Here is a 46,156-nt window from a genome sequence, read left to right on the forward strand (position 1 = left end):
TATTTGACTCCACCCGCACAGCGGGTGGTTTTGAGGCACGCGCGTTTTCCGCGCGTACCAGGCTAAAGCCTGCACAATTAAAAAATCGACGCTCAACTGAGCGCCGATTTTTTTGATTAGCCATTACGAGCTTTCAAAGCATATAAAATGGTGACTGTATCGACCACTTCTTGAAACATTGCGCCGATAATGGTTGGGATCACCCCAGTGGCGGCGATCAACATCAACCCGGTACAAATCGCAATGCCGATCCACACTGCTTCTTTGGCCACTTTCAACGTTTGGGTCCCGATCACCCGTGCTTGGGCGACTTTACTTAAATCATCGCGCAACACGACGGCATCGGCGGATTCACTTGCAGCCGTTGCGCCATGGGCCCCCATCGCGATGCCTACGTCTGCAGCAGCAAGCGATGGCGCATCATTGACGCCGTCGCCGACCATGACGACTGGCCGTTGCTGCAAGGTTTCGAGGACCTCAATTTTTTCAGCAGGTAACTTGTGGGCATACACGTGATCGATACCGACCGACTTCGCGACGGCATCAGCGGTGGCTTGTTGATCGCCTGAGATCATCACAGTGTCGATAACCCCTTGTTGATGCAAGTCGCTGATGGTTTCATGTGCTTCCGGTCGCAATTCATCTGAAAAAGTGATCGCCCCAGCATATTGACCGTCAACTTCCACGTAAACCGCGGTTTGACTCAAGCTTTCAGCACCGGGAATAAACTTCGCTTGCCCGACTTTGACGGCGTGGCCATCGACTTGAGCGGCGACCCCTAAGCCAGTGGTTTCATTCACTTCAGTGGCTTGCGGTAAATCACTGCCGGCATGTGCCACCAACGACCGCGCTAAAATATGCCCACTTTGTTGTTCACACCCGGCAGCCAACCGTAATAATGACGTTTCATCAAAGTCGGCTTGTGGCAACACCTGATCAACTGTCAACACCCCACGGGTCAAGGTCCCAGTTTTATCAAAAGCAAAGGTTTTAGCAGCGGCGAGTTTTTCAAGCGTGGTCCCAGATTTCACAATGATCCCTTCGCGTGATGCGCGACTCATCCCTGATACCATTGCCACAGGTGCCGCTAAGATCAACGGACAAGGCGAGGCAACCACTAACACTTGCGCAGCCCGCACTGGGTCTTTGGCAACGAACCAGGCGATCCCAGCGATCAAATAGGCCACCAAAGTAAATGGCACGGCATAACGATCCGCCATCCGCACGAAATGTGCTGGTTTACTTTCAGCTTCAGCGACTAAGGCGACAATGCTTTGGTATTGTGAATCTTTGGCGCGTTTATCAACCGTCAGCGTCAAGGCCGCTTCCCCGTTGATACTCCCAGACATCACCGCATCGCCGACACTTTTGGCAATGGGACGCGCTTCACCAGTTAAACTAGCTTCGTCAACTTCACTAGCGCCAGAAACGACGGTAGCGTCAGCAGGCACCACTTCCCCAGGCCGCACTAAAATCGCATCCCCGACTTGCAAGTCGTCAGCGGCAACTTCTTGATATTGCCCATCATCAGCGACTTTGTGAGCAGACGTTGGGTTGTTGGCCAGTAAGCTTTGCAGATCACTATTGGCTTTGTTGGCAGCGAAGTCTTCTAAGGCGTCCCCACCAGTTAACATCAATAACACGATCATTGACGCCCAATACTCACCCACTGCTAACGTCGCGATAATGGCAGTGATTGCCAGCAGATCCACCCCGAAGTTGCCGGCACGCAAAGTTTTGACCATATCGACAAACATTAAGATGGCCAAGGCGCCACCTAAAATGGTGATCACCATTTGCGCCCAAAAGGCATGTCCCAAGATAAATTCCAAGATCAAGGCCACTGCACCAACTGCAAGCACTGCCCATAAGCGTTTATATTCTTTCACCAACGCCACCTCCTCATTCATCTTAATTATACTCGTTCTAATCTAGAACCACAACTTTACGCTTTAGACAATCAAAAAGCGCCCCGCCAAAAAGGGAGCGCACTTCATTTGGTTGATTGACAAATTTGAATCGTCTGCCATTTAGAAGTTAGTCCCCTAAATGGATGACCGAGTACCACCGGTGAGTATAAGGCTCGTAAGCATGAGGGTTCGCCCCAGAAAACAAGAACCCGACCATGGCGATCGCGATGCCAGCCACCAACAAAATCGCACCAGCTCGTAACACTTTTAAATGTTTCATGCGAACACCTCTTTGGTTTTGTTAAATTGTGACGCTAAGCTGCGAAACGCCCAACCATGCGCTAACGCACAATATTTAATCACTGCAAAAGTCAACCAACCGGCAATGATGCCACCGCCAACGCAGGCTAACCCAACGCCAAGTTCGGTGATCCCGTAAAACGGTACCGCAACAAACGCCGGCACACTCATCAACACTGACATCCCGCCACCGATCAAAAAGCCTGCCGCAGTGCACCCACCAACTAGCGGCACACACCACAACATGATCTCAAAACAAACCCCCATAGCACCTGCGGCTATTGCCAAACTTCCCCACAGCGGTGACCCTAAGATCACTAAAGTCCACAACAACCAATGGTGCTGACGCTGTGGGGCAGTTGGTGTACTTTGCGTTGCAGCATACACCAATTCATTTGGCGAGCCCATTGCTTCAACGGCTTCTGCTTCAGATTTTCCTGATTCCATTAAATCTAAGATCATTTCATCATAATACGCACACAAGCGATTGACTTCACTTGGTGCCACATGCCCTTTTAACCCAGTGCGTAAATGCGCTAAAAAATCATTGCGTGTCATTTTCCAAACTCCTTTTGATAAAGCCAGCGACTGTTTGCACCTGATCCCATTGCTCGACAAAATCACGAATACTTTGCCGACCTAACGCTGTCAAATGATAGTAATTGCGCGTTCGCCCATGATGTAACTGCGCATAAGTGGCCACGCGACCATCAAGTTCCAACCGTTTGAGCAGTGGATACAACGTTGATTGCGTCAACCCCAGATCTGGTGGACAATTTTTTAGTAGCTGGTAGCCATAAGAATCACCAGCGGCCAAGCTGGCTAGCACCCCATATTCGATCAGGCCTTTTTTCAATTGACTGTCCATGAATATACTATACATTGCAGAGTATATGACGACCTCAGTCTTCAGTCGCATCTTTTTCATGTGTGCAAGCGTTATATGTTAGAATAAAGCATATCGAATTCGGAGGCCCTTTCATGAAACGGAAATTATTCGCCGCACTGACTGGCTTCTTGGTGCTGTTTGCCTTAGCCGGATGCGGCAAGCGCCAAGATTCTAGCGCGATCGGCAGCATTTATAAAGCCCAATCCTACACCGCTGATGGCAAAACCCATCGCACCACAAAAGCGGTGGAAATGACCCTTTATCTCACCAACGACGACAAAACTGGCGTCTTATCCACGGCGACGCTGAGCCAAGCGCCTTATTATCGTCGCTACGAATCCATCACCCGCAAAACCTCAGGAAGCAAAACCAAGTTGACCACAACTGGTGAAATGCTTGCTGAAACTTTTGCCAACGCGTCGGATGCAGAAGCAGGCATCAACATGACGAAATATTCCTACAATAAAACTGGCGATAGCCAAGCTTCAGGCAGTTATACCACTGCCGGCAAAACCTTGGACTTAAAGCTAGGCAAAACCACTTGGCATTTTAAACGCACCGAAAAAAAGACGCGTTTCTTATTACCTTACGGCTTAGTCGACCAAGCCAAACAAGCCAAAATCGATCAAAAGAATTAAAATAACGCCTCAAGCTGACAAAAACAGTTTGAGGCGTTATTTAAATCGATGATCGCTTATAGAATCGACACATTGCCTTCATTTAAATCGACTTGTGTGAGATAAGCGGTTTGGTTGTAAGCATCGACAGCTAAACCATCTGCTGTCACTGCTAAAATCGACGTCGACAAGTTCTTTAATCCTAACAGTTTGGGATTGCCAGTGGCTGCTTGGATCCCGATTTGGCTGATGCCACCATGGGCAAAAATCAACGCATTGTCATCATCCCCAAGACTTGCCGCGATCCCTGCTAACGCACCAGCAAAACGCCGCCGCGCATCATGGAAGTTCTCCATCCCTAAGTTGAGCAACCGCGGATCATCTTGACGTTTGGACATCAACGCAAATAACTCAGGCGCAACTTTAATGAGCTCTGCGCGACTACGCCCTTCCCATTGACCAAAAGATAATTCCCGCAGATCATCGACGACTTCTAACTTAGGGGCTTGATGATGGGAGAAATTCTTCAAGGTCAATTCAGCAGTATCATATGCGCGCGCCAAAGGACTGGTAAAAGCTTGGGCAAATTCATATTGATCAAGATATGCGGCGAGTTGGTGATAAGGCGTTAGATCATCAGTCAATAACGGACTGTCAGCGCCGGCACCTTGAAGTCTTTTTTCTAGATTCCATGCCGTTTTACCATGGCGAACAATAAATAATCTCCGCATTAGACTTTCCCCACAGTGTCACCACGCAAGCCGCGGCGCAAGGTTTCAAGGGCTGTGACTTCATCATGGGCAATGTTGCCGAGATTGACATGGCTGCCGAATTGTAAAATCAAGGCCACTTGTTGCGGCTTCAATGGCGCTTCAAAAATCACTTGCGTAATGCCATTAGCCGCCAGTGCATCAAGTTCAGATTGGACGATATTGCCATCTTTGTCGTAAATACCAATATTTTTGCCGGCTTCGCGGGCTTCTATGATCACATAATCGGCGCCGTTGCGCAGATCAGCGTTGATCGAAGCAATGCGTTGGGCAACTGTTAATTCGTGATCTAGGGTGGGATCTTTCTTCCCGACTTCAGATAATACTTTAAATCCGGTATTACGCGCTGCTTTAATGGTTTCAGCGCGAGTATGTGCATCAACGGTTGTACTCCCATCAGATACTTCGATGCCTGTGAAACCTAGCGCTTTGGCCTCAGTTAAAAATTCAGTGAGTTTGCCTTGTTGCAGTGCCACTTCTAATAACGTGCCACCAGGATAAGGTGTGATGCCAGCATTGCGATACTTTGCGGTTTTGGCTTGGATCAACTCGCGGCTCATCGTCGCAGCAGTCCCCCAGCCGAATTTGGCAAAATTCATATAATCGCCGGCAGTCGCGATCAAGTCGTCAACGGCATTCAATCCTAAGCCTTTATCGAGCATCATGGTTTTACCCATATTCGCAATTTTGATTTGGGCCGGGTCGCGTAATTGGTCAAAAGCTAACATATGTAAGTCCCCCCGTTGTGTTTAAGCAAAGCTTACGCGCCAATCGTGAATTTTCTGAGAAGAACGACTAACTTTATCACGCATTTGTCACCTTAATTTCACCATATTTTTGCCAATGTTCTCCGCTATCCTTGATGAATCAGGAAAAAGGAGGCCGCGACCTTGGCCAAAAAATATCTTCATGAAGTGGACATGATGCGCGTCTTCTTCATTTTCGGGGTACTACTCAATCACACCACGACAGCTTTTATTCAACAAATGAGCACTGGTGGCACCACGAAAACCGCGTTACTTGGGACCCACTTGTTGATCCACTTCACGCGGATGGGCTTTATGTTTATGACCGGTTTGGTATTGACCTTAAATTACTATCACCGTCATCAATGGGGCCGCTTCTTTCAAAAACGCTTCGCCGGTTCTGGCTGGCCATACTTATTATGGAATGGTTTGTACTTAGGCCTGGCAGTGTTGATCGGCGCGCCGAGTTATCACTGGGCGACGTTTTGGTCAGATTATGCAGATATGATCTTACATGGCAACGCTTGGTACATGTATTATATTTTGATCACCTTGCAGCTGTACTTGGCCTTTCCATTGATCGTGTGGTTGTTTAAACACGTCAAACATCACGAGTTGATGGTTGGGATCAGCTTCTTATTGCAGTTAAGCATCGTCACTTGGATCAAATACCTCATGCCAGGGGTCGATCGCAGTCAATGGCTATGGTGGTTCCGGGCTTATGGGGTGAATATTTTCACCTATCAGTTTTATTTCATGCTTGGTGCCTACACCAGCATTCACTATCAACAAGCGACACACTTTGTCACGGCGCATTTACGCAGCTTAACGATTGCTTCTGTGACGCTAGGGATCGGCACCATCCCTTATTATTTCTGGAATCGCGCGGTGTTGGGCTTAGATCACACGCATGCAGTATCACCGCATCAACCGTACATGCTGGTGTACGATACCATCGTGATTTTAGCGGTTTTTGGTCTCGGTCAAAAATTTGCCGCTTGGCGTGAACACGGCATGCCGACTTGGTTTGCAACCGCGATTCATAACGCGGCGATCGTTTCGTTTGGCGTGTATCTCGACCAAACCTTAGCATTAAGCGTCTTGCGCGGCGCACTAGGACTACTCAGCTTACCCGATTGGACTTGGGTGGTATTGATCCCATTCGGTTATGTCGCGGTCATCGCTATAGCAGTCGGCATTGCTTGGTTCTGCTACAAAGTCCCACCGTTTGGCCTATTGATAGGCCGACCGCAGTGGCATGTGCTCGCACGCAATCGCCGCAAACGCACACCAGCTGCCGTTCCTACTGCAACGCCAACAGCAGCAAAAAACGCGACCGAGTGATCGATCGCGTTTTTGTATTGTTATTCTGCTTTAACCGCTTTGATTGCTTGTTGGATTGCCGCTTGTTGCAATTTTGCTTTTGCTTGGGCGATCACTTGTTTTTGTTGTGCCGCCGTCATGCTTGGATTTTTCATTTTAGCTTGGACGACTGCTTGTTGAATCGCGGCAGTCATTTGGGCTTTTTGTGTAGCAGTGGGATTTTGCGCCGCTTTCAAACGTTTGGCTAAGGCTTTCGCTTGTTTGGTCGACAAGCTGGTCCAAGTCTTGGGAATGGTGATGGTGTTGACTTGTTTGATCAGCTTGTGGTTGTTTTGGTTGGCAAAAAATGATTTGTAGAAATCGTTTTTGTACACCCAAGCGGTTTTCACCGATTTCACGGTTGCTTTATCGCCAGTCACCACGTGATTTGACACTAAGTAATCAGCTTTGGTATGCGTGGTTTTCCCGGCGACTTTGTAAATGTAGACTTGACGTTTGCCGCTAGTTCCGACGTCTTGATGTAACAACATCGGCAATGCTTTTGAAGGACTCGCAGAGGTGATAGTGACAGTTTTGGTCGTGGTGACTTTTTCCATTCCGAAATGGGAACGGTCATTGGCATTGACCAAATACAGCGAACCGATCATGATCACCCCAAAAATTGCACTGAGCACCACGCGCCAAGTTCCGTTTTTCATCATGATGAAGCTTAAATATAAGCCGATCACGCCGATAATTAATGTGGCAATAATCATGCGCGCACCTCCTTGGCAGTGACATCGCGGCTAGCAACAGCCTTTTTATTCAAGAAGAACGTCAACGCCCAACCGAGAATTGAAAAGCCGATGGCAAACCAAAAGGCTGCGTGATAACCACTTAAGGTCGCATTGAAATACAAATGCTTGTATTTCAATGGGTCAGTGGTCAACATCTGCTTAACTGGAGAAGCATTGTCAGTGACGTTAGACAATACCGACACCAAAATCGCAGTGGTCATGGAGCTGGCAATTTGGCGAACAGTGTTGTTCACCGCAGTGCCGTGGCGGATCAAGTCCATTGGCAAAGCGTTCATCCCGTTAGTGGTCAATGGCATCATCACCATGGCGACCCCAAACATCCGGACCGCATAGATCAACGTGATAAACAAACTTGGGGTGTCTGCCGTGATAAAGGCAAATGGCAACGTCGCCGCTGCTAACAAGAAGAACCCGAGTTGTGCTAAACGTTTCGCGCCGATGCGGTCAAACACGATCCCAGTGATCGGACTCATGACCCCCATCATTAGCGCCCCAGGCAACAACGTTAAGCCTGATTCAAGCGCTGATTTACCATGTAAGATCTGTAAGTATAACGGCAAGATCATTTCCACCCCGACCATCGCCATGTTGGCAATGGAACTTAAAATCGTGGAAATGGTAAAGATTTTGCTGGAGAAAACTTTGACTTGAATAAAAGGATCGTCGAGTTTGAGTTGTCGCAGCACAAACAACACAATGACCACTAACCCAAAGGCAATGCTACCAAGGACGATCGCATCACCCCAGCCGCGACTGGAAACTTCAGAAAAGCCGTACAACAAGGATCCAAACCCAAAACTAGATTCGATCAACGATAAAATATCGAGTTTTGGATCAGACGTTGGCAACACGTCTTTGACGAAGAACAGTGACAAGATCAATACAATGACCACCACTGGCAACAACATGCCAAACAACGTCCGCCAACCAGAGTTATCGATCACCCAACCAGATAATGTGGGACCGATGGCAGGCGCCACCCCAACAGCAAGACCGGTCAACCCCATGGCAGTGCCGCGTTTTTCCGGTGGAAATAAGTTAAGCATGATGTTTTGGAGCAATGGCATTGTGATCCCGACGCCTAACGCTTGGATCAAACGCCCTGCCAACAACATTGGGAAGCTATTGGCGATGAAGGCCACTAATGTCCCAATACCGAAAATACTCATCGCGCCGATGTATAACCATTTCGTGGATACCTTTGCTGATAGGTAGGCAGACACCGGGATCATGATCCCGTTGACCATCATAAAACCGGTGGTCAGCCACTGCACCGTCCCAGTGGAAATATCAAAAGCCTTCATTAACGTTGGAAAGGCTGTGGTGAGGATCGTTTGGTTCAATACGGTAATAAACACGCCGACGATCAGCGTTACCACCATCAAAGGCACATTGATGGCTTTACCATGTCGATCTTGTACTGGCATTATACCGCCCCTTTTTAATAGATTTCGTAATTTCTTTATCACATAATATGATATTGACAAAACGTTATGTTACACTTACATTATTAGTTAGTCAATATGTTTTCAGAAAATACGTCATAAAAATGACAAAGCGTCATATGGAGGTAAGTATGGGACCAGATTTTACCAAACGTTTGAAAGACTTGGATCTGTCGGTGGGGATCGGCGAAGCTAGTCGCATCACTGGCGCCACGTCGACACAGATCCGCTACTGGGAGAAAAAAGACTTGGTGCACTCGTTCCGACGAGAAGAAGGTGGCAACAAGCGGTTCAACTTCCCTAACCTTGCAAAATTAGTGTTGGTGAAGTCGATGATCGATGAAGGCTACACCTTGACCAAAGCCGCTGAAACGCTGGCCCATCACCGCCATGAAGCTGATCACTTAAAGATGATCGCGAATTCATTAGTCAGCGTCGATGACACGCCAGAAGGTTCAGTTTTCAACTTTGGTCAACTTGAAAATGATCCTGATTTTGATGTGATTGCAAAAGTAACTGATACTGGCGCCACGTTTTGTAAAGTTACCCACAAATAATTCACGACACAAAAAAACCGCCAAAACTGGCGGTTTTTGATCCCAAGCTACCTTTTTACACAAACTTAATTGTGCCCCAAGCAGTAGAGTGTTACAATAATCCAAGTAAATGTCTCCCAAGCCATTTACACCCATCGACGCAGCATAACTCCCAAGGTGCTGCGTTTTTTTGTGCCGTCAATTTGCTCCCAAGCATTGACGGCACTTTTTTGATTTCCCGACGGCCTGCATGTTCCCAAGAATAAAAAAATCCCGCACGACAGCAGGTTTTCACCTCTGTGTACGGGTCGTCTCGAACTACGCCTAAGCGCCTGGTCGAGTGAGCAGGTCTATTCAGTTCCTCATGATGAAATAAGTATAGGCCAATTTTGTCATTAATTCAAGCTTATTCTAGAATAATTTTTGACTAGAATGACACGACGAGGAAGGCGACTTGAAATCCGCTTTTTCATGCTCAAGTCAGCAAAAACTTCATCGGAAAAATTCGCATTGACGGCGCAGCTGCATGGCAACGACGAACATGGGGCAGCGTCGCGCTTGTTTAAGTAACACACCTGCGGATAGCTTACTTAAGACGCCGGACAGCGTCGAGTGCTTCAAAGCAACACCGACACATATAGCTACGCTCAAACGACCGGGCCAAAGCCCAGCCCAATCGTTTGAGCTAGGCTATATGGTCGGTTAAGACCGCTTTGAAGCACTCTGGGTACAAAAAAATAGACCAGGATCACTCCTAGTCCATTCCATGGTCAAATGGGACGCGCCCAGCAACCGGCAGCGCTGGGCGCTTGTTTTACAATGACCGTGTCACTGCCGGATAAATCGATTTTGACCTTAGTCGTTCGCGTGGGCTTTCGCCGCAGCATCTTTGTAACCTTGAATTTCATCTTCTGCAGCGAAGACAAAGTGTCCAGGGTACACTTCAACCATTTTCCGTGGGCGATCATCTTCGACTTTAGCCGCGTCATATGGGATCGGCACACGTAAACGTTCAGTATCCGGATCAGGTTCTGGGATCGCAGATAACAAACTTTCGGTGTATGGGTGCAACGGGTGGTTGTAAACTTCGTCGGAACTAGCCAATTCCACGATCTTGCCGTAATGCATGACGGCGATACGATCGGAAATGTATTTAACCATCGACAGATCATGGGCGATAAACAAATAAGTCAGGCCTTGTTTGTCTTGAATATCTTTCATCAAGTTGACCACTTGCGCTTGAATGGACACATCAAGCGCTGAAATCGGTTCATCAGCGATGATGAATTTAGGTTCAACAGCAAGGGCGCGGGCGATCCCGATCCGCTGACGTTGCCCACCAGAGAATTCATGGGGATAACGAGTGGAGTGATCGGCGTTTAAACCGACTTCTTCCAACAATTCAGCGACCCGATCATCACGTTCTTTTTCGGAATTGACCAAATGGTGAATATCCAAACCTTCAGCGATGATATCTTTAACTTTCATCCGGGGATTCAAACTGGCATAAGGATCTTGGAAGATCATTTGCGTTTGACGGCGGAAGTCGAGCATTTCTTTAGAGCCGTTTTTCAACTTGGCAATATCTTTGCCTTCAAACAGCACTTCCCCACTAGTTGGGTCATACAAGCGAATGATCGCCCGCCCAGTCGTCGTTTTACCAGAACCAGATTCACCAACCAAGCCTAAAGTTTCGCCTTCATAAATATCAAAAGTGACATCTTGAATGGCTTTAACTTCATTTTTCTTGCCGGCGTTAAAGGTTTGAACCAAGTCTTTGACTTGAACCAGAACTTTTTTCTTGTCAGTCATTAGTCCGCCTCCTTAGCTGGGTGTTTTGCTGCCCAAATGCCCCAACGACGCTTGATTTCTTCAGGCACTTCGACTTTTGGTGCATCTGGATGCAACAACCAAGTGGCCGCGTAATGCGTTGGTGACACTGGGAAGAATGGTGGTTCTTGTTCAGTATCGATTTGCATTGCAAAAGGATTCCGTGGGGCAAAGGCATCGCCCTTCGGTGGATCCAACAAATCTGGTGGGGTCCCAGGAATGGCGAACAAACGATCACGCTTGGTTTCAAGCGTTGGCATCGCTTCAAGCAAGCCCCAAGTGTATGGATGTTGTGGGTTGTAGAAAACTTCATCCACATCGCCATATTCAATGATCTTGCCGGCATACATGACTTCAACGCGATCAGCGATCCCAGCCACAACCCCAAGGTCATGAGTGATGAAAATGATCGCCGTATCGATTTTCGTTTGTAAGTCTTTCAACAAGTGAATGATCTGCGCTTGAATGGTCACGTCAAGCGCCGTAGTCGGTTCATCAGCGATCAAGATCTTCGGATGGTTGATGATGGCAATGGCGATGACGATCCGCTGGCGTTGACCACCAGAGAATTGATGCGGATAATCGTTCAAGCGGCTTTCTGCATCGTTGATCCCAACGAGTTCCAAAGTCCGAACCGCTTCTTTTAAAGCGGCTTTTTTGGAAATGTCGTTGTGAAGCAACAATGGTTCAGCAACTTGTTTACCGATCGTCATGGTCGGATCCAGTGACGTCATGGGATCTTGGAAGATCATGGCGACATCGTTACCACGCATGGCGTTCATTTCTTTTTCAGACTTCTTGAGAATGTCGTCGCCTTCAAGCAACACTTCACCAGAGGTGATGCTGGCGTTGTTGGCCAACAAGCCCATGACCGTGCGCATGGTAACAGACTTCCCAGAACCAGATTCCCCAACGATCGCCAAAGTTTCCCCTTTATCCAAGTGGAAGCTGACATGGCGGATCGCATGCACTGGGCCGGCAAAAGTGGCGAAGTCGATGGCTAAATCTTTAACATCTAAAATTCTATCCATTTTCGACCCCTCCTTAATGCGAGCTCTTCGGATCGAAGGCATCACGTAAGCCATCAGCTAATAAGTTGAAGGCTAACATTAACACAACGATAACGATGGCAGGATAAACCAGCAAGTAAGGCTGAGTTTGTAAGGCTTTTTGCCCATCATTCAACAACGTCCCAAGACTGGCCGTTGGTGCTGGCAACCCGATCCCGATGTATGACAGGAAGGCTTCAAAGAAAATCGCCGTTGGAATGGTAAACATGGTTTGAATGATGATGGTGGAACTCAAGTTTGGTACCAAGTGCTTGATGGCGATCTTCCAACTGGATTCACCAAGCGTTCTTGCCGCGAGGATGAATTCTTGATCCTTCAGCTGCAAGGTTTGCGCGCGGATCAAGCGGGCCATCGTGATCCAAGAAGTGATCGCAATGGCGACGATGATACTGGTCATCCCAGGTCTGAAGACTAACAGCATTAAGATCACGACAACTAAGTTAGGCACAGAAGAAATGATTTCGATCACACGTTGCATGATCGTATCAGTGGTGCCGCCTTTCCAACCAGAGATGATGCCGTAGCCGACACCAATGACCAGGTCAAAGAACGTGGCGATCACAGCGATTTCCAAGGAGATCCGCGTGCCGACAAAGATCCGGCTCAACAAATCACGACCAAGGTAATCAGTCCCTAATAAGAAATAGGTGCCATTTGGAACATTGTTTTGGGCGTACATGTCGACGCCGCCTTGTTTCCCATTAAAGAATGGAATGTTCAAGTTACCCCATTTTGGTGGCAGGTAAGTATAGTTCAAGTTCTGAGTGTTTGGATTGTGTGGTGACACAAACAAGGTGATGATCGACACGGCAAAAATGAAAACTAAGATCCAGAAACTAATGATCGCAGCTTTGTTTTGCTTTAACCGCCGAATCGCATCTTGCGTAAAGGTCAACGCCGGAGTGGCGATTTTTTCTTTTTCGTCAGCGCTGACGTGGGCTGGCTTGAACGCGTCAGGTGACAGTTTGATTTTAGAATCTGCCATTAGTTAGCCTCCCCACTGAGTCGGATTCGAGGATCGATGAATCCGTACAAAATATCAACGATCAAAATGACCACCGTCAACATGAAGCAATACATGACGGTCAGGCCCATGATCACCGGATAGTCGTTAGTCGTGATGGACTTAACGAACTGTTCGCCGATACCAGGGATCGCAAAAATGTTTTCCACAACCATGGAACCAACCATTAAGTCGACCGCCATTGGGCCGATGATGGTGACAATCGGGATCATCGAGTTACGCAGCGCATGGCGCGCAACGACTTGCCACTTGGAATCGCCTTTAGAACGCGCGAGTTCGATGTAATCAGAACTGAGGACATCGACCATTTCTGTCCGCATGAACCGCGCAGTGTTGGCAAGAGGTGCCATCGCTAAAGCTAACGTTGGTAAAACGGAACTGGAGAAGCCGTCTTCCCACAAAGCCACTGGTGCTAAGCCCCACTTGTAAGCAACGAAGTATTGCAGCAAAGCGGCAAACACGAAGTTTGGAATGGAACGACCGATAATGGCAAAAATCGTGGCCACAGAATCGACCCAGGTGTTTTTGCGGATCGCCGCAACGGCACCAAGTAAGATCCCAAGCAAAGTCCCAACGACCATCGCTTGTGCGCCAAGTTGTAAGGATGGGCCGACCCGAGAAGAAATCAAGTAAGACACCGTTTGGCCGGTGAACTGATAACTGGTCCCGAAGTCGCCGTGGGCCACCCCTAAAATATAAACTAAGTATTGTTGCCAAACCGGCTTATCCAACCCATATTGGGCTTTCAATTGCGCGATTTGGTCTGCTGGGATCTTAGGGTTATTGAACGGCGTCCCTGGCAGCAGCTTCATCAAGAAGAAGGTGATGGAAGCAACCAAGAACAGCGTGAGAATCAAAAACCCGATCCGCTTCAAGACATATTTGACCATGGATATGACTCCTATCTGTCATAGAATAAACAGTGACGCCAATGATGACGGGCTGTTTTTGTGGATCAACAACATGAAACGATAATGCGCCGGTAGCCGTGCGACCCAACAATGGTCGTATTAGCTTAATGGTCATACTTTACATTAAAAACGCATTAAAGTAAATAGGACTCTCCCCATTTAAAGGTAAAAAATTGCTTGTGTCATATTGGCAAACCGTCATTTTAGGCTGTGCCTAATATTAGCCAATCGTTGTTGTACAAAGGATTTAACGGCTATTCAATTTCAAATTTTCAGCTCATATTCGTTATTTAGAAGACGATTTCACGACGCTGTCTCGGAAAAAATTTCTTTGTTCGAAATACAAGTGTCCACCACTGATGACCAATGTCGTCGATAATTTCCCATATGGCGATCCTCCTGCTCATCATATCCACAGAGTTATAACACCGATCGCATTCAAAAAGCCTCGCGACAAATTGTCGCGAGGCTTTGATGAGCATGACTGTTTGGTGTTTTAGTCGATATCGATTTGGTGATTTGCTGCTGCAGTTTCAGTGAGCTTTGGCAAGTTGATCGTCAACACGCCGTCAGTATATTGCGCCTTGATGTTTGCTTCATCAACATTTGGTAAGCGGAAGCTGCGGCTCATGGACCCGTAACTGCGTTCACTCATCAAGGTATTGCCATCTTTGTCTTGATGATCATTGAAATCAGCCTTAGAAACGGAAATGCTCAACACATTATCTTGATAATTCAACTTGATATCGTCTTTGTTGATACCAGGCATATCGATCTTTGCCACATACGCATCATCAGTTTCATTGATATCGGTCTTTAAATTCTGTTCCGTCGTGTTTGCTGGGAAGAAGCCGTCGAAGAACCGCCGTCCCAAGTTATCGAAAAACGGATCCTCTAACCAGTCATTACGACGCATCATTTCATTAGCCATACAACAGACTTCCTTTCATTCATTGGTGGTGTTTTGCACCGCCTCTTGTTTACATAATATACTATAGTCTGTTTTAGCACTCTCGTCAATAGAGTGCTAAAACTTTTTTGAAAAAAATTTGTGCGCCTCGCGTTGAGACCCACAAATCCTTTGTCACTTAGTTTGCTAGCAGATCTTGTCGCCCATTGCTGCTTGCATGTCGGCAGTCAGCACGACGGGTTGGCTGACGTTCACAGCGCCATCTAAGATCCCGGAATCGTCGCGCAATACCAATGAGGCTTGTTGGAAGTCCAAGACCAAGCCATGGCCGAGGTACATTTCTTCTTCTTCACCGGTGGTCAAATTCAAGTCGCTATCGGTATCAAGGGTGATCGCATAATCCGCATCAGCCACTGGACTTTCAACGATTTGGAATTTATTCCCGATCGCACAAGTCCCACCGAGTTGAGAATACTTGCTGGAGCCGTCATCTAATGCCAAAAACAAGTGATCTTGATTCGTCGTATGATTCTTCAAATATTCAATTGCTGCTGGTTTGATTGAAATGTTCATAAGAGGCCTCCTATTAATTGTGCGCAACTCATTTACTAACATTAGTATAGCAAATCACCCACAATTTGTCAATCATGCACATCATGCACCAGTCATCCCCACCTTTTATCCACACGAGTGTATGTTCGCCCCCAAAATATTGTGTCGAGCTTTTTTCATGACACCAGATAATTGGGACGAAAAAATCAAGGGAATTATTTTATAAGCAGTATTATCCACAAGCTTCGTTTTCGCAATGATGACATTTTCAGACGCTGAATCCCGCGCCCCGCCTGGACGTACAGACGTTCGTTCGTTGTTAAATTTTCTTTATCCACAGGTTGTTCACATCTTGGGGAAAAACTCACCCACACCCTTTCAGCCTAGTTATGAACAGTATCCACAGACTTATCCACAGGCTACGGTTGTGGTTATGCCCAATCACTATCCACACTTGACAAAATTTCGGTGGATAACTGTAAAAAAATACCCTCAACGGTTAAACGTTGAGGGTCTCTCACTAATTGGAGCTAGACGTACTTGAATCAGAGCTCGACAAGTTGTCGGTAGTTTCGGTCAGCTTCACATTAGCAGTTTTCTTAGTGCCTTGGTGGTAATACGTGATCTTCACAGTGTCGTTGACGCTGTGTTTGTAAAGCGCTGTGCGTAAGTCTGCCACACCTGTGACTTTATCTGAATCGATGCCGACGATCACATCATATTTAGATAAACCTGCAGACTTGGCAATGCTACCGCTAGTGAAGCCAGCGATCACGGCGCCACCGGTAACACTAGTTGGCAACTTCAAAACAGAGCTTTGTTGACTGGCGGTGACACTGGATAAGTCGCGGATCTCAACCCCTAACGCTGGGCGCACGACTTTCCCATTTTCAACCAGTTGATTGATGATGGAAACCACTTCGTTACTTGGAATGGCAAAGCCCATCCCTTCGATCGTCGCTGTTGAAGAATCAGAGCTCGAGCTTGACAGCTTCATGGAGTTGATCCCGATCACTTGACCAGACAAGTTGATCAAAGGCCCACCAGAGTTCCCAGAGTTGATCGCAGCATCAGTTTGAATAACTGTTTCTTGACCGACAGTTTGGTTGGTATCTTCATCAGTCACATCAACCGTTCGGCTAGTGGCACTGACGATCCCTTGAGTAACCGAAGAAGCATATTGAGATCCTAGCGGTGACCCGATCGCCAGTACCGTTTGGCCTGCTTGTAAGGCGCTAGAATCCCCGAAGCTGGCTACTGTGGTGACTTTATCAGCAGAAATAGACAATACTGCTAAATCAGTGGTGGCATCGGTGCCGACTTTCTTCGCTGTTAACTTCGTGCCATCAGATAAAATGACTTCCAAGGCATCAGAGTCTTCAACCACGTGGTTATTGGTGACGATATAGGCTTTGCCGTCTTTCTTTTGGTAAATGACCCCTGAACCTTCAGAATATTCTTCAAGATCTGATGAATCAGAGGAACTTGAGGAATTCGAAGAACTGGAATTGCCGCTCGTTGTCGCGCCACTGGTAGTGTCAGCGCCTGACGAATCAGAGCCGTAACTGGATGAACCACTAGAATTGCTAGAACCGAAATAATCGCTCCAGTCATCCAAACCACTAGAAGTGCTTTGGGCTTTTTGCAAGTTGACCACAGAAACCACCGCATTTTTGACTTTGGCTGCGGCAGTGGTACTTGAATTCGATTCTTTAACGGAAACGTTGGACACTTTGGTCGTGCCGGCTTTTTGCGACGTAGAGGTGACACCTAATGAAGATTCGGCTGCGTTTTTCAAGCCGTAATACGCCGCCCCGCCTCCGACACCACCCCCAATCACCGCAGCAACAACGGCGACAATGGCAGTTTGCTTCAAGCCGTGATTCGGCTTTTGTGGTTTTTGGTCAGGTTGTTGTTCCTGAAAGTTGTGTGATTGATTATCCATAACCTAATCCTCCAATCGAATCGTTCTTGTTTACACTATCAATATTACAAAGTGGATTTGATGAAATTATGACCTTTTTGCGGAAAAGTCCTGAAACCGTGATCCGACGTTCTCATTTAGCGCCTTAGAAGCAACAAAGCGGCTTGACCGACTGGCCAAACCGCTCCTGTGGCTACTTTAATTATGCAAGCTTAGGGTCACTGGGGTCAAATTCTACACCGTAAACATCGCATCAGCGACCGCCGGGTCAGTATCATAAATATCAAAATCACGCCCGACTGGTAACCCTTGTTCCTTCAACATATTGGCGACAGTGATGTGGGCCAAGGCTTTGATGTTGTTATGTGGGGATAAATGTCCTAAGTATACCCGCTTGGTGCGCGTGCCGATCACATCCATGATCGCATTAGCGCCATCTTCATTTGATAAATGCCCAGTATCGCTTAAAATGCGCTGCTTCAACGGCCAAGGATAAGGGCCCATCCGCAACATTTCCACATCATGATTACATTCCATCACATAAGCATCAGCATCTCGGATGGTCCCGGCGACGCGATCAGACACATAACCCGTATCGGTGACAATGGCAAAGGCTTTGTCATCGTGATGGACTTGGTAAAACTGTGCTTGCGCCGCATCATGAGACACGCCGAAAGCTTCGATGTCCATATCCCCTAAACTCAAGGTTTGACCAGGCTCGATCAATTGCACTTGATCAGCAGGCAACTTCCCGATCGTTTGCGGCAACGCTTCTAAGGTCAACTGGTTGGCGTATAACGTGATATTTGGATAACGCCGAGTCAACACCCCGACACCTTTAGAATGATCGCTATGTTCATGGGTCAAAAACAAACTGTCGACATCTTTTAAATCGCGGCCGACACTTTGCATCAGCGCTTGAAGTTTTTTCCCGGAAAAGCCGGCATCGATCAAAATATGATGTTGCGGGGTTTCAATATAAGTTGCATTCCCTGAACTAGAGCTCGCCAACACACTGACGCGCATCCCAAAATCTTCTGTCACTAAATTAGTCCTCTATTCCTCATTGGTACGATCTTTCATGACCGTTTTGGTGATCGCGTTTAACTTCTTAATGGTAACACTTTTGGCGCCTTGATTTTGAACGCCGACAAACCAGGTTGGCACATAAACCGTACTACCTTTGGTGTCGAGCAAGTAATTATAAGCCAGCTCGACCCAATCGACTTTCGCCCCATTGGCAATTTCATTATCTTTGTACAAGGTGACCACGGCATCGCGAGCAGAAGTCAACTCGACATTACTTTTCAAAACTGACATTTTAGCAATGTACGTCTGCTTGTAAGATACTAATTTGTTGTTGTTGACGGTCATGGTGATTTGCGCGCGTTTGTCATAGATCTTGTGGCCTTGGATCTGTTGGCAAAAAACATACGTATTGCTGGAAGACAAACTTTCAGCATATTGATATTGATTGCCAAACATCACATTAGACGAGCTTTGCAGCCACTTTTTCAAGGTGGCGACAGCATGGGCTTTTTTCACCACGATCGGTGAATTCAAATTACTGGTCAAAGTCCCATTGGCAAAGCTCAAGGTTTGCCCTAGCAACTGCTCACGATTGTTATAAAGGGCCGTGTTTGCTTGAGAGGCCAAATACCCGCCAGTTGGGGTTTTTGTCGACAAACTCGGCAATTTGATCTGGTCGCGTTGAATATCAGCGACAATTTCACCTGTGGTTGATTCACTAACTGCTTGATCGACGGCTTGGCTTTGATAGAAGCTGATCCCTAAGAAAATATTCACTGCGGCAAATACGATCAAAAAGATCCATTCGATGCGTCTAAAATCCATGGGTTCACCTCCTATTGTTGTTCATGCGCGACAGCCGACGTCGCGGCACTGGCTTGCTTATCTGCGTCAGGGCCTAACCACTTGGTGTATCGGCGATAACGCCCACCGATCTCCACATAATAAGTCGGCTTCAAATTGACGACTTGTGAGTTCTCATCTTGTTTGACCCAATGATAGCCTAGTGCAATATCTTCGATCGCCGATTCGTTGTACCCGACATTAGTGATGTGATCGATCACCGTTTGCGTCGTTGGCAACGTGGTTTTAGCTTGTGACGTTGGGATCGGTACGGTTAGGTTATTGGTGGAAAAATACATTTGCCGACCAGAATCAGTGTCCGCAACCGTCACGCGACCATAGTAATCGGCATTAAAAATCGGGATCCCTTGGGCCACTGAGCGAAAAGTCACCATCGACGTGGCTTTGGTGTAGCGATAATACCGCATACTATTCATCCCTAACAGGTCTAAATTGCTTAAAGCGGTGTAGGATTTTTGTAAATTGGTTTTTAAACTAGCGGTATTGGTCGTTGCCGACGCATCATCAAATTGCATGACTTGTGTATCTTGATTCAAAGTCAAGCGATAATCAGTGCCTGCTGTGTATACCGTGTCAGAACCTAATTCGCGCGCATCAACAGTACTGGTTTGCGTCGCTGGCATCAATAACGACACATAGTGGTTAGCAGATTGTTGATCAAGCAAGTACACATAAGGTTGCACTTGGATCTCACTGGTGAAATCGGCGACTTGGCGACCATTGCTTAACCGCAACTCTTGGACATTGAAGCTGGTGGTTGTCGCCGCATCTACTTGCGCTTGGAGTTTTTGGACACTATGGGATTTCAAAGTCGCCGTGTGGATCGCGCGGGTGCGGTCATTGACAAATACCATCGAATCGCGATGGGCATTTAAGTTGATGACGATCCGGTTGAAGTTAAAATTCGCGGCTTTGGCATCATCTTTAAACCAGTTACCATCAAACAACTGATACGCCACGCTATCAGGATAAACCAGCTGTAAGGTATCGTTGCTTGCTAACAACGCGTTATATTCACTGGCGGTCAACTTACCACCAGAAGTCACTGTTTTCAGTTGCCAGTTCTTCACGGTGGTGCGCAAATCAGAGATCACATCATCATCTGGGGTGAACAACAGTTGCTTATTGTTGTCATGTTGATAATAAGCTTGCGTCGGCGCTAAAACAGTGCCGATGTTTTTGGTGGTGTCTTTATCAGACTTTTTCGTGACAGTAACGGCAGCTTGTTGATGGCCAAGGCGAGAAGGATTTTGCCAAATCACCCATGACAACACCAAACTCAAGGCGATCATTAAGATCAGGCCAATGCGTAATAACCAACCACTAAGCTTCATCCCAATCATCTCCTTCGTCTAATGGTTCATAAGGCAAGGATATATAGAAGGTACTGCCTTTGCCTTCTTGTGAATCGACCCAAATACGACCACCGAGGGCTTCAACCACTTCTTTAGAAATCGCCAAACCAAGCCCAGTCCCACCTTGTTGACGAGAACGCGCTTTGTCGACGCGATAGAAGCGGTCAAAGACTTTACCGATATCTTTTCTTGGGATCCCCAAACCTTGATCAGTGATCGATAAAATCACATGGTTATGAGTTTCCACTAAGCGAGCGGTAATGGTGCCACCTTCTGGGGAATATTTGATCGCGTTGTTCATGATGTTATCGACCACTTGCATGAACTTATCTTGATCCACTTCCACCCACAAATCGCGCTTGGTGATCTCACGTTTGATCACATATTGCTTTTTGCGACTAGATGGCAAAGGTTGTACGCGGTTGTTATCAGAACCGGCTGCTTCATTATCAGTTTTAAACATCATGTCGAAGCGGTCCAAAATGTAATTAAAGAACTCATTTAAGTTGATGGTTTCAAGTTCGATTTTCGACGTCCCAGAATCCATTCGTGACAAACTCAGCAAATCGTTGATCATCCGGATCATCCGGTCGGTTTCTTCTTGCGTGACTTTCAAAAACTGCGGGGCGATTTCAGGATCTTTCCACGCCCCATCATTTAACGCTTCAATATAAGAGCGCATCGACGTCAATGGCGTCCGCAACTCATGGGAGACATTGGACACGAATTCGCGGCGTTCGCGTTCGTTTTTCTGTTGTTCGGTGACATCATGAAGCACTGCCACTAACCCTGAAATAAAGCCAGTTTCCCGCTGGATCAACGAGAAATCGACCCGTAAGATCAAGTCATGGTCGCTTTGTTGGGAGAAGTCCAGCAGCAGTTCTTCTTGATTCTCCAACAAATCACGCAAAGTGTAATCTTTGACGATGTTCAACAACTTTAAAATCGACAATCCGATCACATCTTCGTTGCGAGTGTTGAGCATTTCCAGTGCTGTTTCGTTGATAATGATGACATTCCCACGACGATCAGTGGCAATGACCCCGTCAGTCATATGCGCAAGCACTGAATCCAGCCGCCGCCGTTCAGCTTCACTCGCCTCTTGCGCTTCTTCAACGCGGACTGACAAGTTGTTGACGGCAACGGCTAATTGACCGAGTTCATCTTGGCCGTAAATGCGGACTTGTCCAGAATAATCACCACGCGCCATGCGAATGGCTTGTTTCTTCATTTCATCGATCGGCCGTGTGATCGCGCGGGCAATGACAATGGCTAAAATTGCAGCTAACAACCCAGCGATCAGCGAAGCAAACAAGAAGATCCTGACGATTTTATTGATGTTTGAATAAACCGTGTCCATTGACGCGGAAATGACGATCGCCCCGATGACAGAACTCCCGTCACCAGTGGCATTAGGGTTTTTCAACGGAATGATTTTGGAATACGTTGAGCCTGTGGCACTCCCATATTGGAAGCCTTCAAAGATCTGGCCGTTATACAATACCGACTTCACATTTCCGGAAGCAGATTTTTGCCCGACGTCTGATTGGTCGTTGATATTGGAGTTTGCGCGGATCGTTCCTTTGGCATCGACAACTTGTAACTCAGCAGAATTGGCGATTTCCGCTTGTGAAATCGTGGTTTTGATATCTGAGTTGGCGGTGCTGGTATCCGTCCGCAGTAAATCTGTTTCTAACTTGTTTTGAATATAGGTATCCACATTCAAGCTAGTTTTGAAGGTTTCAATATTTTGCTGTTCCAATGACCGCACAAAATACGCGCCAATGAGCTCCACTGTCACTAACAGCAACAAGATAAACACAAGCGCGATTTTAAAATGGATCGATTGGAAAAAGCGGATCTTTTTATTCATTGGAACTCCTAAAGATGAATGGCGTGCAGTCAGTCAAAAACTCCAGCTGGCTCGTGTGGTCGTCATAAGGGTCCTCAGCCGAACTAACTTTGATCATTCGCGATGCTCATGATCAAAGTGGATTTCGACTTGCGGTTTTGCGTAAGCGATAAATCGCTAACGCAAATCTCATGACGACCACACGGCCAGCCTCCGTCTTTGACTGACTGCAATCATTGCGACGATTCGTGATGTTTCAAATCACGTCTCAAGTGTTGATCTCCGCAAGCAGTCAACTCATGTTTAAATTTGAAAACGGAAGTTGGCCGCGTCGCACGTGGTGAGCCAACTGGAGTGTTCAAATTTATACTGCTAGCTAAAAGAGCAGGACACGCATGTCCTGCCCTAAGCGATTTATTCAGCATCTGGGTTGCGTAAATAATAACCCACGCCACGCCGCGTCACTAACCATTCTGGATGTGATGGGGCGTCTTCGATTTTTTCACGGAGGCGGCGGACCGTCACATCAACAGTGCGGACATCGCCGAAGTAATCATAACCCCAAACGGTTTGCAACAAATGTTCCCGCGTCATCACTTGACCTAAGTGACGGGCCAAATAATGCAACAATTCAAATTCGCGGTTAGTTAATTCGATTTTTTCACCACGTTTAGAGACAGTGTACGCATCAGGATGAATGGTCAAATCACCGACAGTGAGGTCTTTGTTCTCATCGTCTGGTTCTTGTGCTTGTTGCACCGCAGATTGGCGACGTAAGTTTGCTTTGACCCGCGCCACTAATTCGCGGTTAGAAAATGGCTTGGTGACATAGTCGTCAGCACCAAGTTCCAACCCTAAGACTTTATCGATTTCAGAGTCTTTGGCTGTCAACATAATAATTGGCGTATCGCGATCTTTGCGGACTTGCCGCGCCACTTCCAAGCCGTCGATTTTAGGTAACATCAAGTCCAAGATGATCAAATCTGGATCTTCTTCTTGAACTTTGGCTAATGCTTCTTCGCCGTCGTATGCGGTAACGACTTCGTAGCCTTCTTTAGTTAAATTGAATTTCACGATATCAGAGATGGGTTTTTCATCATCAACCACTAGGATCTTCTTTGCCATGCAATAGGCCCTCCTCAGGTTCGGTCATATTAACTCCATTATAACGGTTTCTTGGCCGCGGGGCAAAAAGCTTCTATCAATACGCGTATTCTTAAGCTTTTGCGGTTACGTCAAAAAGCGCTGAAAGCTTTGCGCGACAAGTGTTTGCTTGTGGCTGTACCGACAGGCGAAAATTAACTATCATTCACATCAGTATGAAGATTCATCGATTTCAGATGAAAGACTCTGCAACATCAGCGTATCTGATTTGTAAGTTAGCGACACGAACGAAGAAAAGCTGTGAGCGGAGATGATTTGGCAGAACGGAGGTGAATTGGACAATTGCCTGTGGTAGTGAAATCAAGTAAGACGCCGGTTTGTGGCGGCTTGCGTAGATTTCACCGGCAGAATTTGAAACAAAGCGATTTTCTTTGGTTCAAATTCTAGGTGAAAGAACATCGGCGGGCTTTGCCGATTTCTGCAACCGGCCGCACCGGCAACTTGTCCAATTCATCGTAGTGGCGCCAAATCATCGAAGCCCACAGTTTTTCGTGCCGGAGGCAAGTTGGTAATCTTGAAGTTCTATTTCAAGTCACCCTAACGTATTCGCATCACTTGCTTCATGGTTGTACAATACAGCTATCGGAGGGACATTATGGAAATTACAGTCAATCACATCCGCTTATTTTATACGCAAGCAGGCGTTGGTGAACCGTTGATCTTGCTTCATGGCAACGGTGAAGACCACACGTTATTCACTGATTTGCAAACCAAACTCGCCAGCGACTACACGGTATATGCCATTGATTCGCGTGACCATGGCCAAAGCCAACACAATGTTCCGCTATCTTATCAACTCATGGCAGATGACATCATGAACTTCGCTGACGCGCTGCAGCTTGATTCCATTAATCTCGTCGGCTTTTCTGATGGGGCGATCGTGTCGATGTTGATCGCTAGTCAACGCCCCAGCCTCGTGCATAAGGTCGTACTAGCTGGGGGCAACCTCACGCCACAAGGTATCAAAGCGCCGATCCGCTTTGGCGTACGTGTAAGCAATTGGCGCAAACACGATCCGCTACTTAGTTTAATGTTGAATGAACCACATATCTCAACGAAGTCGCTGCATCAAATCACCGCGCAGGCTTTTGTGATCGCTGGTGAAAAAGATGTGGTGAAAAAATCTGAAACCGTGGAAATCGCCAGCGCCATTCCAACTAGCATTTTGCGCATCGTGCCAGGCGCGTCACATAGCGATTACGTCAAAGATAACACCACCTTCTACCATTACATTGCCGCATTTTTGCAGCCGTACCGCACTGAATAATTTTTGTATTTTTTACACAAAAGCTTGCATATTCCGCCAATTGGGTATATATTCAATAAAAATTCACTTTTAGGAGTTGGCGGGATATGAAAAATTTGAAACGGTGGGCGTTCGCGTTAATCGCGTTACTTGCCTTTATCGTAGCCGGAAGCGTGCATCCAGTAGATGCTGCAACTAGTCGCGTGCAGGCGATCAAAAACCGCGGGTACATCACTGTCGGGTTATCCGCCGACTATGCGCCGCTGGAATTTCACGCGACAGTCGATGGTCAAGATAAAATCGTCGGCGCTGATGTGTCGTTAGCCCAGAAAATTGCCAAAGACATGGGCGTCAAGTTGCAGATCAAGGAAATGGGCTTTGATGCCTTGATCGGCGGCTTAAAGACTGGGAAAGTTGATATGGTCATTTCTGGGATGTCCAAAACCCCTGAACGGGCCAAGCAAGTCAACTTCTCCAAGCCTTACATGTATGAAAAGCAAATCGTCGTCATTCGCAAGTCAGACAAGTCTAAATACAAAAACGTTGCCGACTTCTCAGGTGCGACTGTTGGGGCTCAAAAGCAAACCACGCAAGAAGCAATTGCCAAAGCGCAATTGCCAGGCGCGAAGATCCACAGTTTGCAAAAAGCCAATGACGTCGTTGCCCAAGTTTCCTATAATAAACTCGACGCTGGGGTCATGAGTTCCATCATCGCCGGGGCTTATGTGCAAAAGAACAAATCATTGATGATGGTCGATCCACATTTTGCCACCTCTGCTAGTCCAACCGTGGTTGCCTTACCTAAAAACGACACCGCTTTGACGACGCAGATCAACAAATCGATCACCTCCATGCAAAAGCAAGGCTTGTGGAAGAAATATTTGGATCAAGCTTACACCTTGCAAAACCAATCCCAAGGCTTTTGGGCCAAATACAGCGGCTTCTTTGTCAAAGGGGCTTTGAACACCTTGCTGTTCGCGCTGTTGACAGTCATCGCCGGGACAGTGCTTGGAACGATCTTAGCCTTGATGCGTCGCTCTAAGCTTTGGATCTTAAAAGCGATCAGCGCCGTATACGTCGAATTCATTCGTGGCACCCCATTAATGGTTCAAGCCTTCATCGTGTTCTTCGGGACTCAAGTCTTAGGGCTTAGCCTTTCAGCCTTCACTGCTGGTGCGATCGCCATGGGCATCAACTCTGGTGCTTATGTCGCTGAAATCATTCGTTCTGGTTTGAACTCTGTGCCAGTTGGTCAAACTGAAGCGGCCCGTTCCTTAGGGTTATCTAGCGGTGCCACCACCCGTTATGTGGTGTTACCACAAGCCATCAAGAACATCTGGCCAGCGTTAGGTAACGAATTCGTCACTGATATCAAGGAAAGTTCTGTGTTGTCAGTGATCGGGGCATCAGAATTGATGTTTGAAGGCTCCACGGTCCAAGGGGCCTCATTCCAGCCGTTCTTCCCAATGATGATCGTTGCTTTGATCTACTTTGCAATGACCTTCATTCTCACCCGTGCGTTAGGCTTTGTTGAACGGCGCATGGCGTAATTGATCAGTTAACACTCAACTTTAAAAAATTCTAGGAGGATTTACTCATGACTAAAAAAATCGTATTGGCTTATTCCGGTGGTTTGGATACTTCTGTGGCAATTCCTTGGCTCAAAGACAAAGGCTATGACGAAATCATCGCTGTTTGCTTAAATGTCGGCCAACCAGGCACTGACATGGACTTCATTCAAAAGAAAGCCTTAGAAGTTGGCGCTTCTGAATCTTACGCCATCGATGCCCAAGATGAATTTGCTGACAAGTATGTCGCACCAGTCATCAAGGCCAACGCTTTATACGAAGGCGACTATCCTTTGGTTTCCGCCTTGTCCCGTCCTTTGATCATCGACCACTTAGTCAAAATCGCTCATGATCATGGCGCCACTGCCATTGCCCATGGCTCTACTGGTAAAGGTAACGACCAAGTGCGTTTTGAAGCGGCGATCCATGCCTTAGATCCAGATCTTGAAATCGAAGCCCCAATTCGTGACTTCCACTGGTCTCGTGAAGAAGAAATCGACTACGCCAAAGAACACAATGTTCCAGTGCCGATCGGCAAGAAGTCCCCATATTCTATCGACTGCAACCTTTGGGGCCGTGCTAACGAAGCCGGCATTTTGGAAAACCCATGGAACCAAGCACCTGATGATGCTTGGGGGATGAGCGTTTCTCCTGAAGAAGCGCCTGACGAACCAGTATTTTTAGACCTCACCTTTGAAAAAGGCTTGCCAGTTGCCATCGACGGCACCCCAATGCCTTTGGCAACGTTGATCAAGAACTTAAACAAAGTCGCCGGCGAAAACGGCATCGGCCGTATCGACAAAATCGAAAACCGGATGGTCGGCATCAAGTCTCGTGAAGTTTACGAAGCGCCGGGTGCAGCAGTGATCATGACGGCTCACCATGAACTTGAAAACTTGACGTTGGAACGCGACATCGCCCACTACAAGCCATTGATCGAACAACAAATCACCAACATGATCTATGAAGCCAAGTGGATCACCCCATTATTTGACGCTTTGATGGCTTTCGTTGATGAAACCCAAAAGAACGTCAACGGTGTGGTGAAGATGAAGCTTTACAAAGGCAATGTCACGGCTGTTGCTCGTAAGTCTCCTAACTCCTTATACGATGAAAACCTCGCCACTTACACAAGTGCTGACTCCTTTGATCAAGAAGCAGCCGCTGGTTTCATCAAGTTATGGACCTTGCCTGCAACGGTTTACGAACAAGTCAACCATGTACATTCTCAAGCAAAGGATAAGGTAAACAATGACTGATAAACTATGGGGCGGCCGATTCACGCAAAAAGCGGCGGCTTGGGTCGACAAGTTCGGCGCATCGATCGGATTCGACCAAGCCATGGCGCATGAAGATCTTGAAGGGTCCCTTGCGCATGTCGCAATGCTCGGCAAAACTGGCATCATTCCTCAAAAAGATGCTGACGCGATCACTGACGGCTTGCATCAACTCCAACAAAAACTCGACGCAGGCGAATTGCATTTCACCATCGCTAACGAAGACATCCATTTGAACTTGGAAAGCATGCTCACTGACTTGATCGGCCCGGTTGCTGGTAAGTTGCACACAGCGCGTTCTCGTAACGACCAAGTGGCGACGGACTTGCATTTGTGGTTGAAGCATCGCTTACCTGAAATCAAATCAGCGATCAGCGATTTACAAAGTGTATTGGTGGCAAAGGCCGACGAACATGCTGGTACCATCATGCCAGGCTACACCCACATGCAACATGCGCAACCGATCACTTACGGGCATTACTTGTTAGCGTATTTCGAAATGTTCCAACGCGACTATGAACGTTTTGAATTCAACCAAAAGCACACTGACATTTTGCCTTTAGGTGCCGCAGCACTTGCTGGGACCACCTTCCCGATCGATCGTGAATTCGTTGCTGAACAACTGGGCTTTGATGCGGTTTATCACAATTCCTTAGATGCAGTATCTGATCGTGATTTCGCCTTGGAATTCTTATCTAACGCGGCGATTTTGATGCAACACTTGTCTCGCTTAGCAGAAGAGTTGATCTTGTGGTGCACTTACGAGTTCAACTACATCGAAATGTCTGACGCCTTCTCTACTGGCAGTTCCATCATGCCGCAAAAGAAAAACGCCGACTTCGCAGAACTCACCCGTGGGAAAACCGGTCGCGTTTATGGTGCTTTGATGGGTCTGTTGACCACGATGAAAGCTATCCCGCTAGCCTACAACAAAGACATGCAAGAAGATAAAGAACCAATTTTTGATGCCTTTGATACGATTTTAGGTTCCGTGCATATTTTCTCTGGGATGATCGAATCATTGACCGTTCATCCTGAAAAAATGCATGACGCGACGATCAACGACTTCTCCAATGCCACTGAATTGGCCGATTACCTCGCGACTAAAGGCGTACCATTCCGCCAAGCCCATGAAATCGTCGGAGAACTGGTACTCAAAGGTATTCAAACCAAAACCTCGCTTCAAGATATGCCGCTAGCTGAATTGAAACAAGCAGCGCCACAAATTGAAGATGATGTTTACACTGAATTGTCTTCAGAAGCTGCAGTTAACCGCCGGACTAGTTTAGGTGGCACTGCCGTTTCCAATGTGAAAAAAGAAGTGAAGCGCGCACAAGAGATCCTTGCCCAACACGCGTAATCTGAAAAGCCCTCAAATCGAAGTGATTTGAGGGCTTTTTGCATGGAATGGATCAATACTTTAAGCTGATGGCACAAACCATCGCGATCACAAAAAAAACGATCGCTAACAACCATACCCAATATAAATTCATGAGCTTGGTGCTCCGCAATTTAAGTTGTGGTAGCTTTTCTTCAGTCACGCCAAAGCTTGCAGCAGTCTCCGGATCATGTTCAATGAGCGCTTGCCATGCCGGCAGTTGCACCATTAAATTGCGGCGTTGGGCATGCATAAAACCTACGCCACTCACCAACAACCCGATCGGAAAAATAAACGCTGACCAGTTGACGAAATCTGACACTAAGAAACTCGCGGCACAACCACCCAGACACCCAAATGCTAAGAGCATCCAGAACCCGATCGCTTTGGTTTGTTGATACGGGGCTTGCGAATAGGTACTGAGGATATCGATCACGTGGTGTTGTTCGCGCCACTTCTCAAATGTTGTCGCCTGCGGGTGTCGACGCAATGACGGGTACTTTTGATTCACATGCTTTTGCAAGCGCAGGTAAATGACGATCGTCACCAGTTCCAATCCAACGAATAACAGGAATAGCAGTTCTAACATGTCAGCCTCCAGGAATTTGAATAGCCTCAATATAGCAAAAGCATGTGAAGAATTCTGGAAGGCAAACAAAAGAGTTGAAACGTGATCGCGTTTCAACTCTACAAATGAATTATTGAGTCACTAAAGGTTTTTGTGCCAAGTCATGACGGAAGTGTTGTAAGCGACGGATCGCCCATTCATAGCGTTCTGCTGAGAACAGGCTAGCATAATCCCCTAACGTCGAAGACCCAGTCCAATTAAAGAAGTTATGGGTAAATAATTTCTCTTGTTGCAATGATTCGAATTGGCGGATCATTTTACGATGGGTGTTTTGCAGGCGCTTGAACGCTTCATCCACGCTGAGATCTTGATTCAATTGCCGCAGTTGTTCAGACAACTTGCTGCTGGTTTGCCAAGTGTAGCCTTTTGGCAAAAAGCGTACGCGCTGTTCGCCTTGTAAGTTGGTGGTACTCCAATGTAAGTACAAAGCCTGCCATGCGCTAAGATGCACCAAGACATCGCGCAAGTTGCGATCGCGGCCTTTGAAACTGAATTCTTTGGTCTTACTTCCAGCGGGCAAGGCATTGATCAATGTCGTTAATTCATCAAATTTTGTCCGTGAAGCAATCAGTAGCTCCTGTCTTGTTTGAGGCTTAACCATGTTGTTATCTCCTCTTCAAGTCCAAAAATCCTGCCTACACTTCCATTTTCGGTCAGAGTTGGCCAGAATACAAGGCGAATCTTATAATATTATTTCTAGTAATATGGTATGATAGCCCCAATTAACGAAATCAAAAAAGGGGGTGCATGATGGAGATCTGGGGATTGCGGTTGGTCACGTTTATCGCGAATTTGATTATTTTGATCAGCTTTATTTGGTTGTACGTCTGGATCGAACAAACCAAACGTCAAAGCTTCATCAAGCACCACCGCAATGGTGTGTTGATCGCATTGACTGCCGCATTTTTACTGTTTTTCCACGTGGACTCGCTGCTTAACATTGCTAACGCTGGGCATCCAGTCGGCTATGGGTGGACCTTTTTAAACTTTCAATTGATCACCATGCTTTATGCAGTGTTATCCACGCGAACGCGTTCGATGACCATCGCCATGATGATCATCGGCGGCAGCTGGTTTATTTGGATGATGGATTGGCATCAAGCTTGGTGGGTGATCTTCCCGATGGTGTTAACGATCGTGGCGCATCGCTTTGCGCGGCCGTTGACGATGAAGCGTTGGTTGTATTATCCTTTCGGTTTCTTGTTTGCCATCCCTGCTTATGTCGCGAACTACCAAGCGTTAGGTGGCATCGATGTCGGTTGGCCGTTTTTATTAGGCGGATATTTGCTCCTTGAATTTGTGTTGTGGGAAACCAATTGGCAATTCAACTCCCGGGTCCTCAATGATCGCCGGTTGAAAAAAGAAGCGGTGATCGATCCGCTCACTGGGCTGTACAATTTCGGGAAATTCGATCAAGATTTACAAGCAGCCTTCGAACGTTATCAAGATCATCATGAGCTTTACTCGTTATATACCTTTGATATCGACCACTTCAAAAATATCAATGATGACTTCGGCCACTTATCTGGCAACGAAGTCTTGAAAACCGTCGCCAAGCATTTACAAAAAATGTCTGGGACTTGGGAATATCGTGCCAAAGTTTATCGCACTGGTGGCGAAGAGTTCTCGATTTTGCTGTTTGATGTGGTGGAATCTTATCAACGCGCCACTGAGATCTCCCAACAGTTGCGCCAGGAACTCAACGGCTTAGAATTTCGCTTTGATGACCAATGTTTGCACCTCACCATTTCTCTGGGACAAGACCGCGCAACTATTGATGATAAAAACTATTTAGATCTTTATCGCCGCGCTGACGCTTTCTTATACACGTCTAAAAACAATGGGCGTGATGTGGCGACGATCCGCGGCAATTTAGTGCATTAAACCCAAAAAGCTTCACCTTTGACTGAATTCAAAGGTGAAGCTTTTTTAATGCGTCAACCAAGCTAACGCAATTTTATCGGCCGCCACTTCATTGGCGGCTTTAGGGACACTGCAGTTGCTCATCACGATCACTGCATCGCGACCAGATTGGGTGATCCGCAAGAAACATTCATAGCCGTAACCAAAGCCATTGGCTGAACGAAACGGGCCGTTTTGATAGAGGCCACCGCCATATGTGGAAAGCGAACCTGGGGCAAATAATAATGCACTGACATTGTTGCCACCAAGTAAGCGTCCTGACAAAAGTCCTGATTCAACCGCGAATAAATCATCGACGCTCATCAGCAACTGACCGGTGCCGAGTTCTTGATGTTGTTGCGCTGACGTCGCGTTGACTGGTGTTTCATCAGTCAAGCCGTGTTTGCCGAGACTATGGCCCAGTGCAACCTCTGCCATATTACGATCATAAGCAAACCGGGTATGCGTCAAATGTAGCGGCTTGATATATTCATTTTCAACCAATGTTTGATAACTTTGATGAGTCAACTTCATCAAGATCCCGACTAGCACCACATAATCTGCAGCTTGATAGCGGCCTTGCCCATTCATTGCTGGGGTATAGCGCAATTTCGCCAACATGCGATCAACAGTGGTTTGATCATTGATGTAGTCTTTGCTCAAAAACCCACCTTGTACCGTTAACCCTGAGGCCATATCTAGCAATTGGCGAATCGTGATCGTGTCACTGCCTGGGACTTGGGGAAAATACTGGCTCAAGTGATCGCGTAAGTGAAGCTTGCCTTGCATCGCCTCATGCATCACCAAGCCAGCAGTCACTGATTTTTGCACGGAGTCGATTTCAAACAAATTATCTGGGGTATTCAACGTTTGGGCAGTGGCTTGACCTTGAGCAAGCGTCGCGACTCGCTTGCCATTGCGGTATAACGCTGCGACCCCTGAGAATTGATTTTTGGGTAAATACTTTTGGAGATCTAAGGTGGCTTCAGTTGCTGGTTTGGTTTTGATGTGCACCACAGCATGCGATTTGACCACTTGAGGTTGCGCCCGCTTGCCGACTGCAAAGCCCACCGCGGCCACCACCCCCAACATCAACATCGCGGCGATCACTTGCGGCCAAAGGGTTTGACGCACGCGACGGCGATTACTGCGCATTGGCCCACCCCTTGGAGAAGAAGTACGGTTGGATATGATAATGATCAGGTGCCTGCTGCTGCGTCAAAAATGGATCGACAACTTGATCAACTGCCACCCAACCGCGCCAACCTAAGTGGATCGTGTCTTGCATGAAGTAAGGTTGACGGCCAGCTTTGGTGAGGTCTAAGACATGTGAGAAACCTTGATCAGCTAATTGCCGTTTGATTTTATTGGTGGTGGTGGTGATCATTGGTTGCGACAAATGGGTGTATTGTGCCCATTTGGCGTTGATCGGCGGGATCACGAACTGCACTTGAATATGATTTTTGGCAAATTGATCCAGCAACAATTGGAAATCCCCATATTCTGGTGAACGGCGATAGTCAAATGTCGCTTGTTTGCCACGCATTTTGGCCAGTTTATTGCCACCTAAGCGTTGGGAGAAGAAGTGATTTTCGATGCCAAAATGATTGTTTGTCGTCGCTTTGGCACCGATTTTTCCTGCCAATGCGTCAAGTTGCGCGGCAGTCGCATGTTCTGGTAATTGGGCCATGCCTTTTTGAATACGGGCATAGTGATTGCCAACTGTAAAGCGGGAGAACAAACTGTCTTCATTGCGCAACAAGGTCTCATGAATTGCTAAGCGGGTGTTCAACCCTTGACCGAGCTTAACGCCAGCCGCAATATCTAACAAGCCTTCGCGAATATCGCTATGCGCTTTAGCGGGACTGAGCTTCAACAAACGTTTGGCAGCGTATCGATCGGCGGCATCGTGTGAGTCAGCGTGTTGCAAGAATTGAATCGCTTGTAATGGCGAGTAGAAATATTGAAAAGCGCCGGGATTGACGCCTTTTGGTGTAAACCACTGCAATGAAATGATGAAAACCACTTTTTTGCCGCGGTATTGACGGATCCATGATTGATTATCAAGATAATGCGTCAACGACTGAGTCCCTGGGGCGCCGAGTAAAAACGGACGATAAGGCCGATCATATTTCGCCGCTAACACTGACGGGTGGAAGGCGTCCATACGTGACAATTCTGAACTGCCGATAAACGGGACATAATCAGACTTTAACGCTTGATCTTTAATGCGTTGACCCAGCAAAATGTTGGGTGCCATCGACACCGACGCTTCGCGCAAGGTTTTTTGATTGAGGTGACCTTGTGGTAGTGGCACCAATAACACGCCGAGTACTAGCACACACGCCAAGATCACTGGTCCAAAAATCATCCACAGGCGTTTTTTCATTGGGCAGCAGAGGCTTTGGCAATGATCTTGTTTGGCGTGTTCCATTCATTGCGGTCAAATTCAGACACTGGCACCGAAATGCCGAGTTGATCTTGTAATTCTAATAACAATTGGACGGTGTCCATGGAATCTAGTAATGCCGTAGCAAATAAATCAGTGTCTAACGCACTGGATAAATCTTCGCCGGTGAGGTCTTGTAAGATATTTAATACCGTTGTTTTCGTGTCCATTGTAAGTACTCCTTTTTATTTGAAGAATAACGTGTCTAAGAAACCAGAGAAAATCAAGAAACTAAAGCAAACCACATTGAAGGTGATAAAAATCGCCAACGCTTGGGTGAAGCGGTTATGCGGCATTGACTGGCGGTGCTTTTTCTTAAATCGCAACCAAATGTCGTTGATAATGATCGCTGCGGCGTGAAACAAGCCATAAACGATGTAATACCACGTCACCCCATGCCAAAAGCCCATCACCAAAAAGTTGATCAAGTAAGCGACTTGACTGACGCGAATGCGGTTTTTGATCAATTTGTGCTTCATGATGAAGAAAGTCGTCCGCATGAAGACGAAATCCCGAAACCAGAAACTCAAGCTCATGTGCCAGCGATTCCAGAACTCTTTGATGTTCGGCGCGGCAAAAGGTTTGTTAAAGTTCATCGGGGTGTCGATCCCCATGATCAATGAAATCGCCACAGCGAACAAACTGTAACCAGCAAAATCAAAGAACAAATACATCGAGTAGTCATACATATACCCGACTAACGACCAAGAAAAGCCGCCGATCCGCAAGGCAAAATGCGCCAGTTGCGGCAACCACACCGTCCCAAACAAGTAGCCCAGCACATATTTGTACAAAAACCCTAAGAACAAATACTTCACCGCACGGTTCAACATGTCGAGATATTGGTCGCGCTCAGGTGCGCCTTCAACATCTTGTTCAAACCTCCGGAAGCGATCGATCGGCCCACTGGAAATTGTCGGCATAAAGCACATAAAGCGGATCACTGGCCAAACACGTAAGGCCTTGATGGTGCCATCGCGCAGTTCCATGATGATTTGTACGGCTTTAAAGGTCAGGTAACTGATCCCTAAGAAACCCAATAGCGATGGCGTCACACTGAATACTGGCGTCAGTTTGACGATCACCAAAGGGAAAATCGACGCAAGGACTGCGATCACAAACCACGATGTTTGATTGTGGGCTTTGCGATAATGGGCATAAGCGAAGATCACCACCACTTGCCAAATCAAGTAGCCGATCAAGGCAACGCCTTGATGCCATTTTTCACCAGTGAACATCAACACGATAAAACTGAGGCTCACCAGCACTTCATAGACTTTCAACCGGTGGCCATGCCACAAGCCGACCATCAATGGGATCAGTGCTACTAACAGATAAATAAAGTATTGCGGATCTGCATAAGGTTGTAAGTTGATCATGCGTTGACCTCAGCGATCAACTGTTTGATCGCCACTTTCCCATTCGCCGTCAGCGGCAACGCGTCGCGATAAACAAACCGTTGTGGCACCATGTAGCTCATCATTTTACTTTCTAGCGAGCGGCGGATCGCTTGGGTCAGTTGTAATTCTGATTCAAATTCATTTTTGGCTGGGACGATATAAGCTAACAGCTTCGCCACTTTATGTTCACGGTTATATTTAGGGATCGCAACACCTTGTGCGATCAATGGCGCATCGTTTAAGTAGTGGTTGACTTCTTCAAGTTCGATCCGGTAGCCGTTAAGCTTAATTTGAAAATCTGTCCGCCCACGATAAAAGATCATCCCGGCATCATCGATGTACCCGAGATCGCCTGTCGCATAGCCGTCTGGTAAAAAGGCAGCCGCCGTTTTATCAGGATTATTGAGGTAGCCTTTAGACACACTTGGTCCTTGGATCATCAACTCCCCAACGCGTTGTCCATCTTCATCGCGCAAGGTATTTTCACGCAATAAGATCTTCGTATCCGGTTTGGCGACACCGATCGGCAAACCGGAATATTGATCAAGCACTGCTTGGGTGATTTCAACCGCCGTCACCGCAACTGTCGCTTCAGTCGGCCCATAAGTGTTATAGATCTGTGCTTGTGGGAAACGTTGTAATAAAGTTTCGGCTAAAGCATGAGTCAACTCTTCGCCACAAAAGAAGAATTGGGTTAAATCAGGATAATGCGCCGCATCAAAGTTGGCATCTAATAAGCAAATGCTGGCAAAACTCGGCGTTGAGATCCACACTTGCAAGGCTAGAGTCGGTAACACCGCAAACAACGTTTTTAAGTTTGCCGCTTGGTCTTGCGGCATTACTTTCAACGCACCGCCTTGCGTGAGTGCTGGATACAACCCCATCACTGATAAGTCGAAGGAATATGGGGCCTGGCTTAACACTTGTGCATGTTCAGGCAGATCAAAGGTGTTCATCCAATTGACGAAGCTCAACAAGTTGTTGTGCGAGATCTGCACGCCTTTAGGTTGACCCGTCGTTCCTGACGTAAAGATAATGTAGAAGGTATCATCGCCTGTCACTGGAGTCAACTTCGCAGCATGGGCGCGACTACCGGCGATGGCTTGCGTCCGGGCATCAAGCACTGGTGTTTGCATTGCGATCGGCAAGTCTGCCACAGCTAAGATCAACGCCGGTTTAGCAATACTTTCGATCATGGTCAACCGTGTTTGTGGCGAATGGGTATCGACTGGAATATAGGCATGCCCTGATTTCACACAGGCGAGAAACGCGACGATAGTGGCAAAGCTTTGATCGCCATACACCATGATCGGTGCCTTCGCTGGTAGGTCGCAGCCAGCGATCGCTTGCGCTAAATGCGTCGAAGCAGTGCTAAGTTGTTGATAATCATACGTTTGGTCATTGATTTGGTAGCAGACGCGATGCGGCTCTTGTTGTGCAAATGCATCGATCGTTTGAATAATATCTGTGATCACGATAACCCTCCAAGACACTAGAATTCGTTATAAATAAAGTGACTGCCACCGACACCGCGGTAGCTATATAAGTACACCAGTACCAATAAGATCACTGCGTAAAATAAGGTCCGCAAAATGAAATTCACCACTGGTCGTTGAAAAAATTGTTTCAATCTCCTACTCCTTAGTCGATTGTTGAAATCACATAACTCGGTCCACCTGGTTGCCGCCGTTGCCAAAGGGTAAAGCAAAATCCTAACAAGATCACATTGCCTACAGTTGCCCCTAACGGCCAAAAGCTCAACGCGATCACTGCGACTGCGGCGATCACCCACAATAGCCAAGGTGGGGCTTGGCGTTTAGGCAATGAACCGATCCAAGCGAGGCGTTTTTGTTTAAAGCCAATGTCTTGCAAATCGCTTAACGCAAAAACATGGCGGCTGGCGCCTTGCAACAACGCGCGCTTCACTTGGGCGGTAAACGCACAATTGCGAAAAATCATTCGCCGTTTGTTGCCAAAGCCAACTACTTGATAACCACCAACCACTAATGCATCGATCATTGAGACCATGGTTTCGATCATCGTAGGCTGTTCTGGGTCGATCACCACATAAGCATCAGCAGCCACTGACGCTAAGCCTGCAAGCACCGCCGCGTCATAGCCAAAATGTCGCGATAAACACAGTTTATGAGCGTTTTCGACGCTGACTTTCAATTGGGCAATTTCATCAGCTAACGTTGAACCGGCGCCGTCATCGATCAACCACAGCTGAAAGCCCACTTGCGGCCACAGTTTGGTACAAATATCGATTTGAGCTTGCACAGCGGTAACAGTTTGCGAGAGTTTTTGCGAGTGATAGCATGGCAGCAACAAGGCGATTTGCATGACGACTCCTTTCTGATCAGGTGATGGTTTTAGTGTAGCGACTTTGTTTAAGCGCATCCCCTTATGCTTGTTGAATTTAATCTGAGAATTTCTCAGAATCGCCCTTAGTACCTAAATGGCAGTCGATCCGCATTTGTCAATCGACTCAACAAAAAAGACCGAAGCACTGGGCTTCAGTCTTTCAACATTTAATCATTTGTCGGCAAGGTGATCACAAACCTTGCGCCTGTGGGATGATTGTCGACCACTTTTAATTCACTGTGATTTAAATCGATCAACCGCTTGGCGATCGCTAAACCCAGGCCAGTGCCACCGATCTGCTTTTCTCGTGAGGCATCGACGCGATAGAAGCGATCGAACACTTTATCTTTATCAGCATCACTGACGCCTGGGCCTTGATCTGAAACTGACAGTTCAGCGCCATCAGCGGTGCGCGATACTTGGATCGTGATTTGAGAATTTTCACCATATTTCTCAGCATTGTTGAGCAACGCGACTACCACTTGCTCGATTGAATCACGATGCGCATAGGCTAACACTGAATTATCGGTGATCACTTGTAGCGGCTGGTGATCACCAACGGGATAGGCGGCAGCCACGCGGTTTGCCAATTTTGACAAATCAAACCAGTCTCCAGCTAAATGGGCATGATCCATGCGCGATAAACTTAACAACCGCTCGATCAGCTCTTGCATCGCTAAGCTTGAGGCTTCAATGGTGGCAAGTGACTCAGGCACGATTTCAGGATGGTCTTTGGCATGGCGTCTGATCAACCCAACATGGCCGCGGATCGCAGCTAGCGGCGTCCGCAATTCATGCGACGCATCGGAAACAAATTGATGATCGCGGATCACTTGTTGATTCAAACTCGCTAATAAGCGGTTGAACTCAACGCCTAACGCTTGCACTTCTGCAGGACCTGCAGGCACTGGCAAGGTTTCATGATAAGTCGCGTCTTTGGTTTCAACAATCGTTTCTGCCGCTGTGGTTAAGTCTACTAACGGTTGGTTTAAGCGCCGCGCAAAAATGTGGATCAACCAAATCCCTAACAACAACCCGATCACACTCATCACCACGATCACTAACAACGTTAATTTGAATAATTCGATCATATTATTCAAGCTCAACCATAATTCATAAGTGACTTTGGTGGTGCCATAATGTTTGGTTTCAGCAAGATGATAGTAGATCCCATGCTTTTTTTGATATTGGACATGTGACCACAGTGCCCAAGTATCCCAATTATCTTTCAAAAAGGCTTGCGTATGTTTGGTGTAATAATAGCGAGCCGTTTTCGTTTTCGGTTTGACGATCACCCGCACAAAGCTGGTGCGCATGTTGACATTCGCAGTATCGCGCCAATAATCCCAGTCAGGTTTGTTATCGGCGAAACTATTTTGCAACGTAGTCATCAACTGGGCGGCATCTTCTTGTTTATTGCGCACCAAATGCGCCCCAACAACGCTGACTGTTGCTAACCCCACTGCTAACATCAATACCGTCAACAACCACGCATAAGCGCGCGAAATGCGAGTGGCACTAGATTCTGTTGGTTTAGGCATGGCACCAGTCCGCTGATAACACATAACCGACGCCGCGCACTGTATGGATCAGCGGTTGCGTCCCTGGCAAGTCCAACTTATTGCGCAAGTAGCGAATATACACATCCACAATGTTCACTTGCCCGTCAAAATCTTGTCCCCACACTGTATCGAGCAGTTCGTCGCGAGTCATCGGATCGTTAGCATGTTGGATCAACGCCAACAACAATTCATACTCACGTGGGGTGAGCACTGCCACCAAGTCGCCGCGACGCACAGTGCGCGCTTTGGTATCAAGGGTCAAGTCACCAACCGTATAAGTGCTATGTGGTGTATGATTTTGGCGGCGAACGCAGACCCGCACGCGAGCAAGTAGTTCTTCAATATCAAAAGGCTTGGTAATGTAATCATCGGCGCCGTTATCAAGGCCGGCGACTTTATCGCCGACATAATCCCGCGCCGTCATCATGATCACTGGCAAATCATCATTTTTGCGGATGCGACGTAACACTTCTAAGCCGTCTAGCTTCGGTAACATCCAATCTAAAATCACCAGATCTAGGCTTTGACCGTGGGCTTGATAATATTGCCAAGCACTTAACCCATCATGCACGACATTAACGTCGTAGCCTTCGAACTTCAGCTCTGATGACAAAAATGTCGTCAAGCTGGTTTCATCTTCAACCAATAACAATGACTGTGCCATATGCCCCTCCACTTCGCGAATTACTATTGCTAGGATAACATATTCTCGCAGGTGCTCAGCTTACAGTGTTGTCACGTGAGCGGAAACGTTCAAAACATTACTTTTGCTTAAGAAAAAAGCCACATCGAGCAATCGACGTGGCTTGTTAGACTTATTTGATCATTTGGTAGTTGTCATCATAGAACTTGCCGTTGCGAATGTCATCTGGCATGCCAGCGTATGGTTCTTTGGCAATAACTTGGTCGTTATTTTGGCCGGCGTCACCGATATACGTGATATGTGCGAATTCTGGCACCACGAGCTTTGGATAAGTTTCGTACTTTTCGCGAGATTCGTGCATCAAATCAATGTGTTCGTTTTGGTAAGTGACGGTGATTTCTGGATGTTCTTGGACCCACTTTGGGAAGAAGATCGTACCGTTGAGCTTATGTTCGTTAGGGACGAAATCCAACGCAACGTCAGTGCCAGTCGGTTCAGTCCAAGCAACTTTGTATACGCCTGGGATCAACATCGCGATATGGGCTTCTTGATCCGTGACCCAACGTCCTGCAACCATGCCGCCGTGGATGCGGTAGTCAACCGTGTGGTCATTTTTAGCGTACCATTCATATTCCCAACCATTGTCGTAAGTATAAATGAAGTGCGTGCCTAAGAAATCGTCTAAGGTTTCAAAATGTTTATCTAAGTGATTCAAGTTTGCCATGCGAGTTCCTCCTATATGTCATTAATGACATGTTTTAATCAACGTGATTATGTTATACTGAACTTATCAAATCGTCAAGAGGAAAATTCATGGCCCAACGCAATTTACTGCAATTTATTATTTTAGGTTTACTTCACCAAACACCGATGACTGGCTATGAGCTGACCAAAGCCTTCGATTCAGATATCGGGGAATTCTGGTCAGCGCAACATTCTCAAATCTACCCACAGCTTCAAAAGCTCGAAACTGCCGGCGCTTTAACGCACACTGAAGAAGTCACTGGCGAAAAACTCGCCCGCAAACGCTATGCGATCACTGACGACGGTTTGGACACCTTAAACACTTGGCTGGCAGCACCGACTGCTGCCTCAACCAACGGTAAAGATGAATTTGCCTTGAAGTTATACTTCATCCCCGATGCATCAGATTCGCGGTTGAAGCCGATGCTTGAAGCCCAACAAGTTGAACATACGACCAAGCGTACCCACCTCGAGCACCAACTCGCCACCAAGTTTCCTGATGGCGCCCCAACGACAGGACTTGGGCATTACTTGATTTTGCAACACGCGGTATTGCGAGAACATGAATATTGTGATTGGTTGGCTTCTGCGTTAAAACATTGCCACTAAAAAAGCGTGTGCTTCAGAAGAATTTCTGAAGCACACGCTTTTGATTTAAACCAGATCATCAGCAAACATCCCTAAACCCACGGGATCGTCACGCCATTGAGTAAAATATTGATGATTAGCGGCAACCACAGTGGCAACGCGATCACGCAGAACTTGTAATTGCGTATCGTCAAATAACTGTGGTACCCGCAACACGATCAAATAATCGATCGGCTTTTGCAAAATCGTCCACATCACTGGCCGCCGCAAGGTCATCACCAAAACTTCTGGTTTGGTGCAGTTAGGATCGGTGACATGGATCAACGCCGTACGCTGATTCAGTTGCACAGCGTCGCGGGCAGCACTGGCAAGCAAACTGGAAATGGCTTGTTGTAAGTCGAGGCCGCGATCTTGGTGTAAGAATACCGCTGCCTGATGCAATGCATTGAGTTTATCGTAACGGGACAACTTGACGCGCGGATATACCGGCGCATGATCGGCGATGAACATAGTCGCGACCTCCTTTATTTGTTTACGTTTACACTGTAACGGCTGTAACGCGTTACAGGTCAAGCCTAAATGCAAAATTTGTCGCCTTAATGTGCAATTTCCTCATTTTTCGCGGAAAAATAGCGGCAACTCATGAAAAGTCGCCGCTAAGTCATTAATTTGTTCGCATCACTCGCCGATACACCACAATCCCAATGCCAAAGGTGATCACATCTGCAACTGCCTGCGCAAAAATCACACCGTGTAACCCGAGTATCAAAGGTAACACCATCATCACGATGAAGAACACCACGCCTTGTCGAGAAATCGCCATCACCAGCGCCCCAAGTGATTGACCAGTGGATTGAAAAACGGTGGTAAACACCAAGATCGCCCCGATAAATGGGGTCGTCACTAGCAAAGCCCGCAACATTAAACTCCCTAAGGCCACAATTTTAGGGGTGTTCATGAATAACGCGACTAGTTGTGGGGAAAATAGCATTAACAAAGCCGCTGCTGCTAGCGCATAACCGATTTCGACTTTGAAATCATATTTGAGGATCGCTTTGAGGCGATCGTGATTTTTCGCCCCAAAGTTGTAGCCGATCAATGGTTGGGCGCCAAAGGCAAAGCCGACCATCACTAACATCACGACCATGTAGATTTTTTGTGCGATCCCCATTGCCGCCACTGCGTCTGATCCATAATGGGCTAAATGCGAATTCAACAACGCAATGCCAAAACTTTGCATGAAGTTGGTCAACGACGCTGGGATCCCAATGGCAATGATCGCCCAAAAAGCTTTTTGATCGACACGAGCAAGCAGTGGCTTCACACTTAAATATTCAGATTTAGACAAGGTGAACCACACCAACAAACCAGTGTTTAACGCATAGCCGATCACATTGGCTAAACCCACGCCGCTCGCTCCCCAATGCAACCCAAATAAGAAAATCGGATCCAGCACAATGGTCAACGCACACCCTGCTGCTGTAGCGATCATCGACTGCTTCGCCAAGCCTTCAGTACGAATGATATTCCCAGGTACTAACGACACAATGATAAACACCGCGCCGATCGCCAGCATGCGATAAAACCCACCTGCATAGGCACGCGTTGCGGTGGTGGCCCCAAGCATGCCTAGAATTGGTTGTTCAAAGCCTAACATCAAGGCACTAACGATCAAACTTAAAATAACCGCGGCATAAAAACAAAAACTCGACGCGCGTTTGACTTGTTGATAATCTTTGGCCCCCATCAACCGTGAGATCAAGGCACTGCCACCTAACCCGAAGATATCACCAAGCGCCAACATAAACGAAAACACTGGGGTGCCGATCGCAACCCCGGCGACTAAATCAGCGTTACCAGTTTGCGCAATAAAAAAGGTATCCGCTAAGTTGTAGATCATGCTGGCAACCATCCCGATCACTACCGGCAAAGCCAGTTGCATATACGCCTTAGGCACTGGCGCATGTTCAAATAAATCGTTCATCACAAAATCCTCCAAATTAACGATACCGTAAACTTTTTGCTCGTGTAAGCAAAAAATAAATAGCGACCGCATCGAAGCGGCCGCTATCTTGGTAATTCTTTATTTTTTCTTTTTGCCAATGTTTTTGATCGTGTTCGGTAAGTTCTTGATAATGTTTGGGAAGTTCTTGATCGCCGCACCAAACACTTGGAAGAAACTCAAACTCTTGACGATGTGATCGGCAGGAATATGTTCACGGCATGCCCGCAACAATGCTTTAGGATCATGGGCCGCAAAAGTGTAAGTCCCATTTTTCTTAGTGCGGACGGCAAAACGTGGGATCCATTTGCCACCAAACATGATCGACGCGATGATCACATCGACTTCCCGCCATGGCAGTTGGATGTAGTTTTTCGGATTGCGATCATCGTAAAATTCAAACCCGTTGTTACCGACATAGATCATGCCGTAATCACCGAGGCCCATGTATGACGTGCCTTTGGTTTCATGTTCGATTTTGGTGTTGAGAGGTTCAACTTTGAAACCCGCTGCATTAACTCTAACTTTATCTGCCATTTAATTCACCGTTTCCCCTATTTGTCTGTTTCTATTATACCAAAGTCTGGTTGAGATGAAAGCGCTGAACGTTTACCGTCACATCCACCGATTGTTACCGCTACCAATGGCGGCACGTGCGATAATATAAGCAGACGGAGGTACTGAAAATGCAGACAACGAAATTAACGAATGCCCATGGGGTGACCATTGAAACCATGACCCAAGGTGCGACTTGGATCAACTGGCAAAAACCGACGACTAACGGCTTACAAGATCTGATTTTAACTAGCGACCCTAAGGTTTATGTGAATGATTCCAGTCATCATGGCCACAGCATTGGCCCCACTGGTGGCCGCGTGCCATTGACCTTTGAACTTGCCGGCCAAAAAGTTGAATTACCAGATACTGGCGACGGCTACAACATGCATGGCGGCCCTGATGGCTTTGATACGGTTGATTGGGATGTCCTTGTCGGCACTGACGCGGTGACTTACACCCATCAATTCCCAGCAATGATCAAACCAGGGATCTTATCAGTTGCGATTCAATATCAATTAACTGACGACAACGCAGTGATCATCACCTATACTGCCACTAGCACGATGCCGACGTTATTCAACCCGACTAGCCACGTCTATTTCAATCTCGGTGATACCAACAACGTCGCCGAACACCAATTGCAGATCAATGCCCATCAACGCATTGCCACAGCCGCGAATAAATTCCCGTTGCCGCAAAATTTGGATGTCGCTGACAGCGGTTATGATCTGCGAGAATCTACGCCGCTAGCTTCAGTATTTGACGCGTTAAAAGAAATCCCTGAACGCGGCCTTGATGATCTTTATTTATTGGACACCACCAAGCCTGCCGCGATCCTTCAATGCGGCGACAACAAAATCACGATTTCAACCGATCGCAACGCGTTAGTTGCCTACACGGCTAACAACTGGGACGATAGCTTACCATTGATCGGCAAAACCAGCGGCGATCACATTGGCGTTGCGCTAGAGCCGCAATGCGATCCTCGTCAACTGCAACAATACACTTTGATGCCTGGCGATATGGTGCATTATCAAACCACCTACCAATTGCACTAAAACTGCCGCAATAACGCATTGCAATTTTATGATTGCGCTTTCAATTGGTAAGCCTATATTTAGATATGGGGGGATCCGTGATGGAAAAATTGCGTCGATTGCCAGTGATCTGGCAAGTGATTTGCTTTGCGTTGTTGTATGAAGTGATCGGGGAGTTAGGTTTTAGTCTGCTATTTCGCACCATCATCGCGCCGGGAACGTTCATTGCGCCTGGCATGGTGAGCTTAATGGTTTATAAGTTATTTACGCTGTTGTTCATATTTGCCATGAATTGGTTGTTTATCGGTCAAAAAATCTATTTTGCGAACTTTCGACCACTGACATGGGGGTTGTTAGCAGTAGTTTGGCTAGCAGAAAGTGCACTGCTGATCAGCATTCACGGTGTCGATCACTTGCCATGGGCGATCGTGATGGCCTTGATTCCAGGAATCGTTGAAGAAATCGGGATGCGCGGCATGGTTTTCGGCGCTTTGCGGCAACGACTCAAAGGCCGACATGCTGGCCGCAATGCCTTTTTTGTTTCAGCGGGGTTATTCGCATTGCTACATTTGGTGAACTTATCTGGTGAAAGTTTTTCAGCGGTTTGCGTGCAAATGATCAGCGCCTTAGGTGGCGGTTTGCTATTTGCGGCGTTATACCAACGCAGCGGTAACTTGTTGTCGGCGATGGCCTACCATTTCTCTTTTGACTACATCACCGTTGGCATGGGCACCCCTGGCGGCCATCCTGCAGGCGGTTTTCAATTAATGACCATGATCGTCGTACTTGTGGTATTTGCGATTGAAGCAACGCTGGCAGTGGTGTTGATCTATGCTGGCAAATCGCAACGCCGCAACCGCTTGTTACCAAAACTTGGCTTGTAAATCGAAGCAATTCAAAAAAGATGCTGTCTGCTGATGTGAACCCCCAGGTTTGGACAACAATCCAAATCTGGGGGTTTTCTTATGGTCAAGTTTGATTTAGATCTTCGT

General features: G+C 47.1%; 46 protein-coding genes. 11 read left to right on the forward strand and 35 right to left on the reverse strand.

The window, feature by feature from the left end; all coding sequences use genetic code 11:
* Window positions 1–116: 116 nt before the first annotated feature.
* From EKM92_RS12615 to EKM92_RS12625, 4 genes are all read right to left on the reverse strand, one after another.
* Entirely contained in the window at window positions 117–1,889 is a 1,773-nt protein-coding gene (locus tag EKM92_RS12615) for a heavy metal translocating P-type ATPase (protein ID WP_125711350.1), read from the reverse strand.
* A 148-nt stretch (window positions 1,890–2,037) separates the two neighbouring features.
* Window positions 2,038–2,190 carry a hypothetical protein gene (locus tag EKM92_RS13645; RefSeq protein ID WP_164510007.1) on the reverse strand — a complete coding sequence of 51 codons (153 nt, stop codon included), beginning with the start codon at window positions 2,188–2,190 and terminating at the stop codon, window positions 2,038–2,040.
* Window positions 2,187–2,768, reverse strand: a complete 582-nt coding sequence (locus EKM92_RS12620) for a DUF1700 domain-containing protein (RefSeq protein WP_125711352.1) — start codon at window positions 2,766–2,768, stop codon at window positions 2,187–2,189. Before EKM92_RS12620 ends, EKM92_RS13645 begins: the two co-directional genes overlap by 4 nt.
* Entirely contained in the window at window positions 2,755–3,078 is a 324-nt protein-coding gene (locus EKM92_RS12625) for a PadR family transcriptional regulator (protein WP_125711354.1), read from the reverse strand. The genes EKM92_RS12620 and EKM92_RS12625 overlap by 14 nt, the downstream gene beginning before the upstream one ends.
* A gap of 113 nt (window positions 3,079–3,191) precedes the next feature.
* Between EKM92_RS12625 and EKM92_RS12630 the strand changes: the two genes are divergently transcribed.
* The gene (locus EKM92_RS12630; RefSeq protein ID WP_125711356.1) at window positions 3,192–3,737 is read left to right on the forward strand and encodes a hypothetical protein; all 546 of its coding nucleotides are present in this window, start codon (window positions 3,192–3,194) and stop codon (window positions 3,735–3,737) included.
* 56 nt (window positions 3,738–3,793) lie between these two features.
* Here the strand turns inward: EKM92_RS12630 and EKM92_RS12635 are convergent, their stop codons facing one another.
* Both EKM92_RS12635 and comA read right to left on the reverse strand, forming a co-directional pair.
* A complete protein-coding gene (locus tag EKM92_RS12635) occupies window positions 3,794–4,447 on the reverse strand; it encodes a histidine phosphatase family protein (protein ID WP_125711358.1) in 654 nt (217 codons plus the stop codon).
* Window positions 4,447–5,214 (reverse strand): phosphosulfolactate synthase, encoded by a 768-nt coding sequence (gene comA, locus EKM92_RS12640; RefSeq protein WP_125711360.1) that lies wholly within the window; start codon window positions 5,212–5,214, stop codon window positions 4,447–4,449. The genes EKM92_RS12635 and comA overlap by 1 nt, the downstream gene beginning before the upstream one ends.
* A 162-nt stretch (window positions 5,215–5,376) precedes the next feature.
* Between comA and EKM92_RS12645 the strand changes: the two genes are divergently transcribed.
* Window positions 5,377–6,576 (forward strand): acyltransferase, encoded by a 1,200-nt coding sequence (locus EKM92_RS12645; protein WP_225420812.1) that lies wholly within the window; start codon window positions 5,377–5,379, stop codon window positions 6,574–6,576.
* 20 nt (window positions 6,577–6,596) lie between these two features.
* On the opposite strand, the gene EKM92_RS12650 is transcribed toward EKM92_RS12645, so the two are convergent.
* Both EKM92_RS12650 and EKM92_RS12655 read right to left on the reverse strand, forming a co-directional pair.
* Window positions 6,597–7,310, reverse strand: coding sequence for a DUF4811 domain-containing protein (locus tag EKM92_RS12650; protein ID WP_125711362.1), 714 nt, complete (start codon window positions 7,308–7,310; stop codon window positions 6,597–6,599).
* A complete protein-coding gene (locus EKM92_RS12655; protein ID WP_125711364.1) occupies window positions 7,307–8,779 on the reverse strand; it encodes a DHA2 family efflux MFS transporter permease subunit in 1,473 nt (490 codons plus the stop codon). Before EKM92_RS12655 ends, EKM92_RS12650 begins: the two co-directional genes overlap by 4 nt.
* A gap of 149 nt (window positions 8,780–8,928) precedes the next feature.
* On the opposite strand from EKM92_RS12655, the gene EKM92_RS12660 reads away from it, so the two are divergent.
* Window positions 8,929–9,354, forward strand: coding sequence for a MerR family transcriptional regulator (locus EKM92_RS12660; protein WP_125711366.1), 426 nt, complete (start codon window positions 8,929–8,931; stop codon window positions 9,352–9,354).
* An 834-nt stretch (window positions 9,355–10,188) separates the two neighbouring features.
* Here the strand turns inward: EKM92_RS12660 and EKM92_RS12665 are convergent.
* From EKM92_RS12665 to yycF, 12 genes are all read right to left on the reverse strand, one after another.
* Window positions 10,189–11,145, reverse strand: coding sequence for an ABC transporter ATP-binding protein (locus EKM92_RS12665; RefSeq protein ID WP_125711368.1), 957 nt, complete (start codon window positions 11,143–11,145; stop codon window positions 10,189–10,191).
* On the reverse strand, window positions 11,145–12,194 hold the full coding sequence (locus EKM92_RS12670) for an ABC transporter ATP-binding protein (RefSeq protein WP_125711370.1): 1,050 nt from the start codon (window positions 12,192–12,194) through the stop codon (window positions 11,145–11,147). Before EKM92_RS12670 ends, EKM92_RS12665 begins: the two co-directional genes overlap by 1 nt.
* A 13-nt stretch (window positions 12,195–12,207) precedes the next feature.
* The gene (locus tag EKM92_RS12675) at window positions 12,208–13,218 is read right to left on the reverse strand and encodes an ABC transporter permease (RefSeq protein ID WP_125711372.1); all 1,011 of its coding nucleotides are present in this window, start codon (window positions 13,216–13,218) and stop codon (window positions 12,208–12,210) included.
* Complete coding sequence (gene opp3b, locus EKM92_RS12680) at window positions 13,218–14,147, reverse strand: oligopeptide ABC transporter permease (RefSeq protein WP_054716816.1); 930 nt, start codon at window positions 14,145–14,147, stop codon at window positions 13,218–13,220. Before opp3b ends, EKM92_RS12675 begins: the two co-directional genes overlap by 1 nt.
* A 517-nt stretch (window positions 14,148–14,664) precedes the next feature.
* The gene (locus tag EKM92_RS12685; protein WP_125711374.1) at window positions 14,665–15,099 is read right to left on the reverse strand and encodes an Hsp20/alpha crystallin family protein; all 435 of its coding nucleotides are present in this window, start codon (window positions 15,097–15,099) and stop codon (window positions 14,665–14,667) included.
* Between the two features lie 165 nt (window positions 15,100–15,264).
* On the reverse strand, window positions 15,265–15,651 hold the full coding sequence (locus EKM92_RS12690; RefSeq protein ID WP_125711376.1) for an iron-sulfur cluster biosynthesis family protein: 387 nt from the start codon (window positions 15,649–15,651) through the stop codon (window positions 15,265–15,267).
* A 499-nt stretch (window positions 15,652–16,150) separates the two neighbouring features.
* Window positions 16,151–17,575 (reverse strand): S1C family serine protease, encoded by a 1,425-nt coding sequence (locus EKM92_RS12695; RefSeq protein ID WP_125711378.1) that lies wholly within the window; start codon window positions 17,573–17,575, stop codon window positions 16,151–16,153.
* A 213-nt stretch (window positions 17,576–17,788) separates the two neighbouring features.
* Window positions 17,789–18,580 carry an MBL fold metallo-hydrolase gene (locus tag EKM92_RS12700; RefSeq protein WP_164510012.1) on the reverse strand — a complete coding sequence of 264 codons (792 nt, stop codon included), beginning with the start codon at window positions 18,578–18,580 and terminating at the stop codon, window positions 17,789–17,791.
* Between the two features lie 30 nt (window positions 18,581–18,610).
* Entirely contained in the window at window positions 18,611–19,408 is a 798-nt protein-coding gene (locus EKM92_RS12705; protein ID WP_125711381.1) for a two-component system regulatory protein YycI, read from the reverse strand.
* Window positions 19,409–19,419: 11 nt separating this feature from the next.
* Complete coding sequence (locus EKM92_RS12710) at window positions 19,420–20,781, reverse strand: YycH family regulatory protein (protein WP_164510008.1); 1,362 nt, start codon at window positions 20,779–20,781, stop codon at window positions 19,420–19,422.
* Window positions 20,771–22,675 (reverse strand): cell wall metabolism sensor histidine kinase WalK, encoded by a 1,905-nt coding sequence (gene walK, locus EKM92_RS12715; protein WP_125711385.1) that lies wholly within the window; start codon window positions 22,673–22,675, stop codon window positions 20,771–20,773. Before walK ends, EKM92_RS12710 begins: the two co-directional genes overlap by 11 nt.
* 393 nt (window positions 22,676–23,068) lie before the next feature.
* On the reverse strand, window positions 23,069–23,779 hold the full coding sequence (gene yycF, locus EKM92_RS12720; protein WP_125711387.1) for a response regulator YycF: 711 nt from the start codon (window positions 23,777–23,779) through the stop codon (window positions 23,069–23,071).
* A gap of 634 nt (window positions 23,780–24,413) precedes the next feature.
* Here yycF and EKM92_RS12725 point away from each other — a divergent pair.
* From EKM92_RS12725 to argH, 4 genes are all read left to right on the forward strand, one after another.
* Window positions 24,414–25,085: an alpha/beta fold hydrolase gene (locus EKM92_RS12725; protein ID WP_164510009.1), complete on the forward strand. Its 672-nt coding sequence runs from the start codon at window positions 24,414–24,416 to the stop codon at window positions 25,083–25,085.
* A gap of 86 nt (window positions 25,086–25,171) precedes the next feature.
* Window positions 25,172–26,614 (forward strand): ABC transporter substrate-binding protein/permease, encoded by a 1,443-nt coding sequence (locus tag EKM92_RS12730; RefSeq protein ID WP_125711389.1) that lies wholly within the window; start codon window positions 25,172–25,174, stop codon window positions 26,612–26,614.
* Window positions 26,615–26,661: 47 nt separating this feature from the next.
* On the forward strand, window positions 26,662–27,891 hold the full coding sequence (locus EKM92_RS12735) for an argininosuccinate synthase (protein WP_125711390.1): 1,230 nt from the start codon (window positions 26,662–26,664) through the stop codon (window positions 27,889–27,891).
* Window positions 27,884–29,269, forward strand: a complete 1,386-nt coding sequence (gene argH / locus EKM92_RS12740) for an argininosuccinate lyase (protein WP_125711391.1) — start codon at window positions 27,884–27,886, stop codon at window positions 29,267–29,269. Before EKM92_RS12735 ends, argH begins: the two co-directional genes overlap by 8 nt.
* Window positions 29,270–29,321: 52 nt before the next feature.
* Here the strand turns inward: argH and EKM92_RS12745 are convergent, their stop codons facing one another.
* Together EKM92_RS12745 and EKM92_RS12750 are read right to left on the reverse strand one after the other, a co-directional pair.
* Complete coding sequence (locus tag EKM92_RS12745; protein ID WP_125711392.1) at window positions 29,322–29,876, reverse strand: hypothetical protein; 555 nt, start codon at window positions 29,874–29,876, stop codon at window positions 29,322–29,324.
* 109 nt (window positions 29,877–29,985) lie between these two features.
* Complete coding sequence (locus EKM92_RS12750; RefSeq protein ID WP_125711393.1) at window positions 29,986–30,516, reverse strand: ClbS/DfsB family four-helix bundle protein; 531 nt, start codon at window positions 30,514–30,516, stop codon at window positions 29,986–29,988.
* A gap of 149 nt (window positions 30,517–30,665) precedes the next feature.
* Between EKM92_RS12750 and EKM92_RS12755 the strand changes: the two genes are divergently transcribed.
* Complete coding sequence (locus EKM92_RS12755; RefSeq protein WP_164510010.1) at window positions 30,666–31,799, forward strand: GGDEF domain-containing protein; 1,134 nt, start codon at window positions 30,666–30,668, stop codon at window positions 31,797–31,799.
* 45 nt (window positions 31,800–31,844) lie between these two features.
* Here the strand turns inward: EKM92_RS12755 and EKM92_RS12760 are convergent, their stop codons facing one another.
* The 10 genes from EKM92_RS12760 to EKM92_RS12805 all read right to left on the reverse strand — a co-directional run bounded on the left by EKM92_RS12760 (window position 31,845) and on the right by EKM92_RS12805 (window position 40,959).
* On the reverse strand, window positions 31,845–32,972 hold the full coding sequence (locus tag EKM92_RS12760) for a serine hydrolase domain-containing protein (RefSeq protein ID WP_125711395.1): 1,128 nt from the start codon (window positions 32,970–32,972) through the stop codon (window positions 31,845–31,847).
* A complete protein-coding gene (gene dltD, locus EKM92_RS12765; RefSeq protein ID WP_338035132.1) occupies window positions 32,962–34,251 on the reverse strand; it encodes a D-alanyl-lipoteichoic acid biosynthesis protein DltD in 1,290 nt (429 codons plus the stop codon). Before dltD ends, EKM92_RS12760 begins: the two co-directional genes overlap by 11 nt.
* Window positions 34,203–34,436, reverse strand: coding sequence for a D-alanine--poly(phosphoribitol) ligase subunit DltC (dltC, locus tag EKM92_RS12770; RefSeq protein ID WP_125711397.1), 234 nt, complete (start codon window positions 34,434–34,436; stop codon window positions 34,203–34,205). Before dltC ends, dltD begins: the two co-directional genes overlap by 49 nt.
* A 15-nt stretch (window positions 34,437–34,451) precedes the next feature.
* Complete coding sequence (gene dltB / locus EKM92_RS12775; RefSeq protein ID WP_125711398.1) at window positions 34,452–35,645, reverse strand: D-alanyl-lipoteichoic acid biosynthesis protein DltB; 1,194 nt, start codon at window positions 35,643–35,645, stop codon at window positions 34,452–34,454.
* Window positions 35,642–37,141: a D-alanine--poly(phosphoribitol) ligase subunit DltA gene (gene dltA / locus EKM92_RS12780; RefSeq protein ID WP_125711399.1), complete on the reverse strand. Its 1,500-nt coding sequence runs from the start codon at window positions 37,139–37,141 to the stop codon at window positions 35,642–35,644. The genes dltB and dltA overlap by 4 nt, the downstream gene beginning before the upstream one ends.
* Before the next feature lie 17 nt (window positions 37,142–37,158).
* Window positions 37,159–37,296, reverse strand: coding sequence for a teichoic acid D-Ala incorporation-associated protein DltX (locus EKM92_RS12785; protein ID WP_125711400.1), 138 nt, complete (start codon window positions 37,294–37,296; stop codon window positions 37,159–37,161).
* Window positions 37,297–37,307: 11 nt separating this feature from the next.
* Complete coding sequence (locus EKM92_RS12790) at window positions 37,308–38,009, reverse strand: hypothetical protein (RefSeq protein ID WP_125711401.1); 702 nt, start codon at window positions 38,007–38,009, stop codon at window positions 37,308–37,310.
* 188 nt (window positions 38,010–38,197) lie between these two features.
* Window positions 38,198–39,571, reverse strand: coding sequence for a sensor histidine kinase (locus EKM92_RS12795; protein WP_125711402.1), 1,374 nt, complete (start codon window positions 39,569–39,571; stop codon window positions 38,198–38,200).
* The gene (locus tag EKM92_RS12800; protein ID WP_125711403.1) at window positions 39,564–40,256 is read right to left on the reverse strand and encodes a response regulator transcription factor; all 693 of its coding nucleotides are present in this window, start codon (window positions 40,254–40,256) and stop codon (window positions 39,564–39,566) included. Before EKM92_RS12800 ends, EKM92_RS12795 begins: the two co-directional genes overlap by 8 nt.
* Window positions 40,257–40,407: 151 nt before the next feature.
* Entirely contained in the window at window positions 40,408–40,959 is a 552-nt protein-coding gene (locus EKM92_RS12805) for a phenolic acid decarboxylase (RefSeq protein ID WP_125711404.1), read from the reverse strand.
* A gap of 89 nt (window positions 40,960–41,048) precedes the next feature.
* On the opposite strand from EKM92_RS12805, the gene EKM92_RS12810 reads away from it, so the two are divergent.
* Complete coding sequence (locus EKM92_RS12810; protein WP_125711405.1) at window positions 41,049–41,588, forward strand: PadR family transcriptional regulator; 540 nt, start codon at window positions 41,049–41,051, stop codon at window positions 41,586–41,588.
* 45 nt (window positions 41,589–41,633) lie between these two features.
* Here EKM92_RS12810 and EKM92_RS12815 read toward each other — a convergent pair whose 3' ends face one another.
* The 3 genes from EKM92_RS12815 to EKM92_RS12825 all read right to left on the reverse strand — a co-directional run bounded on the left by EKM92_RS12815 (window position 41,634) and on the right by EKM92_RS12825 (window position 44,106).
* The gene (locus tag EKM92_RS12815) at window positions 41,634–42,077 is read right to left on the reverse strand and encodes a PTS sugar transporter subunit IIA (RefSeq protein WP_125711406.1); all 444 of its coding nucleotides are present in this window, start codon (window positions 42,075–42,077) and stop codon (window positions 41,634–41,636) included.
* Window positions 42,078–42,231: 154 nt separating this feature from the next.
* Window positions 42,232–43,551 (reverse strand): MATE family efflux transporter, encoded by a 1,320-nt coding sequence (locus EKM92_RS12820; protein WP_125711407.1) that lies wholly within the window; start codon window positions 43,549–43,551, stop codon window positions 42,232–42,234.
* Window positions 43,552–43,650: 99 nt separating this feature from the next.
* Entirely contained in the window at window positions 43,651–44,106 is a 456-nt protein-coding gene (locus tag EKM92_RS12825; protein ID WP_125711408.1) for a DUF956 family protein, read from the reverse strand.
* Window positions 44,107–44,255: 149 nt separating this feature from the next.
* Here EKM92_RS12825 and EKM92_RS12830 point away from each other — a divergent pair, with 149 nt between their 5' ends.
* Together EKM92_RS12830 and EKM92_RS12835 are read left to right on the forward strand one after the other, a co-directional pair.
* Window positions 44,256–45,185: an aldose epimerase family protein gene (locus tag EKM92_RS12830; protein ID WP_125711409.1), complete on the forward strand. Its 930-nt coding sequence runs from the start codon at window positions 44,256–44,258 to the stop codon at window positions 45,183–45,185.
* Between the two features lie 80 nt (window positions 45,186–45,265).
* Window positions 45,266–46,048 carry a CPBP family intramembrane glutamic endopeptidase gene (locus EKM92_RS12835; protein WP_164510011.1) on the forward strand — a complete coding sequence of 261 codons (783 nt, stop codon included), beginning with the start codon at window positions 45,266–45,268 and terminating at the stop codon, window positions 46,046–46,048.
* Window positions 46,049–46,156: the final 108 nt, after the last annotated feature.

Origin of the sequence: Lacticaseibacillus porcinae, from assembly GCF_003946305.1 — a bacterium.
GTDB classification, from domain to species: Bacteria; Bacillota; Bacilli; order Lactobacillales; family Lactobacillaceae; genus Lacticaseibacillus; species Lacticaseibacillus porcinae.

Bases quoted from the DNA above. Each gene is read 5' to 3' on its own strand.
- EKM92_RS13645 (WP_164510007.1), bottom strand. From the start codon at position 2,190: ATGAAACATTTAAAAGTGTTACGAGCTGGTGCGATTTTGTTGGTGGCT.
- EKM92_RS12620 (WP_125711352.1), bottom strand. From the start codon at position 2,768: ATGACACGCAATGATTTTTTAGCGCATTTACGCACTGGGTTAAAAGGG.
- EKM92_RS12625 (WP_125711354.1), bottom strand. From the start codon at position 3,078: ATGGACAGTCAATTGAAAAAAGGCCTGATCGAATATGGGGTGCTAGCC.
- EKM92_RS12630 (WP_125711356.1), top strand. From the start codon at position 3,192: ATGAAACGGAAATTATTCGCCGCACTGACTGGCTTCTTGGTGCTGTTT.
- EKM92_RS12635 (WP_125711358.1), bottom strand. From the start codon at position 4,447: ATGCGGAGATTATTTATTGTTCGCCATGGTAAAACGGCATGGAATCTA.
- comA (WP_125711360.1), bottom strand. From the start codon at position 5,214: ATGTTAGCTTTTGACCAATTACGCGACCCGGCCCAAATCAAAATTGCG.
- EKM92_RS12650 (WP_125711362.1), bottom strand. From the start codon at position 7,310: ATGATTATTGCCACATTAATTATCGGCGTGATCGGCTTATATTTAAGC.
- EKM92_RS12655 (WP_125711364.1), bottom strand. From the start codon at position 8,779: ATGCCAGTACAAGATCGACATGGTAAAGCCATCAATGTGCCTTTGATG.
- EKM92_RS12660 (WP_125711366.1), top strand. From the start codon at position 8,929: ATGGGACCAGATTTTACCAAACGTTTGAAAGACTTGGATCTGTCGGTG.
- EKM92_RS12665 (WP_125711368.1), bottom strand. From the start codon at position 11,145: ATGACTGACAAGAAAAAAGTTCTGGTTCAAGTCAAAGACTTGGTTCAA.
- EKM92_RS12670 (WP_125711370.1), bottom strand. From the start codon at position 12,194: ATGGATAGAATTTTAGATGTTAAAGATTTAGCCATCGACTTCGCCACT.
- EKM92_RS12675 (WP_125711372.1), bottom strand. From the start codon at position 13,218: ATGGCAGATTCTAAAATCAAACTGTCACCTGACGCGTTCAAGCCAGCC.
- opp3b (WP_054716816.1), bottom strand. From the start codon at position 14,147: ATGGTCAAATATGTCTTGAAGCGGATCGGGTTTTTGATTCTCACGCTG.
- EKM92_RS12685 (WP_125711374.1), bottom strand. From the start codon at position 15,099: ATGGCTAATGAAATGATGCGTCGTAATGACTGGTTAGAGGATCCGTTT.
- EKM92_RS12690 (WP_125711376.1), bottom strand. From the start codon at position 15,651: ATGAACATTTCAATCAAACCAGCAGCAATTGAATATTTGAAGAATCAT.
- EKM92_RS12695 (WP_125711378.1), bottom strand. From the start codon at position 17,575: ATGGATAATCAATCACACAACTTTCAGGAACAACAACCTGACCAAAAA.
- EKM92_RS12700 (WP_164510012.1), bottom strand. From the start codon at position 18,580: ATGCGCGTCAGTGTGTTGGCGAGCTCTAGTTCAGGGAATGCAACTTAT.
- EKM92_RS12705 (WP_125711381.1), bottom strand. From the start codon at position 19,408: ATGGATTTTAGACGCATCGAATGGATCTTTTTGATCGTATTTGCCGCA.
- EKM92_RS12710 (WP_164510008.1), bottom strand. From the start codon at position 20,781: ATGAAGCTTAGTGGTTGGTTATTACGCATTGGCCTGATCTTAATGATC.
- walK (WP_125711385.1), bottom strand. From the start codon at position 22,675: ATGAATAAAAAGATCCGCTTTTTCCAATCGATCCATTTTAAAATCGCG.
- yycF (WP_125711387.1), bottom strand. From the start codon at position 23,779: ATGGCAAAGAAGATCCTAGTGGTTGATGATGAAAAACCCATCTCTGAT.
- EKM92_RS12725 (WP_164510009.1), top strand. From the start codon at position 24,414: ATGGAAATTACAGTCAATCACATCCGCTTATTTTATACGCAAGCAGGC.
- EKM92_RS12730 (WP_125711389.1), top strand. From the start codon at position 25,172: ATGAAAAATTTGAAACGGTGGGCGTTCGCGTTAATCGCGTTACTTGCC.
- EKM92_RS12735 (WP_125711390.1), top strand. From the start codon at position 26,662: ATGACTAAAAAAATCGTATTGGCTTATTCCGGTGGTTTGGATACTTCT.
- argH (WP_125711391.1), top strand. From the start codon at position 27,884: ATGACTGATAAACTATGGGGCGGCCGATTCACGCAAAAAGCGGCGGCT.
- EKM92_RS12745 (WP_125711392.1), bottom strand. From the start codon at position 29,876: ATGTTAGAACTGCTATTCCTGTTATTCGTTGGATTGGAACTGGTGACG.
- EKM92_RS12750 (WP_125711393.1), bottom strand. From the start codon at position 30,516: ATGGTTAAGCCTCAAACAAGACAGGAGCTACTGATTGCTTCACGGACA.
- EKM92_RS12755 (WP_164510010.1), top strand. From the start codon at position 30,666: ATGGAGATCTGGGGATTGCGGTTGGTCACGTTTATCGCGAATTTGATT.
- EKM92_RS12760 (WP_125711395.1), bottom strand. From the start codon at position 32,972: ATGCGCAGTAATCGCCGTCGCGTGCGTCAAACCCTTTGGCCGCAAGTG.
- dltD (WP_338035132.1), bottom strand. From the start codon at position 34,251: ATGGAACACGCCAAACAAGATCATTGCCAAAGCCTCTGCTGCCCAATG.
- dltC (WP_125711397.1), bottom strand. From the start codon at position 34,436: ATGGACACGAAAACAACGGTATTAAATATCTTACAAGACCTCACCGGC.
- dltB (WP_125711398.1), bottom strand. From the start codon at position 35,645: ATGATCAACTTACAACCTTATGCAGATCCGCAATACTTTATTTATCTG.
- EKM92_RS12790 (WP_125711401.1), bottom strand. From the start codon at position 38,009: ATGCAAATCGCCTTGTTGCTGCCATGCTATCACTCGCAAAAACTCTCG.
- EKM92_RS12795 (WP_125711402.1), bottom strand. From the start codon at position 39,571: ATGCCTAAACCAACAGAATCTAGTGCCACTCGCATTTCGCGCGCTTAT.
- EKM92_RS12800 (WP_125711403.1), bottom strand. From the start codon at position 40,256: ATGGCACAGTCATTGTTATTGGTTGAAGATGAAACCAGCTTGACGACA.
- EKM92_RS12805 (WP_125711404.1), bottom strand. From the start codon at position 40,959: ATGGCAAACTTGAATCACTTAGATAAACATTTTGAAACCTTAGACGAT.
- EKM92_RS12810 (WP_125711405.1), top strand. From the start codon at position 41,049: ATGGCCCAACGCAATTTACTGCAATTTATTATTTTAGGTTTACTTCAC.
- EKM92_RS12815 (WP_125711406.1), bottom strand. From the start codon at position 42,077: ATGTTCATCGCCGATCATGCGCCGGTATATCCGCGCGTCAAGTTGTCC.
- EKM92_RS12820 (WP_125711407.1), bottom strand. From the start codon at position 43,551: ATGAACGATTTATTTGAACATGCGCCAGTGCCTAAGGCGTATATGCAA.
- EKM92_RS12825 (WP_125711408.1), bottom strand. From the start codon at position 44,106: ATGGCAGATAAAGTTAGAGTTAATGCAGCGGGTTTCAAAGTTGAACCT.
- EKM92_RS12830 (WP_125711409.1), top strand. From the start codon at position 44,256: ATGCAGACAACGAAATTAACGAATGCCCATGGGGTGACCATTGAAACC.
- EKM92_RS12835 (WP_164510011.1), top strand. From the start codon at position 45,266: ATGGAAAAATTGCGTCGATTGCCAGTGATCTGGCAAGTGATTTGCTTT.